Origin of the sequence: Turicimonas muris, from assembly GCF_002221595.1 — a bacterium.
In the GTDB taxonomy this organism is placed as follows: Bacteria; Pseudomonadota; Gammaproteobacteria; order Burkholderiales; family Burkholderiaceae_F; genus Turicimonas; species Turicimonas muris.
In genome coordinates this window covers 1-57,671 of the sequence record NZ_NHMP01000009.1, presented here as the reverse complement: position 1 = coordinate 57,671, position 57,671 = coordinate 1, and the positions used below count along the sequence as shown (strand labels likewise).

General features: G+C 43.7%; 48 protein-coding genes, 3 rRNA genes and 2 pseudogenes. 33 read left to right on the top strand and 20 right to left on the bottom strand.

Annotated elements, in window-relative coordinates; all coding sequences use genetic code 11:
- The first annotated feature begins 137 nt into the window (after positions 1–137).
- The 13 genes from ADH67_RS11275 (at position 138) to tnpB (ADH67_RS11215) (ending at position 15,696) form a co-directional block, all read left to right on the top strand.
- On the top strand, positions 138–1,913 hold the full coding sequence (locus ADH67_RS11275) for a ribonucleoside-diphosphate reductase subunit alpha (RefSeq protein WP_066592185.1): 1,776 nt from the start codon (positions 138–140) through the stop codon (positions 1,911–1,913).
- A 10-nt stretch (positions 1,914–1,923) separates the two neighbouring features.
- On the top strand, positions 1,924–2,913 hold the full coding sequence (locus ADH67_RS11270) for a ribonucleotide-diphosphate reductase subunit beta (RefSeq protein ID WP_066592188.1): 990 nt from the start codon (positions 1,924–1,926) through the stop codon (positions 2,911–2,913).
- 369 nt (positions 2,914–3,282) lie between these two features.
- Positions 3,283–4,824: ribosomal RNA gene (locus ADH67_RS11265) — 16S ribosomal RNA — on the top strand.
- Positions 4,825–5,078: 254 nt separating this feature from the next.
- Positions 5,079–7,963, top strand: a 23S ribosomal RNA gene (locus tag ADH67_RS11260).
- A 122-nt stretch (positions 7,964–8,085) separates the two neighbouring features.
- Positions 8,086–8,200: ribosomal RNA gene (gene rrf, locus ADH67_RS11255) — 5S ribosomal RNA — on the top strand.
- Together the 16S, 23S and 5S rRNA genes form the textbook arrangement of a ribosomal RNA operon.
- Positions 8,201–8,547: 347 nt before the next feature.
- Positions 8,548–8,727, top strand: a complete 180-nt coding sequence (locus ADH67_RS11250) for a hypothetical protein (RefSeq protein WP_143597745.1) — start codon at positions 8,548–8,550, stop codon at positions 8,725–8,727.
- 161 nt (positions 8,728–8,888) lie between these two features.
- The gene (locus ADH67_RS11245; protein WP_066592192.1) at positions 8,889–10,106 is read left to right on the top strand and encodes a nitronate monooxygenase; all 1,218 of its coding nucleotides are present in this window, start codon (positions 8,889–8,891) and stop codon (positions 10,104–10,106) included.
- Positions 10,107–10,749: 643 nt separating this feature from the next.
- Positions 10,750–11,661, top strand: a complete 912-nt coding sequence (gene ltrA, locus ADH67_RS11240) for a group II intron reverse transcriptase/maturase (RefSeq protein ID WP_066592194.1) — start codon at positions 10,750–10,752, stop codon at positions 11,659–11,661.
- A 15-nt stretch (positions 11,662–11,676) separates the two neighbouring features.
- Positions 11,677–12,126 carry a group II intron maturase-specific domain-containing protein gene (locus ADH67_RS13545; RefSeq protein ID WP_089275758.1) on the top strand — a complete coding sequence of 150 codons (450 nt, stop codon included), beginning with the start codon at positions 11,677–11,679 and terminating at the stop codon, positions 12,124–12,126.
- A 384-nt stretch (positions 12,127–12,510) separates the two neighbouring features.
- Positions 12,511–13,821 (top strand): porin, encoded by a 1,311-nt coding sequence (locus tag ADH67_RS11230; RefSeq protein WP_084081454.1) that lies wholly within the window; start codon positions 12,511–12,513, stop codon positions 13,819–13,821.
- 81 nt (positions 13,822–13,902) lie between these two features.
- Positions 13,903–14,892 (top strand): NapC/NirT family cytochrome c, encoded by a 990-nt coding sequence (locus ADH67_RS13690; RefSeq protein ID WP_066592196.1) that lies wholly within the window; start codon positions 13,903–13,905, stop codon positions 14,890–14,892.
- A gap of 163 nt (positions 14,893–15,055) precedes the next feature.
- Complete coding sequence (locus ADH67_RS11220; RefSeq protein ID WP_066591529.1) at positions 15,056–15,346, top strand: hypothetical protein; 291 nt, start codon at positions 15,056–15,058, stop codon at positions 15,344–15,346.
- Complete coding sequence (tnpB, locus tag ADH67_RS11215; protein WP_066592202.1) at positions 15,343–15,696, top strand: IS66 family insertion sequence element accessory protein TnpB; 354 nt, start codon at positions 15,343–15,345, stop codon at positions 15,694–15,696. Before ADH67_RS11220 ends, tnpB (ADH67_RS11215) begins: the two co-directional genes overlap by 4 nt.
- Before the next feature lie 39 nt (positions 15,697–15,735).
- Here the strand turns inward: tnpB (ADH67_RS11215) and ADH67_RS11210 are convergent, their stop codons facing one another.
- The 7 genes from ADH67_RS11210 to trhA all read right to left on the bottom strand — a co-directional run bounded on the left by ADH67_RS11210 (position 15,736) and on the right by trhA (position 21,033).
- Positions 15,736–17,757: an IS66 family transposase gene (locus tag ADH67_RS11210; protein ID WP_066592205.1), complete on the bottom strand. Its 2,022-nt coding sequence runs from the start codon at positions 17,755–17,757 to the stop codon at positions 15,736–15,738.
- A 176-nt stretch (positions 17,758–17,933) separates the two neighbouring features.
- Positions 17,934–18,290, bottom strand: a complete 357-nt coding sequence (tnpB, locus tag ADH67_RS11205) for an IS66 family insertion sequence element accessory protein TnpB (protein WP_066591535.1) — start codon at positions 18,288–18,290, stop codon at positions 17,934–17,936.
- Positions 18,287–18,577 (bottom strand): hypothetical protein, encoded by a 291-nt coding sequence (locus ADH67_RS11200; RefSeq protein ID WP_066591529.1) that lies wholly within the window; start codon positions 18,575–18,577, stop codon positions 18,287–18,289. Before ADH67_RS11200 ends, tnpB (ADH67_RS11205) begins: the two co-directional genes overlap by 4 nt.
- 177 nt (positions 18,578–18,754) lie before the next feature.
- Positions 18,755–19,390 carry an FAD:protein FMN transferase gene (locus tag ADH67_RS13685; protein ID WP_236578482.1) on the bottom strand — a complete coding sequence of 212 codons (636 nt, stop codon included), beginning with the start codon at positions 19,388–19,390 and terminating at the stop codon, positions 18,755–18,757.
- Positions 19,359–19,799: an FAD:protein FMN transferase gene (locus ADH67_RS13680; protein ID WP_236578484.1), complete on the bottom strand. Its 441-nt coding sequence runs from the start codon at positions 19,797–19,799 to the stop codon at positions 19,359–19,361. The genes ADH67_RS13685 and ADH67_RS13680 overlap by 32 nt, the downstream gene beginning before the upstream one ends.
- 9 nt (positions 19,800–19,808) lie before the next feature.
- Positions 19,809–20,195 carry a tetratricopeptide repeat protein gene (locus tag ADH67_RS11190; protein ID WP_066592207.1) on the bottom strand — a complete coding sequence of 129 codons (387 nt, stop codon included), beginning with the start codon at positions 20,193–20,195 and terminating at the stop codon, positions 19,809–19,811.
- Positions 20,196–20,367: 172 nt separating this feature from the next.
- Complete coding sequence (gene trhA, locus ADH67_RS11185) at positions 20,368–21,033, bottom strand: PAQR family membrane homeostasis protein TrhA (RefSeq protein ID WP_066592210.1); 666 nt, start codon at positions 21,031–21,033, stop codon at positions 20,368–20,370.
- Positions 21,034–21,358: 325 nt separating this feature from the next.
- Between trhA and ADH67_RS11180 the strand changes: the two genes are divergently transcribed.
- The 7 genes from ADH67_RS11180 to ADH67_RS11150 all read left to right on the top strand — a co-directional run bounded on the left by ADH67_RS11180 (position 21,359) and on the right by ADH67_RS11150 (position 28,850).
- Positions 21,359–21,910, top strand: coding sequence for a biotin transporter BioY (locus ADH67_RS11180; protein ID WP_066592218.1), 552 nt, complete (start codon positions 21,359–21,361; stop codon positions 21,908–21,910).
- Between the two features lie 352 nt (positions 21,911–22,262).
- Positions 22,263–22,574 carry a cytochrome c3 family protein gene (locus ADH67_RS11175; protein WP_066592226.1) on the top strand — a complete coding sequence of 104 codons (312 nt, stop codon included), beginning with the start codon at positions 22,263–22,265 and terminating at the stop codon, positions 22,572–22,574.
- Positions 22,575–22,577: 3 nt separating this feature from the next.
- Positions 22,578–24,113, top strand: coding sequence for an FAD-dependent oxidoreductase (locus ADH67_RS11170; protein WP_066592229.1), 1,536 nt, complete (start codon positions 22,578–22,580; stop codon positions 24,111–24,113).
- 556 nt (positions 24,114–24,669) lie between these two features.
- Positions 24,670–25,962 carry a group II intron reverse transcriptase/maturase gene (gene ltrA, locus ADH67_RS11165; protein WP_089275757.1) on the top strand — a complete coding sequence of 431 codons (1,293 nt, stop codon included), beginning with the start codon at positions 24,670–24,672 and terminating at the stop codon, positions 25,960–25,962.
- A 45-nt stretch (positions 25,963–26,007) separates the two neighbouring features.
- Positions 26,008–26,298, top strand: coding sequence for a hypothetical protein (locus ADH67_RS11160; protein ID WP_066591529.1), 291 nt, complete (start codon positions 26,008–26,010; stop codon positions 26,296–26,298).
- On the top strand, positions 26,295–26,651 hold the full coding sequence (tnpB, locus tag ADH67_RS11155; RefSeq protein ID WP_066591535.1) for an IS66 family insertion sequence element accessory protein TnpB: 357 nt from the start codon (positions 26,295–26,297) through the stop codon (positions 26,649–26,651). The genes ADH67_RS11160 and tnpB (ADH67_RS11155) overlap by 4 nt, the downstream gene beginning before the upstream one ends.
- Before the next feature lie 177 nt (positions 26,652–26,828).
- On the top strand, positions 26,829–28,850 hold the full coding sequence (locus ADH67_RS11150) for an IS66 family transposase (protein ID WP_066592232.1): 2,022 nt from the start codon (positions 26,829–26,831) through the stop codon (positions 28,848–28,850).
- 174 nt (positions 28,851–29,024) lie between these two features.
- On the opposite strand, the gene ADH67_RS11145 is transcribed toward ADH67_RS11150, so the two are convergent.
- From ADH67_RS11145 to ADH67_RS11125, 5 genes are all read right to left on the bottom strand, one after another.
- A complete protein-coding gene (locus ADH67_RS11145) occupies positions 29,025–29,810 on the bottom strand; it encodes a Rossmann-fold NAD(P)-binding domain-containing protein (RefSeq protein WP_066592235.1) in 786 nt (261 codons plus the stop codon).
- A complete protein-coding gene (locus ADH67_RS11140) occupies positions 29,807–30,781 on the bottom strand; it encodes a LysR family transcriptional regulator (protein ID WP_066592237.1) in 975 nt (324 codons plus the stop codon). Before ADH67_RS11140 ends, ADH67_RS11145 begins: the two co-directional genes overlap by 4 nt.
- A 1,685-nt stretch (positions 30,782–32,466) precedes the next feature.
- Positions 32,467–32,721: a hypothetical protein gene (locus ADH67_RS11135; protein ID WP_066592239.1), complete on the bottom strand. Its 255-nt coding sequence runs from the start codon at positions 32,719–32,721 to the stop codon at positions 32,467–32,469.
- 215 nt (positions 32,722–32,936) lie between these two features.
- Positions 32,937–34,202, bottom strand: coding sequence for an ammonium transporter (locus ADH67_RS11130; RefSeq protein WP_066592240.1), 1,266 nt, complete (start codon positions 34,200–34,202; stop codon positions 32,937–32,939).
- On the bottom strand, positions 34,199–34,537 hold the full coding sequence (locus tag ADH67_RS11125) for a P-II family nitrogen regulator (RefSeq protein ID WP_066592248.1): 339 nt from the start codon (positions 34,535–34,537) through the stop codon (positions 34,199–34,201). The genes ADH67_RS11130 and ADH67_RS11125 overlap by 4 nt, the downstream gene beginning before the upstream one ends.
- A 198-nt stretch (positions 34,538–34,735) precedes the next feature.
- Between ADH67_RS11125 and ADH67_RS11120 the strand changes: the two genes are divergently transcribed.
- Positions 34,736–35,536 carry a MetQ/NlpA family ABC transporter substrate-binding protein gene (locus ADH67_RS11120; protein WP_066592250.1) on the top strand — a complete coding sequence of 267 codons (801 nt, stop codon included), beginning with the start codon at positions 34,736–34,738 and terminating at the stop codon, positions 35,534–35,536.
- 5 nt (positions 35,537–35,541) lie between these two features.
- Positions 35,542–36,318 (top strand): MetQ/NlpA family ABC transporter substrate-binding protein, encoded by a 777-nt coding sequence (locus ADH67_RS11115; protein ID WP_066592251.1) that lies wholly within the window; start codon positions 35,542–35,544, stop codon positions 36,316–36,318.
- 180 nt (positions 36,319–36,498) lie between these two features.
- Here ADH67_RS11115 and ADH67_RS11110 read toward each other — a convergent pair whose 3' ends face one another.
- Positions 36,499–37,041 carry a hypothetical protein gene (locus tag ADH67_RS11110; RefSeq protein ID WP_066592253.1) on the bottom strand — a complete coding sequence of 181 codons (543 nt, stop codon included), beginning with the start codon at positions 37,039–37,041 and terminating at the stop codon, positions 36,499–36,501.
- Positions 37,042–37,637: 596 nt separating this feature from the next.
- Between ADH67_RS11110 and ADH67_RS11105 the strand changes: the two genes are divergently transcribed.
- From ADH67_RS11105 to ADH67_RS11075, 7 genes and pseudogenes are all read left to right on the top strand, one after another.
- Positions 37,638–39,623, top strand: coding sequence for a fumarate reductase flavoprotein subunit (locus ADH67_RS11105; protein ID WP_066592256.1), 1,986 nt, complete (start codon positions 37,638–37,640; stop codon positions 39,621–39,623).
- A gap of 21 nt (positions 39,624–39,644) precedes the next feature.
- Positions 39,645–40,496: a fumarate reductase iron-sulfur subunit gene (locus tag ADH67_RS11100; RefSeq protein WP_066592258.1), complete on the top strand. Its 852-nt coding sequence runs from the start codon at positions 39,645–39,647 to the stop codon at positions 40,494–40,496.
- A gap of 490 nt (positions 40,497–40,986) precedes the next feature.
- Positions 40,987–41,250: pseudogene (locus ADH67_RS13825) on the top strand (hypothetical protein); the annotation flags it as partial.
- A gap of 458 nt (positions 41,251–41,708) precedes the next feature.
- Positions 41,709–41,825 (top strand): annotated as a pseudogene (locus ADH67_RS13820) (IS4 family transposase); the annotation flags it as partial.
- An 804-nt stretch (positions 41,826–42,629) separates the two neighbouring features.
- The gene (locus tag ADH67_RS11085; protein WP_066592263.1) at positions 42,630–44,036 is read left to right on the top strand and encodes an aspartate ammonia-lyase; all 1,407 of its coding nucleotides are present in this window, start codon (positions 42,630–42,632) and stop codon (positions 44,034–44,036) included.
- 142 nt (positions 44,037–44,178) lie between these two features.
- Positions 44,179–45,513: an anaerobic C4-dicarboxylate transporter gene (locus ADH67_RS11080; RefSeq protein WP_066592265.1), complete on the top strand. Its 1,335-nt coding sequence runs from the start codon at positions 44,179–44,181 to the stop codon at positions 45,511–45,513.
- Between the two features lie 1,014 nt (positions 45,514–46,527).
- On the top strand, positions 46,528–47,934 hold the full coding sequence (locus ADH67_RS11075) for an aspartate ammonia-lyase (protein WP_066592267.1): 1,407 nt from the start codon (positions 46,528–46,530) through the stop codon (positions 47,932–47,934).
- 66 nt (positions 47,935–48,000) lie between these two features.
- On the opposite strand, the gene ADH67_RS11070 is transcribed toward ADH67_RS11075, so the two are convergent.
- The gene (locus tag ADH67_RS11070; RefSeq protein ID WP_066592269.1) at positions 48,001–48,585 is read right to left on the bottom strand and encodes a chalcone isomerase family protein; all 585 of its coding nucleotides are present in this window, start codon (positions 48,583–48,585) and stop codon (positions 48,001–48,003) included.
- Between the two features lie 60 nt (positions 48,586–48,645).
- Entirely contained in the window at positions 48,646–49,122 is a 477-nt protein-coding gene (locus ADH67_RS11065; RefSeq protein ID WP_066592272.1) for a helix-turn-helix domain-containing protein, read from the bottom strand.
- An 88-nt stretch (positions 49,123–49,210) separates the two neighbouring features.
- Here ADH67_RS11065 and ADH67_RS11060 point away from each other — a divergent pair, with 88 nt between their 5' ends.
- Together ADH67_RS11060 and ADH67_RS11055 are read left to right on the top strand one after the other, a co-directional pair.
- The gene (locus ADH67_RS11060; RefSeq protein ID WP_066592274.1) at positions 49,211–50,449 is read left to right on the top strand and encodes an NAD(P)/FAD-dependent oxidoreductase; all 1,239 of its coding nucleotides are present in this window, start codon (positions 49,211–49,213) and stop codon (positions 50,447–50,449) included.
- Positions 50,450–50,516: 67 nt separating this feature from the next.
- Entirely contained in the window at positions 50,517–52,046 is a 1,530-nt protein-coding gene (locus ADH67_RS11055; RefSeq protein WP_066592277.1) for an NAD(P)H-hydrate dehydratase, read from the top strand.
- On the opposite strand, the gene ADH67_RS11050 is transcribed toward ADH67_RS11055, so the two are convergent.
- On the bottom strand, positions 52,043–52,933 hold the full coding sequence (locus tag ADH67_RS11050) for a tetratricopeptide repeat protein (protein WP_066592280.1): 891 nt from the start codon (positions 52,931–52,933) through the stop codon (positions 52,043–52,045). The genes ADH67_RS11055 and ADH67_RS11050 overlap by 4 nt on opposite strands.
- Positions 52,933–53,394, bottom strand: a complete 462-nt coding sequence (locus ADH67_RS11045) for a hypothetical protein (RefSeq protein WP_066595704.1) — start codon at positions 53,392–53,394, stop codon at positions 52,933–52,935. The genes ADH67_RS11050 and ADH67_RS11045 overlap by 1 nt, the downstream gene beginning before the upstream one ends.
- Before the next feature lie 74 nt (positions 53,395–53,468).
- On the opposite strand from ADH67_RS11045, the gene ADH67_RS11040 reads away from it, so the two are divergent.
- The gene (locus ADH67_RS11040; protein WP_066592281.1) at positions 53,469–53,918 is read left to right on the top strand and encodes a hypothetical protein; all 450 of its coding nucleotides are present in this window, start codon (positions 53,469–53,471) and stop codon (positions 53,916–53,918) included.
- A 4-nt stretch (positions 53,919–53,922) separates the two neighbouring features.
- Here the strand turns inward: ADH67_RS11040 and ADH67_RS11035 are convergent, their stop codons facing one another.
- The 3 genes from ADH67_RS11035 to ADH67_RS11025 all read right to left on the bottom strand — a co-directional run bounded on the left by ADH67_RS11035 (position 53,923) and on the right by ADH67_RS11025 (position 56,131).
- Positions 53,923–54,300, bottom strand: a complete 378-nt coding sequence (locus ADH67_RS11035; protein WP_066592284.1) for a Rid family detoxifying hydrolase — start codon at positions 54,298–54,300, stop codon at positions 53,923–53,925.
- Positions 54,301–54,375: 75 nt separating this feature from the next.
- Positions 54,376–54,870 carry a CreA family protein gene (locus tag ADH67_RS11030; protein WP_066595705.1) on the bottom strand — a complete coding sequence of 165 codons (495 nt, stop codon included), beginning with the start codon at positions 54,868–54,870 and terminating at the stop codon, positions 54,376–54,378.
- Positions 54,871–54,907: 37 nt separating this feature from the next.
- Complete coding sequence (locus tag ADH67_RS11025) at positions 54,908–56,131, bottom strand: alpha/beta hydrolase (RefSeq protein ID WP_066592286.1); 1,224 nt, start codon at positions 56,129–56,131, stop codon at positions 54,908–54,910.
- Between the two features lie 165 nt (positions 56,132–56,296).
- Here ADH67_RS11025 and gltS point away from each other — a divergent pair, with 165 nt between their 5' ends.
- A complete protein-coding gene (gene gltS / locus ADH67_RS11020) occupies positions 56,297–57,526 on the top strand; it encodes a sodium/glutamate symporter (protein ID WP_066592289.1) in 1,230 nt (409 codons plus the stop codon).
- Positions 57,527–57,671 lie beyond the last annotated feature (145 nt).

The following is a 57,671-nucleotide window of genomic DNA, read 5'->3' as shown; positions in this document are numbered from 1 at the left end:
TCAAAATCGTGTTGTTTTCTGACTCTCAAAATCGCCTTGGCTTAACATCGCCTCCTTTTTTTTGTTCCGCCTAACTTAACTTAGGTAGAATCCCGAAATTCAAGAATTAATTTATAAGCTAAAAGGAACTGACATAAATGCCGCTGAATCTGGATCTCTCAAGAGATGAGCTGATAAAGGGAATATCCTATAAGAGACTTAAGGAAAGCTATATGCGTGACGAAGAGGTCAGCCCTCAGGAAAGATTCGCTTATGTTTCCGAGGCCTTCGCATCTAATCCTGCTCATGCCCAGAGAATCTACGATTACGCTTCTAAACATTGGCTTTCTTTTTCCACACCAATCCTGTCATTCGGCAGAAGTAAAAAAGGGCTTCCAATCAGCTGTTTTGAGGTTTACATGCCGGATACTGCAGAGGGTCTTGTAAACACGCTTTCTGAAGTTAACTGGCTCTCAATGCTCGGTGGCGGAGTGGGTATCCATATTGATATTAGAAGTGCCGACGATAAGTCGGTCGGTGTAATGCCTCATTTGAAAATTTATGACGCAGCATGTTTGGCTTACCGTCAGGGCAGAACACGCAGAGGTTCTTATGCAGCTTTCCTTTCTATGGATCATCCCGACATCGTTCAATTCTTAGAAATGAGAAAGCCGACGGGCGACCAAAATATCAGAACATTAAATCTGCACCATGGAGTCTGTATTTCCGACAAATTCATGCGCTTGATTGAAAAGAGTATGGAGGATCCGGATGCCGATGATTCTTGGGAATTAAAAGATCCTAACAGTCAAAGAGTAGTTGAAGTCGTGTCCGCAAGAGATTTATGGCAGCGACTTCTTGAATTGAGGATGCAAACCGGGGAACCGTACATCGTGTTTATCGATGCCGCAAACCGTGCGCTTCCGACTTGGCTTGCAGATAAAAACTTGAAGATTCATGGCTCTAATCTCTGTACGGAAATCTTTTTGCCGACTAATGAGAAGAGAACGGCTGTTTGCTGTTTGAGCTCTTTGAATATCGAGTATTACGACGAGTGGGCAAAAAATGAACAATTTATCCCTGATGTAATGGAATTTTTGGATAATGTTCTTCAATATTTCATTGATCATGCTCCCGATCACATTGAACGAGCCAGGTATTCGGCTCTTAGAGAAAGATCAATTGGCATCGGAGCTCTAGGTTTTCATGCTTACCTTCAGTCCAAAAAGATTCCTCTTGAATCTGTTTTGGCTAAAGTTATCAATAACAAAGTATTTAGCCATATTCATAATGAATGCGAGAAAGGAGACAAGATTCTCTGCGAACTCAGAGGGGCTTGTCCGGATGCAAAAGATGCAGGAATTGAAAGAAGATTTTCTCACTGGATGGCTGTTGCCCCGAATGCTAGCTCAAGTTTGATTATGCAGGCTACATCTCCTTCTATTGAACCGATGAGAGCCAACATTTATCGTCAGGACACTCTTTCAGGTGCTCACATTATTAAGAATAGAATGCTGGAAAGAGTCCTGGATGAATACGGTTTGAATACTGAAGAAGTATGGAGCAACATCATCAACCATGACGGCTCGGTTCAGCATCTTGAAGCACTTCCTCAGGAAATCCGGGACGTATTTAAAACTGCTCAAGAGATCGACCAAAGATGGTTGATTGACCTTGCGGCTGATCGTCAGAATTACATCGATCAAGGACAATCTTTAAATTTATTCTTTCCTGCTGACGTTTCCATTGCATATTTGCATGCCTGCCATTATTTGGCATGGAAAAACGGCTTGAAGAGTTTGTACTACTGCAGAAGCGACAAACTCCGTAAAGCAGATAAAGTCGGAGAAAAGATCGAACGCCGCCGTTTAGAAGAAGAAATTGACATGAAGACTCTTATGAATGATTCTTTCTGTTTAGCTTGTGAAGGATAAGAGATAAGAAATGACAACAAAAACAAGTACTCTCACAAATTCAAGAAATTTTTATAAGCCGTTTTCTTATCCTTGGGCTTATGACGCTTTCGTTGCCAGTGAACAAATGCACTGGCTCTGGACAGAAGTGCCAATGATTGAAGATGTAAAAGATTGGAAAAACGTTTTGACAGAGGATGAAAAGGACTTTCTGACAAAAGTTTTTCGCTTTTTTACCCAAGGTGATATCGACGTCAGCTCTGCCTACGTTAAAACTTACCTTCCATTCTTCCCATGCCCGGAAATCCGTATGATGCTTTCAAGCTTCGCTGCTAGAGAGGCCGTGCATATTGCCGCATATTCTCATTTGATCGAAACCATCGGCATGCCGGAGACGGTTTACAACGAATTCTTGGAATACGAAGCCATGGCAGACAAACATGACTTTTTCCACGGGCTCGCCGACAACGAAGATGAGAATATTGCGGTAAAAATGGCAGCTTTTTCGGCCTTTACTGAAGGTATGCAGCTCTTTTCCAGCTTTGTGATGCTGTTGAATTTCACACGAAACGGAACCATGAGGGGAATGGGGCAGATTATCGCTTGGTCAATTAATGACGAAACCCTTCATACTGAAAGCATGATCCGTCTCTTTAGAGAGTATCTCATTGAGGAACCCCATCTCTGGAATGATCGTTTAAAGCGCAGAATTTATGAAATCGCTGAAAAAATGGTCGAACTGGAAGACAGATTTATTGACTTGGCTTTTGACGTCAATGATATGTCTAAGCAGAACTTAACTCCTCAAGAAGTTAAGGGATACATCCGTTATATTGCTGATAGAAGGCTAACAGCCATGGGGATGAAAGCGATTTTTGCTCACCCGCATAATCCGCTTCCTTGGGTAGATGCCATGTTAGGTGTGACCCACACGAATTTCTTTGAAAACCGAGTTGTCGACTATGCTAAGGGTGCTTTGACAGGTTCCTGGGGAGATGTTTGGGGAGCTTCTAGAAAATAACCGAAAAGACCAATAAGAGAAGAGACTGCTAAAACGGCAGTCTTTTTTTTCACTTTTTTACATTCGTTGTAAAGGATTGAAAAAACGCACAATTTATCTATTTTAGTCCTTTTATCATAAAAAATTTTCATCAAGAGGTTTGACAAGCTCAAAAAAGGTATTTATAGTTCGCACCTCGTTGTTGATGACGAACACGAAATCAGCGACGCAAGTTCTTTAAAAATTTATCGACGAACCGATAAGAGCGGGCACTTAAGTTTAAGAGCGAAAGCAAAGAGATTAAATTTAAGAAGCTCGCTTTGTGAGGCAAACGGAGTAGGAAATGCTCCGTCAAAACCGAAACGAAGAGTAAGAGCGACAACAGAGATTAAACAAAAGAGTTTGATCCTGGCTCAGATTGAACGCTGGCGGAACGCTTTACACATGCAAGTCGAACGGTAACGAGGAGGAAAGCTTGCTTTCCTCTGTCGACGAGTGGCGAACGGGTGAGTAAGACATCGGAACGTATCCGCTCGTGGGGGACAACTTCCCGAAAGGGGAGCTAATACCGCATGAGATCCGAGGATGAAAGAGGGGGACCCGCGAGGGCCTCTCGCGAGCGGAGCGGCCGATGACTGATTAGCTAGTTGGTAAGGTAAAGGCTTACCAAGGCGACGATCAGTAGCTGGTCTGAGAGGACGACCAGCCACACTGGGACTGAGACACGGCCCAGACTCCTACGGGAGGCAGCAGTGGGGAATTTTGGACAATGGGCGCAAGCCTGATCCAGCTATTCCGCGTGTGGGAAGACGGCCTTCGGGTTGTAAACCACTTTTGTAGAGAACGAAAAGTCTATTGATAATACCGATAGACGATGACGGTACTCTAAGAATAAGCACCGGCTAACTACGTGCCAGCAGCCGCGGTAATACGTAGGGTGCGAGCGTTAATCGGAATTACTGGGCGTAAAGGGTGTGCAGGCGGTTTTGCAAGATGGATGTGAAAGCCCCGGGCTTAACCTGGGAAAGCCATACATGACTGCAAGACTAGAGTGCGTCAGAGGGGGGTGGAATTCCAAGTGTAGCAGTGAAATGCGTAGATATTTGGAAGAACACCGATGGCGAAGGCAGCCCCCTGGGACGCAACTGACGCTCATACACGAAAGCGTGGGGAGCAAACAGGATTAGATACCCTGGTAGTCCACGCCCTAAACGATGTCAACTAGTTGTTGGGAGGTAAAACTTTCAGTAACGCAGCTAACGCGAGAAGTTGACCGCCTGGGAAGTACGGTCGCAAGACTAAAACTCAAAGGAATTGACGGGGACCCGCACAAGCGGTGGATGATGTGGATTAATTCGATGCAACGCGAAAAACCTTACCTACCCTTGACATGGCAGACAACTCCTTGTAATGAGGAGAGCTCGCAAGAGGATCTGCACACAGGTGCTGCATGGCTGTCGTCAGCTCGTGTCGTGAGATGTTGGGTTAAGTCCCGCAACGAGCGCAACCCTTGTCACTAGTTGCTACGAAAGGGCACTCTAGTGAGACTGCCGGTGACAAACCGGAGGAAGGTGGGGATGACGTCAAGTCCTCATGGCCCTTATGGGTAGGGCTTCACACGTCATACAATGGTCGGAACAGAGGGCAGCGAAGCCGAGAGGCGGAGCAAATCCCAGAAAACCGATCGTAGTCCGGATTGCAGTCTGCAACTCGACTGCATGAAGTCGGAATCGCTAGTAATCGCGGATCAGCATGCCGCGGTGAATACGTTCCCGGGTCTTGTACACACCGCCCGTCAAACAATGGGAGTGGTGTTTACCAGAAGTCGTTAGCCTAACCGCAAGGAGGGCGGCGACCACGGTGAGCACCGTGACTAATGTTAAGTCGTAACAAGGTAGCCGTACCGGAAGGTGCGGCTGGATCACCTCCTTTCAAGAGTTTTTGCTTGAAGATTTGAGTGTCCGCTCTTATCGGCAGTCGATAGATTGAAGAAGATAGTTCTTTAAAAAATCGGAAATTTGAATCAATTGAAAACGTTTATGGAAACGTAAACGGGAAAAGATTGACGAGTCATAACAAAGCAAAACTTTGTGAGAAACTTGAAAGCGAAGACATAAACAGCGTAATGGGAACAGCGTTTAGCGGTTGCTTGTAACGCTGCCGGGCAATAGGCGGCAGGGTTATAGGATCAAGCGACTAAGTGCATGTGGTGGATGCCTTGGCGATCACAGGCGAAGAAAGACGTGGCAGCCTGCGAAAAGCTGCGGGGAGCTGGCAAACGAGCATAGATCCGCAGATATCTGAATGGGGGAACCCAGCCCGATAAGGGTTATCGCATGATGAATCCATAGTCATGCGAGGCGAACGAGGAGAACTGAAACATCTAAGTATCCTCAGGAAAAGAAATCAACCGAGATTCCGGCAGTAGCGGCGAGCGAACCCGGAGGAGCCTAGTTTTTGATAGTTTGGATAATAGAAGAATGAGATGGAAAGCTCAGCCAGAGAAGGTGATAGCCCTGTATTTAAAATTGTCCGAATGGTACTAAGGAAACGAGAAGTAAGGCGGGACACGAGGAATCCTGTCTGAAGAAGGGGGGACCATCCTCCAAGGCTAAATACTAGTGATCGACCGATAGTGAACCAGTACCGTGAGGGAAAGGCGAAAAGAACCCCGGGAGGGGAGTGAAATAGAACCTGAAACCGCATGCATACAAACAGTAGGAGCCTTTTTTTGAGGTGACTGCGTACCTTTTGCATAATGGGTCAGCGACTTACATTCTGTGGCGAGGTTAACCGAATAGGGAAGCCGAAGCGAAAGCGAGTTCGAATAGAGCGAAAAGTCGCAGGGTGTAGACCCGAAACCAGATGAGCTATCCATGGCCAGGTTGAAGGTGTGGTAACACACACTGGAGGACCGAACCGACTAGTGTTGCAAAATTAGCGGATGAGCTGTGGATAGGGGTGAAAGGCCAAACAAATCTGGAGATAGCTGGTTCTCCCCGAAAACTATTGAGGTAGTGCCTCGTGTGAAGGCTCCAGGGGGTAGAGCACTGTTTTGGCTAGGGGGACATGTAGTCTTACCAAACCAAGGCAAACTCCGAATACCTGGAAGCTATACACGGGAGACAGAGCACCGGGTGCTAACGTCCGGACTCAAAAGGGAAACAACCCAGACCGCCGGCTAAGGTCCCCAATAGCAGCTAAGTGGAAAACGAAGTGGAAAGGCCGTGACAACCAGGAAGTTGGCTTAGAAGCAGCCATCCTTCAAAGAAAGCGTAATAGCTCACTGGTCGAGTCTTTCTGCGCGGAAGATGTAACGGGGCTAAGCTGCTAACCGAAGCCGCGGATGCATGGAAAAATCCATGCGTGGTAGGGGAGCGTTCTGTAAGTCTGAGAAGGCGGATTGAGAAGTCTGCTGGAGATATCAGAAGTGCGAATGCTGACATGAGTAACGTTAAAGAGGGTGAAAAGCCCTCTCGCCGCAAGCCCAAGGTTTCCTGCTCTACGTTCATCGGAGCAGGGTGAGTCGGCCCCTAAGGTCAGGCCGAAAGGCGTAGCCGATGGGAACCGGGTTAATATTCCCGGACCGCTGTCAGATGCGAAGGGGTGACGGAGAGGCTAAGGTCATCCGAGTGTTGGACTACTCGGTACTTAGACGAGGACGGTTGGCAGGCAAATCCGCCAACGGATCGTCCGGATCGGAAGTGGTGCTCCCACGGGAGCGAAGTGATTGGAAACTCTTCCAGGAAAAACCTCTAAGCTACAGTCTGAGAGGACCGTACCGCAAACCGACACTGGTGGGCGAGCTGAATATGCTCAGGCGCTTGAGAGAACTCGGGAGAAGGAACTCGGCAAATTGACACCGTAACTTCGGAAGAAGGTGTGCCGCAGTAGCGTGAGAGGAGAGACACCTTGAGCGTGAGACGGTCTCAGAGAATAGGTGGCTGCGACTGTTTATTAAAAACACAGCACTCTGCAAAGTCGAAAGACGACGTATAGGGTGTGATGCCTGCCCGGTGCTGGAAGATTAATTGATGGGCTGAGAGGCCTTGATCGAAGTCCCAGTAAACGGCGGCCGTAACTATAACGGTCCTAAGGTAGCGAAATTCCTTGTCGGGTAAGTTCCGACCTGCACGAATGGCATAACGATGGCCACACTGTCTCCTCCCGAGACTCAGTGAAGTTGAAGTGTTTGTGATGATGCAATCTACCCGCGGCTAGACGGAAAGACCCCATGAACCTTTACTGCAGCTTTGCATTGAACTGTGAACCGATTTGTGTAGGATAGGTGGGAGACAGAGAAAGAGGAGCGCCAGCTCCTCTGGAGTCAACCTTGAAATACCACCCTGATTTGTTTGCGGTTCTAACCAAGACAGGACCACACTGTTTGGGACCGTGCATGGTAGGCAGTTTGACTGGGGCGGTCTCCTCCTAAAGGGTAACGGAGGAGTACGAAGGTACGCTAGGTACGGTCGGAAATCGTGCTGATAGTGCAATGGCAAAAGCGTGCTTGACTGCGAGAGCTACAACTCGAGCAGATGCGAAAGCAGGTCATAGTGATCCGGTGGCACTGAATGGAAGGGCCATCGCTCAACGGATAAAAGGTACTCTGGGGATAACAGGCTGATACCGCCCAAGAGTTCATATCGACGGCGGTGTTTGGCACCTCGATGTCGGCTCATCTCATCCTGGGGCTGAAGTCGGTCCCAAGGGTATGGCTGTTCGCCATTTAAAGAGGTACGTGAGCTGGGTTTAAAACGTCGTGAGACAGTTTGGTCCCTATCTGCCGTGGGCGTTGGAAGATTGACGGGGGCTGCTCCTAGTACGAGAGGACCGGAGTGGACGCACCTCTGGTGTACCGGTTGTCACGCCAGTGGCATAGCCGGGTAGCTAAGTGCGGAAGAGATAACCGCTGAAAGCATCTAAGCGGGAAACTTGCCTGAAGATGAGTCTTCCCGGAGGTAAAACCTCCCAAAAGAGTCGTTCGAGACCAGGACGTCGATAGGTCAGGTGTGTAAGTGCTGTAAGGCATTGAGCTAACTGATACTAATTGCTCGTGAGGCTTGATCCTATAACCGTGAAGCTTAAAGCCCGCGTTGGTTGTAGCAAGTAAAGTTAAACAAAGCAGAGCTTAAATGCTCGTCAAGATTGATAAGAATTTCCGAGCATCGAAAGATGCAGAACAAGTTAAAGCCCGGAGGCCATAGCAGGGTGGAACCACTCCTTCCCATCCCGAACAGGACAGTGAAACGCCTCCACGCCGATGATAGTGAGTTGTATTTCTTGCGAAAGTAGGTAGCCTCCGGGCTCAATTATTTAAAACAGACCCTCGAAGTCATTACGGCTCCGAGGGTTTTGTTTTTGCTGGAAATAAATTTTCGATAACAGCTTCAGAATTCAACAAGGCCCCTCAAGCTCACCGGCCCCTAAATATGCCTGCTTCTGAAAAAAAATTAATTTTTATATACAAAATATGCCAGAATAGGTATAAACACTACTATTTTTTATATCCTTTGAGGCTTAAGGCTTCTATTAGAGTTAAATCCAAAAAACATAAAAAATTCAGGTAGTTATATATTTTTTAATTAGCTAATAAATCTTTTTAAAGGTATAATCTCCGGGTCGAAACTACCGAGATTAAAAGTGTTTTCAAAATTGCAGAAAAAGACGATCAAGCACATGATGTTTTCCATCGGACTTATCGCACTTGGCTACATCACTGCTGTATGCGGCATTCATTATGATCCTGTTATGTGGTTAGGTTTAATTGTTATGTTGTCTGGTTGGTTTGTTTTAATTAGAACCGGACACGGTGCCTTGACAGGAAAAAGATAGATTTTCAGCACAACAATAAAAATAAGTAAAAAGGGTTTTCCCTAGCACAAAAATCTACAGAAAAACGAGTAAAATTTCCGGGATATCTCCTGATATTTTGCTCGTTTTTCTTTGCCTGCAACCTTTCAAAATAGCAAGTGTGTTAACTAAAGGTAATAACAATGACTTGCTTAAATGACTTTTCCTTATCTTTTAAAGGCAGAGACTTTCTTCCGCTAATGGTTGGCGGAATGGGAACGAATATTTCAACGGCTGAACTTGTTCTTGCTATTGAAAAACTGGGAGGAATTGCTCATCTTTCAGATGCCATGCTGCCCGATGTTGCCGACAAAGCTTTGGGAACACACTTTACAAAGGAAAGAACTGAAAGGCTGAAGTCTTTCATTCCCCAATGGGATAAATCTAACAATTATTTTGACTTGGACAGACTTGCTGATGCCACAAAATCTTATATCTGTGATGTGATGGACAGGGCAAAGGGTAAGGGCCTTGTTCTTGTCAACTGTATGGAAAAGCTGACGATGAACGACAGCCTTTCAACTTTAAAAGTTCGTTTAAATTCCGCCTTAGATGCCGGTATTGATGGAATTACTCTCTCAGCCGGTTTGCATTTGTCCAGCTTTAAATTAATGCAGGAGAATAAAAGATTCAATGATGCCTTGCTAGGAATCGTTGTTTCTTCCACTCGCGCCTTAAATTTATTCCTTAAGAAGACAGCGTCACTGGGAAGACTTCCCGATTACGTCATCGTGGAAGGACCATTGGCTGGAGGTCATTTAGGCTTTGGCGATGATTGGAAAAACTTCAGCTTGGAAAAGATTGTTCGGGAAGTAAAAGAGTTTGTTTCTAAAGACGGACTGCAGATTCCCGTTATCGCCGCGGGCGGTATCTACTCCGGAAAAGAAGCAACTAGGTTTGTTAAGGAAGTAGGCGCAGACGGTATTCAGGCTGCCACCCGGTTTACTATCGTTAAAGAGTCCGGTCTGCCTGATGAAGTTAAACAGGTCTATATCAATGCCGAAGATAAAGACGTTGAAGTCAATCATTTTTCTCCCACGGGATACCCTATGAGAATGCTGAAGTCTTCGCCGGCTCTTTCGAGTGACATCCGTCCCAATTGTGAATCCTACGGCTATCTGCTCAATCACGGGACCTGTTCTTATTTAAAAGAATGGCAGGAAAGACATCAGGAATCCACAGAGGCTCTCCAAACTAAATGTTGTCTTTGCACCCAGATGAGAAATTATAAAGTTTGGACCTGCGGCACAACTGTCTCAAAACTCAAAGAGACTACAAAGAAAGGGGTGGACGGAAAATGGATCCTTCCAACTGCCGAGGAAGTGTGGAACGACTACAAATATGAGTCATTTCCAGGTTAACGAATAACAAAACAATCAGAGAGAGCATTTTTACTTCAGCTGGCGAAAGAACGGAAAATAAAATCCTTCTTTCGCCTTTTTTCTCAATTTGAAATTTTCTTTTGAGTATCAAAAACAACAAAGAATGTTGTTTTTTTCATGGTGCGCCCAGCAGGGCGCCTTTCTATAGGGTGCAAATCCCGAACCTGCCCGATGAGGGGAAAGGTTAGCGACTCGGCAAGGGTTCAACGGCGACGTTAAGCTTGAAGGAAGCTGATAGCAAAATGCATGTTCAACGAACAGGAAGCGGATAGGAGGCGGTCTAGGCGGGTTTGGGGGCCATACTACCCAACGCCCAATACTCATACAGGACCCTAGGACGTATATCCGATGGACAGGCAGGAAAGAACGGCGTCATACCTGGGGAGATCTGATTTAATGCCACTGGCTACAGGGCTCGAGAGGGAACTGGATGTTAAATCAGAAGTCAGCCGAGGTCATAGTAGAGGCAACTCGAAGGACCGAACATTAACGATGTAAGTAGAGGTGATTACTCTCATGACTATTGCAGGAGCTCAGACTAACGCTCTCAGAGCGTCTGTTACAACACAAGGCGGCCAGAACTGCGCGGTGCGGTAGACAGCCGAAGCAAGAGGAGCTAGTCATGGCGAAATCACAATGGACGAAAGCAGAACCTAAAGGACTTCCGCTAATCGAGATTGTATGTTTAGTTCTCGAGGAAGCGGCCCAGAAGGTGATAAGAAATAAAGGTGCGGCCGGCGTAGACGGCATCACTTTTGAGGACTTATCACAATTTCTGGAGAAACATGGGGAGAAAATCAAGCAGAAACTGAGAAACGGCACCTACATACCGGCGCCCGTCAAACGGGTGGACATTCCCAAACCTAACGGCGGAACAAGAATGTTGGGAATACCAACATTGCTTGACCGCACAATCCAACAGGCCATAGTGATGACCATAGGAGGCGACTTTGAGGAACAATTCTCAAATAAAAGCTACGGGTTTAGGGAAGGAAGAAACTGCCAGCAGGAAGTGCTGGAAGCTCAAGAATATGTGGAATCAGGCAAATGTTGGGTTGTAGAAATGGATCTGTCCAAATTCTTTGACAGAGTCAACCACGACATTCTGATGGATAGAGTCAATCGAGTGATAACAGATAAGCCACTTCTGAAGCTAATAAGAAGATACCTCAACGCAGGCATCATGGAGGACGGGCTTGTAAGCCCTCGGACACAAGGGGTGCCGCAAGGTTCACCCCTCAGTCTATTGCTTTCAAATGTTATGCTCACGGAACTCGATTGGGAAATCGAATCCAGAGGACTGAGTCACGTCAGGTATGCTGATGACTGCAACATATACGTTAAGTCTGAGAAAGCAGCGCAACGAGTGTTAAACAGCATCACACAATACGTGGAAGGAGAGCTCAAGTTACGAGTCAATCGTGACAAGAGCGGAACCTTTCGTCCCAAGGACTCAACATTTCTCGGCTACACGTTCTCCAAAGCAGACAGTAAACGTATTGTCGTGGCGGAAAAGTCGGTGAAGAGACTATGAACGAAACTTCACAAGATGTTTAACTCAGCACGAGGAACTTCCTTAAAGACGACGATAGAAAGAATAACTCCCGTCCTCAGGGGTTGGAGGAACTACTATCGCCTTGACACCAGGAAAAAGTACTGGAGCGAAATGGACGAAAGAATTCGCCATCATCTCCGTAAACTTATCTGGATTGCATGGAAGAGACCCAAAACGAGGGAACGGAACCTGATCAAATTGGGGCTGGATCCCGAGACTGCCTGGAAAAGTTCGGTAAATGGCAGAGGTGCATGGTGGAACTCGGGGCAGGCTCATATGAACCTGGCCATCAAGAACCGCCGTTTCGCCAGATTAGGGTTGTTTTATGACGATTTGTTAATGAAGCGCCCACTACGGAACCGTACGGTGGGTGCTGTGAGAGGGGGAAGGGGTAACCCAACCCTCTACTCGATAATATGTAGTTTTTTTGAATCACATTTTTAAAACTTGTTGCTTTTTTGCAAATAAAGCTAATTCTTTTCTCTTTCCAAGAACCCATCTTGGGTTTTGTAAGGTTATTTAATTTGAACTTATTCTTTTATAACCATTGTATATAAGAATGCATAATAATTTTTAAATATTATTTAAAATTAAATAGTTATATAGAAATCTTAAAGATTTTATATCCCTTAAAAAAGCTGTATATTTTAAACAATTTATTCAAAATTCAGGTAAAAACCCTCAATTAATCTAGTTAAGACTTGTCTCTGTTTGGGATCTACTTTGTGGGTAAAGGTTTTCCCGAATATAAACTGACCTCAGTTGTTTAGAAATATTTCTAAATATTTCGAACGTTTAGTTAAATCTAATTTCCATTGGAGAGAGATCATGACGGGATATAAACTTTTGGTGACTGCGATCGCACTTTCATTAACTCCGGCCTTCGCAGCCAATAGTGCCGACAGCACCAGCAGTGCTTCGCAACCTTCCGCTTCTGCGTCCTCTGCTTCTGCCACACCAAGCGTACAGTATCGTTCTGGTCCGACAAAGAGAGGTCGCGGTGTTGCATTTGCTTCAACAAGTTCTACAGAAACAAGCAATACCAGCCACGCTAGTTCTGCTATCGCACAGATTCCTATGGACGCTACAAGCAGCTCTATCACCTTGTTCGGTGAATTAGACGGCGGCGTCACAATTGAAAAATTAAGAGGCAAAGACACAACAGTCAAGATGTCCAGCGGCAACTGGTACTGGACAAGCTGGGGTATTAAGGGTGTTGAAGATCTGGGCGGCGGAAATGCGGCCATCTTCACATTGCAGCAAGCCTTCAAGCTTGACAATGGTGAAGGAGTTGGAGGCGGTGCCTTCAATAACCAAGCATTCTTAGGGTTGCAAGGCGGCTGGGGCAGATTGACATTCGGTCACCAAGCCGGCTTGTCTTCCGGCGACGGTGATTACAGTATGCTCGGAGGCAGCGCCCTTGGTACAGGTTTTACCGCCATCGGTAACTTAGCCGGCGTGTTCCTGACAACCGGGTGGTTAGACAATTCCATCGCCTACCGTACACAAAAATACAATGGGTTGCAGTTCACAGCCATGTACTCCAATGGTATAGACGGTGACGATAAAGAATGGTCTAAGAACAGCCACTACTACGGCTTAGGTTTGACATATGACGTCGGAGCATTCAATTCCAACTTCATGTTTGAATTAGAAGACCATAAGGGAACCAAATTGGCAGACGGCTCTCCGGCTAAGCTGGACAAAACTCAGTATTACACCGCCGGTGCTTCTTATGACTTCGGTGCATTTACTCTGTACGGTGCCTATCAGTTTGTAAATCATGGCACAAGAATGCCTAACTACAATATGATTCACCTCGTTGATGCGTCCAGTACGGCAACAAAGCCCGCAACAGAAATTCCGACAAAAGGTGTTCGTCAAAACGCTGCTTCCGTTTCTGTCGCTACTCCGGTTGCCGGCGGTACTTTAATGCTTCAGCTTAATGGAGTGAAAGGTAAGATTCTCAACGACAGCGATAAGTACCAAGCTTGGTCCATTGGTTCAGGTTACACCTACCCGCTCTCCAAGAGAACTCTTCTCTACGGTAGTGTTAACTACGGTCAAGGCGGTAAAGCTCTCAAGCACAGCAACTTGGACGGCTTTACAACAGTGTTTGGAATGGCAACAACATTCTAAGTCGCTTGCCTGATTTAATTTAAGCTCTATTAATAATCTTCTAAGAGGCTCCAGCCAGTGGGCCTCTAGAGGAGGAATAAAATGGCAGAAAGATCAAAATGGTTTATGTTCTGGGTAGTTTGCGGCAGCTTCCTAGCAGGTATTCTTGCCGTTTGTGGCCTGGTAAGCGGTGTTAATTGGGCCGGCTCTGACAAATTCTGTGGAACATTCTGCCACACTATGAATGGCGTGGCGTATGCATGGAAACAGGGCGCACACGGCCGAAATCCCTCCGGTGTTACTGCTGGGTGTTCCGATTGTCACTTGTACAATGCTTCAGAACCTGTTCTTGGTCCATTAGGCTATATAAGTCTTTTAGGCCATAAGGTGGTTGCAGCTTCTCATAGCGGATTCGGTCAGGTAATTGGCCGTTTCGATACTCCGATGACATGGCTTCAACAGCGACCGGAAGTTGAACAACAAGAAATCGGCTGGTTTAAAGGCAACAATTTCCATACTTGCCGCGGTTGTCATGATTTATCTTTGATGTATGACAAGATGAATCCGTCTATCGGGGCATGGCATGCTCTTTATAAAGATCAGACATTAGATTGTCTGTCTTGCCATAAAGACGTTGGCCATGATTACAAGCAGGTTGATGAATACATTAAGACAAATAATGCATATCCTCCGCTTGACGAAGCTTGGGTATTCCCGATTTCTGCTTCCACAAGCGCAAGTCCGATGCCTCCGCAGAATTTAACTCCTGAACAGCTCAAAAAAGACGCCCAGCCTTGGACTCCTAACAGTACAAGTGCTGCCAGCAACAATCAGCAGCCGAATGTAAATCAGTCTCAAGACGTTCAGAAGATTGCTAAGGAACTTTACGAAAAGACTAAAGAAGGCTTTAACGCTCAAGCACCAGCTCCTGTACCGGCAGCAACCAGCTCGGCATCTACGGCACCTAAGACACAAACAGCTACTCCGGCTCCTGCTCCAGCCTCTAAACCGTCTGCAGCTCTGGTTCCTGCTTCTAAACCAGCTCCAGCTGCAACATCTGCAGCAAGTCAGCAGCCCACAGCTAAAAAGTAGTTAAATCAATTACAGCAACTAAATACCTCCTGATGTTTTCCTCTCAGGAGGTTTCCTTTTGCTTCGGAGAAAGGAGGTCAACAGTAAGGTTCCCATGACTGTGATGAATATTTTCTAGCGAAGGTGAAAAATTGGCTTATTGAACAACCGAGAGGAGTTTTACATGAGCCAAGCCGACTACGTTCTTTCCTTTCCATCCGTTACAGTGGAAGCCAATCCGAGCCCAACAGTTGTCCCCGACGAACTTGAGGCAGCCGAGCAAGATATGCAAGAAGACGAGGTTGAGATATTTGAAATCGAGCCGGCCGCAGTAGAAAAGCCGGCAGAATTAGGACCAGCCTCGAAGCAAATTACCGTTTCTGTAAGATCGGAGGTTACTGTGAGCTATGAAACGGCGGATCCTAGCCTTGAAGCCAGAGGTTTGATAAAGATGCTTCTCGGAGTGCAGTCATGAGTTTTCTGAACTTTAAAGGCTGCAAGATTACGGTCGTCACCACTGCCACTGATCTACGAGCCGGTTACTTTAGACTGGAAGCCTTTGCTAGAAGCACTCTTAATATAGACATCTGCTCGGGCAATCATTGTGTTGTGTTTTTATCTCGTACACGGGCGCTGGCCAAGATTATCGCAGCTGACCAGTCGGGAATGACTTTGATAACCAGACGGCTGCATCATGGGAGCTTCCAACAGCTAATGAGTCTTCTTGACAGCCCGGCTAAAAGAAGCCTAACAGCTGAACAGCTCGTATCCTTTTTAAATGGAAAACGCATTGAAGGAGCCCGCAAAAACTACTTTAAGGAGTAAGGTTCCCATGGCTCGATAAGAGCCGTGGATTTTCCGGCATTAGCTCTCTGCTTGCAATTGTTTGTAGGTAGACGGAAGCCATGGCTTGAGGTCGTAATCTTCCAGTCCGTGCTTGAAGTCCAAGGAACCTATCTTCTTGGTTTTATCGTGTCCGTCTTTTAACGCTTCTGTCCAAGCCTTATCGAGGACGTGACCATAGACGCTCCGACAGTACTTTTTCAAATATTCCACTGGGGCTATGCCGTTGAGTTCGAGCGTCTTAAAGATAGAGTAGATGTCGCACATATCCACCGAATACTCAACCGATTGTTTATACCAAATGTTTTTCCTCAGAACTGTCACCGGCCTCAAGCGGCTTTCTACCAGATTAGAGTCAGCCGGTACTTTGAAGTCATCGATAAATACCTTAAATTCATTGCGCAAATTCATATAGTAAGCGCATGCCGCTGAGTACAACCCGCCTCCGACTCCTTTCTTATATAAACCAGATTGAGTTTTTATACAGATTTTGTCGGCTTGGCAGGACATTATTTTATCTACCGCCGTTAATAAAGAGTCCTGGCGCCTGCGGTATTCCTCCTGCTTCCTCTGCGAGACTTCCTTCGATATTGCCTCTTGCAGGTTATACAGCTTTGATAGTGCCTCAACACAGATAAGCACGCAGCTGCCCGGCTCAGCCTGTTGGACTCTTATCTTCATCTGCTTGAGCTTTTCTTTTTCACCGAGCGCTGATTGATGAAGTTCTTTTAAAAGACTGCTGCTTAACAGAGCACTGAGAAGTTTGCGCCGGTAGTGAATTAAACAGCTTTGATGCTTTCTTTCCCCGCCTAGTGCCTGAAGAACTGTTTCATAGGCGCTATAGCCATCGGTTACTAAAGTATTGAACTGGAAGTCTGATGTGATTTGTGAGCTAATTGCTTGAGCGCTTCGGCTTGGTAAATATTTAAGGATAAATATTTGTTCAGGCGCTGAAGCTGCTGTTGTCAGAGCCAGAAGATAATTCTGTTTGCGCAGCTTAGTCTCATCCATGCACTCCTTGGCACACTTTCCTCTTCCCTGAGCTTCAAGCACCGGAAATACAGTTTCATCTGCGATTAGTACATCGGCTTTCTTTAAAGAGGATTCATAAAGCAGAGCAAGAGGATGCAGGTAAAAGCGGGCTAAATCATGCAAGTTGTACGAGACGGTGTCATGGCCCAAGCAAAGCTTTTGCTGCAGCTCCTTAATCTGTCTGTGCAGCGGTATTCCGCTGTAAAGGCCCATAGCTAGCTCAACCAGCATCGATGTACCGACTGTGCGTGCGCAGTTAACCGGATGCTCTGCATCGACCGGGAGCCTGACATGTGCTTGTCCGCATTTGGGACATACATAAACATCTTGCCGCTGAGAGAGCGCCTCAAGATTATCCAGTTTCGGCAGTGTCTTTCTTCTTATTGTTTCTACAAAGCTAGAGAGCTTTATCATCTCTTCCGTGCAGCCTTTACAGTGAGGAACTTTGTCGGAAGCAGGAACAACGGTGCGCTCTCTTACCTTTGGATTTACCTTTTGGCGCCCAAGGCTCGGTTTCTTTTCTAAAGCGGCAATCGAAGCAGCAGGCTCATTGACGATGCTTTTAAATTCTCCGGCTAACGGAGTGTTCTCCGGCAACGATTTAACGACTTGATCAACGATGCGTGTGGCCTCTATCAGTTCTTTGCTGCCGTTAACCCACGAACCTTTGTTTTCTTTGAGTTCTTTATCAACCTCAGCCCTGCCAATTTTTTCCGATCCTTTTCCCAGTAAAGCTTGAAATTGACTCGAACTATTTTCAGCCAAGACTCTGAGCGATTCAAGCATATGGCTGATCTGCTGTTCAATGGCTAGCCCCATCCATTTATCTTCGGCAATCAGATATTTGTCGGCTAATAAGGCCACTTCTTTACAGTTGTGAAATGCGTTGATGACAATTGTGGAAAGCCCGCGAAATCGTGCCTGTATTTCTTCTTTTTCTTTTTCCGTTTTAAGCACAAGCTCAATGAGTTCTTCTTGTGACAAATTTTTGAGCTGCTTCTTGTTGAACACTTTGCTCTCCGGTTGGGAATGCCGAACACTGTTCATTATGAAGCAACTGAAAGCAGATTAAAACCGGCCTTAGCAGTCCCCTCCAAAGCTCTCAAATACCATGGCTAAAAGCCTTGGTGATCAAGGTTTATAGGATGGATTTTTTTAACGTTCGTTATCAAACAAAGTGTTACAACTTATTGTTCCTTAAAGTAGTTTTTGCGGGCTCCTTCAATGCGTTTTCCATTTAAAAAGGATACGAGCTGTTCAGCTGTTAGGCTTCTTTTAGCCGGGCTGTCAAGAAGACTCATTAGCTGTTGGAAGCTCCCATGATGCAGCCGTCTGGTTATCAAAGTCATTCCCGACTGGTCAGCTGCGATAATCTTGGCCAGCGCCCGTGTACGAGATAAAAACACAACACAATGATTGCCCGAGCAGATGTCTATATTAAGAGTGCTTCTAGCAAAGGCTTCCAGTCTAAAGTAACCGGCTCGTAGATCAGTGGCAGTGGTGACGACCGTAATCTTGCAGCCTTTAAAGTTCAGAAAACTCATGACTGCACTCCGAGAAGCATCTTTATCAAACCTCTGGCTTCAAGGCTAGGATCCGCCGTTTCATAGCTCACAGTAACCTCCGATCTTACAGAAACGGTAATTTGCTTCGAGGCTGGTCCTAATTCTGCCGGCTTTTCTACTGCGGCCGGCTCGATTTCAAATATCTCAACCTCGTCTTCTTGCATATCTTGCTCGGCTGCCTCAAGTTCGTCGGGGACAACTGTTGGGCTCGGATTGGCTTCCACTGTAACGGATGGAAAGGAAAGAACGTAGTCGGCTTGGCTCATGTAAAACTCCTCTCGGTTGTTCAATAAGCCAATTTTTCACCTTCGCTAGAAAATATTCATCACAGTCATGGGAACCTTACGGTCAACAATCCGTGATTGGCTCTTTTTATAAAACAAAAGGAACACCGATTGAAAGTGTTCCTGAAATCTAAAAAAACTTTTTTGGAATCCGGCAGATTATTCTTTACGTATAAAACCAACTTGATACAAAGGCTCAATCACATACAAATCTCCTTTGAGGTTATCTGTTGCAGCAGCATGTTCAAGTTTCTCATCGATAAGGACTGCCTTTAATTCGGGATGTTCGACTAGAAATTTCAATGCACCGTCCCAGCCCATCACAAATAACGCAGTGCAAAGTCCGTCTGCATAGCCGGAATTTCTATTAATGATAGTAACGGAGGAAAGGGTAGCCGGAACCGGTTCACCTGTTTTCGGATTCAAAATATGGTGATATTTTTTCCCATCTTTAATAAAGAATTTTTCATAATCCCCGCTGGTCACAACAGATTCATCCTTGGAGGGAACCGCTGCAAAGTTTCTTCCTCTCTTAAGATCCGGTTCTTGTATTCCGATGAACCATGGGTCTCCTCTGCCGTTTGTGCCTAGGGTGATAATGTTGCCGCCAAGACTTACCAAAACATTATTGCATTCATTTGCACGAAGTTTCTGAGCAATTTTGTCAGCGATAAAACCTTTCCCGGTAGCCCCTAAAGTAATTTCCTGACCTTTTCCGATTTTGGCATAATATTTATCGCCTTCTTTCTTTGTTTGGATTTGCTTATAGTCTACTTTTTTTAAGAGCCTCCTCAATTTCTTGAGGAGAAGGGACGCGGTGATTTGGATGGTCAACACTCCACAATTTAACCAAGGTTCCTACCGTAGGATCCAGAGCACCATCAGTTATTTCACAGATATCCTTCGTTAAATCCAGAATCTCTACAGTATCCGGGCTCACTTCTACCCAGTTGCCATTTGAAGTGCCTAATTTTGAAATGTCACTGCTGGGAATATAGGCCGACAAAAGCTGTTCGAGACGGAGGGTTTCGTCTTTAATAACCTTTTGACAAAATTGTGCTTTTTCCTCGGTATCTGCTTTAACTTGACTAGTGATATTAGTTCCTAAAGCCTGAAATTCATCAAGATAAACCTGAGAGGCCGAAGCAGTAAGGGAGAAGGCGCATAAAAGGAGTGACGTATAGAGGATTTTTTTCTTTAACATATTTATTTCCTACTTTCTAAGATGACTGCAGGCTAATGTTTCGCCAAGGTCGCAGGCTCTTTGATAAAACCGGATGCTTACCTCAGGATCACGGTTAACGCCTAAACCTTGACGGTAATTATTGGCTAAAGACAAACAGCCTACGGCAAAATTCAATCCGCAGGCCTTTTCATAATATTTATTAGATTCTTCCGGCTTTGATTCCTGCTGGAGCTTGAAGCCGAGGTAAAAACATCCTTTGGCGTCATTATTTTCACAGGCTTGCTTGGCAATTTGTTCTGCCTCTTCAAATTTTCCCTCCCGATGCTTAGCGACAGCTTCGTCACCCGTGGAGGCATGCGAAACTGAGAATGCAAAACAAGATAAAAATAAAAGTGAGAGCAAAGGATTCTGCATAGTTAGCCTTTTTAGAATTTTTTATGCTAGCTATAAGTTTAGAAACTGTGGACTTTTATGGCTGTCCTTTGCCTCGCTTGTTACCCAAGTTAAGACAAAGGACCGAAGTTTGAACGGTCCTTTTGAAAATATGTTTTCTTTGAGAGGCAGTTTGAAGCTGGCTACTGTCTATTTAAAACGTATACATCACGGCAAAATAATGAGTCAGACTCCCTCCTAAAACAAACATGTGCCAAATAGCATGGTGATAGGGAAGACGCTGCCAGTTAAAAAAGATTGTGCCTAGAGAATAAAGCAGGCCTCCTGCAACAAGCAATACTAGGCCGGTAAACGGCATTGCATCAAACATTGGCTTGGCCGCAAAAAGGATGCACCAGCCTTGGAGCAAATAAAGACAAGTATTCCATTTATCGCTCATCTTTATGAGCCAGGGTTGAAAGACAATGCCGAAAATAGCGATGGTCCAAACAGCCGCACAAACGGTATAGCCAATCCAATTGTTCAGAACATTTAAGGTAAAAGGGGTATAGCTTCCGGCAATCAGAAGAAAGATCGCAGAATGGTCAAACAATTGAAATATCCTTTTTGCTCTTGGAAATGGTATTGCGTGATACAAAGTACTAGCTAAATAAAGCAGTATTAAAGAAGATCCGAAAATAGTAACGGTCGTAACGACTAGCGGAGAATTAGAGTCCGTGGCATATATTGTCAAGAAGACTAGCCCCACGATAGCTGCCACAGTTGCCAAGGCGTGGGTAATGGCGTTAGCCCATTCTTCGCCTGTCGAATAGAACTTTTCATCCGACCGAAGAAATCCTGAATAGGTTAAATTTTTCATTTATTTCTTCCTCTTTTTTCGTCCTATTATCGTTATTTCTTTGCACGGTAACGACCTCAAAAACGGTCATTTTGTAACAAAGAAGAAAACTGTGTCTGGAATAGGTTTTATTCAAAGTCACATCTAGTTACATATTGATTAATAAGCTCACGTAGCTTGCCCCTCAGCTAACTTTCATTATCTCGGGCCATTTCAAAATATCTTTCTTGATCTTTTCTTAAGTCCCTCTGTTTCAGGACGTATCTAGGAAAAGAAGAGGATTCAAAGAAGAAAAACGACTGTGAAAAGCCGTTATTATTTTCTGCGTCTATATAAGGAGAAATGAATGGCTAACACTCAAACATGGGGAGTCACTGTCCCTTCACTCAAAACCATTTTGACATGTTCCGCAGCCTTTATTGCATTAGTAGCTGCAAGCAAAATGTCTGTTCAGATTGGACCGGTTCCGTTAACAATGCAAACTTGCGCGATTGGTTTAATCGGCGCGGTTCTCGGCGCACGCAAGGGCTTTTTAACCGTTTTGGCTTTTGTATTGGCTGGTTTAGGCGGTTTGCCGATTTTTGCTACACCTTTGTCCGGTCCTGCTGCTTTGGTAGGTCCAACTGGAGGCTATTTAATCGCATTTCCTTTCGGCGCTTTAATTGCAGGACTTTTGGCGGAAAGAGGATGGACAGGAGAGAAGATCGTTAAGAGCACAATCGCTCAGTTCTTATCCAATATCTCCATTGTCGTGTTCGGCGGTCTGTGGCTCATGCTTTTAACTGGTTCCGAGAAAGCCTTTGCAGTCGGTTTGCTTCCTTTCTTCGCACCGGCCATGCTAAAAGCAGTTTTGGCTGCCTTGCTTCTTGCCGGTGTCAAACTAACTTTAAGAAAATAGTAGGAATTAATCCTTGAAGGCTCGGTTAATCGCCGAGCTTTTTTATTGGATGGAAAAAGCCTCTTCTTAAATCTATTGAATTCCGAAATTTCTCATTTTGTCAGGAGAAAGAACATCGCGGATTTCTTCTTCAAGGTTTATCAAAGATGCATTTAGGCAAAAATTCAATATGTATTGGATGTCTATATTTAATATAACTAATTGAATATATTAGATTCTATAAAAATTTGCAATAATAAGTAGAACTACTGATGTCCTTTGGTAGGTATGCCGATCTTCGGACTTGCCTTAAATTTCACTTAACGGATTTAAAACAACTTAAATCCTCAATCCCTACCAAGGAGAAAAATAAATGCAATTTTCCCGCTTACTTAAAATAGCTGCCCTTACTCTTTGCGCAGCCACCATCAGTTTTTCAGCACAGGCTCAGCTGAAAAACTCCCCGATGCATGCAAATCTTCCTGAAAATGCTCAGACAAAAGACTGCTTGATGTGCCATCAGTCTTACGATGCAGTTGCACAAAAAACAGCTAAATTGAATCCTAATCCTCATTCTTCTCACCGTGGCGAACAAAACTGCACTAACTGCCACAGCGTTAAAGGCAAACCACGCCTCGAATGCAATGATTGCCACACTTTCGATATCAAGATGAAAGGAGAATAAGTCATGTCAAAGAATATTTCTCGTCGTTCTTTCTTAGGTGCCGCTGCAGCAGCAGGTGCCTCAGCAGTTGCAGCACCGGCATTTGCCGCTTCTTCAAATTCTTCCGCCCCTGCAAAATGGGATGACGAAGTTGACGTAGTCGTATTAGGCTGCGGCGGTGCAGGCATGATGGCAGCCTGCCAGGCTCATGACGCCGGCGGTAAAGTCGCCGTCTATGACGCAGGCAAGTCTCCATTCCACACTGCTATAAATCTTTGCGGCGGCTTGTTCACAGCTTGGGGTTCAAAGCTCCAGAATGCTGACCCGGAAGGCAAAAAAGACTCTTGGCAGCAATTTGCCGAAGACATTATGGCTTATGGTAACTACATGAGCTTAAAAGAACCTGTTTACTGCTTCGCCAAGAATTCCGGTAAAGCATTTGACTTCTTGGCTGACAACGGTCTGGCAAAACACCATCTGGAACCTTATGCAGGTCATTCTCGCCTGAGAGCCCATAGACAGGATTCTTTCAAAGGCCGTGACTACATCGAAGTTTTGGTTAAGCTTTTAGACCAACGCGGTATCAAGATTAATCACGGAATGGGAGTCACTCGCTTCTACTTTGATCCGGAAACTAATACAGTTCTCGGTGTACAGGTTGGAGAAGGAGACAAGGCTAAGAACGTTAAGGCAAACAAGGGCGTCATTATGGCAACAGGCGGTATCACCGGTACTCCTGAATCCTTAGACTCTTGGGTTCCGAGCGTAGCAGGTAAGGGTGTAGCCATCGGCGGTCCGAAGAACGATGGTACAGCAATGAGAATCGCCGTCCGTGACGTTGGTGTACCTCTTTCTCATATGCAATATATCGCTTCCTACCCATGCGGTATCGTCATTAATGGACGTAACGGCCCGTACTGCCGCTGGTGGTTTATCACCAACAACGGCGGAATCTTGGTTAACAAGAACGGACAGCGCTTCATTACAGAAAAAGAAGGTATCTGCCACGTTACACCGCATTTGGCTTTCCAACCTGAAGGATGCCACTATGTCTTGACAGACCAGGCTGGATGGGATCGCACATTAAGCAAGATTAAACTGGGCGCTCTTATCGGTCTTCCAAGCTGGCCAGCTGAAAGAGTTAACTCCGAATTTGCTAAGGGCGAAAACCTTTGGAAGTGCGATACATTGGAAGAACTCAGCAAGAAATCCGGTGTCAATCTTGAAGGCTTGAAGAAACAGCTTGACCAATGGAATAAGGCCGTTGAAACCAAGAACGATACACAGTTCGGACGCACAGATCAGCAGTGGAAACTGAGCCAAGGTCCTTGGTACATGATCAAGATGGAACCTTGGAACAACCTCTCTTGCGGTGGTGTTCGAGTTAACGAAGATCTCCAGGTTCTCGGATGGGATCTGAAGCCGGTTAACCACTTCTATGCAGCAGGTGAAACAGTTGCCGGTGTCCATGGAGCCTTCTACTGCGGCGGTAATGCTTGCGGTTTCGCACATACTTCCGGCTACGTTGCAGGTCGAAACGTAATGGGCAAAAAAGCTTAATTCCTGAGTAAGTAGGAAGAGGCGGAGAGTGAAGAGTTCTCCGCCTTTTTTCTATGTGCGCCCAGCAGGGCGTCCCTCTATAGGGCGCAAATCCCGAACCTGCCCGATGAGGAGAAAGGTTAGCGACTCGGCAAGGGTTTAACGGTGACGTTAAGCTTGAAGGAAGCTGATAGCAAAATGCATGTTCAACGAACAGGAAGCGGATATGAGGCGGTCTAGACGGGTCTGGGGCATAGCTACCCAACACCCAATACTCATACAGGACCCTAGGACGTAGATCCGATGGACAGGCAGGAAAGAGCGACGTCATACTTGGGGAGTTCTGATTTAATGCCACCGGTTACAGAACTCGAGAGGGAACTGGATGTTAAATCAGAAGTCAGCCGAGGTCATAGTAGTGGCAACTCGAAGGACCGAACATTAACGATGTAAGTAGAGGTGATTACTCTCATGACTATTGCAGGAGCTCAGACTAACGCTCTCAGAGCGTCTGTTACAACACAAGGCGGCCAGAACTGCGCGGTGCGGTAGACAGCCGAAGCAAGAGGAGCTAGTCATGGCGAAATCACAATGGACGAAAGCAGAACCTAAAGGACTTCCGCTAATCGAGATTGTATGTTTAGTTCTCGAGGAAGCGGCCCAGAAGGTGATAAGAAATAAAGGTGCGGCCGGCGTAGACGGCATCACTTTTGAGGACTTACCGCGATTTCTGGAGAAACACGGGGAGAAAATCAAGCAGAAACTGAGAAACGGTACCTATATACCGGCGCCCGTCAAACGGGTGGACATTTCCAAACCTAACGGCGGGACAAGAATGTTGGGAATACCAACATTACTTGATCGCACAATCCAACAGGCCATAGTGATGACCATAGGAGGCGACTTTGGGGAACAATTCTCAAATAAAAGCTACGGGTTCAGGGAAGGAAGAAACTGCCAACAGGCCGTGCTGAAAGCTCAAGAATATGTGGAATCAGGCAAATGTTGGGTTGTAGAAATGGATCTGTCCAAATTCTTTGACAGAGTCAACCACGACATTCTGATGGATAGAGTCAGCCGAGTGATAACAGATAAGCCACTCCTGAAGCTAATAAGAAGATATCTCAACGCAGGTATCATGGAGGACGGGCTTGCAAGCCCTCGGACACAAGGGGCACCTCAAGGCTCACCTCTCAGTCCATTGCTTTCAAATGTTATGCTCACCGAACTCGATTGGGAAATCGACTCTAGAGGACTGAGTCACGTCAGATATGCCGATGACTGCAACATATACGTTAAATCTGAGAAAGCAGCTCAACGAGTATTAAACAGCATCACACAATACGTGGAAGGAGAGCTCAAGTTACGAGTTAATCGTGATAAGAGCGGAACCTTTCGTCCTAAGGACTCAACATTTCTCGGCTACACGTTCTCCAAAGCAGACAGTAAACGTATTGTCGTGGCGAAGAAGTCAGTGAGGAGACTCTGGACGAAGCTTCATAAGATCTTTAACTCAGCACGGGGAACTTCTTTGAAAAAGACGATAGAAAGATTGACGCCAGTCCTAAGAGGATGGAGGAACTACTATCGACTGGACACCAGGAAGAAATTTTGGAATGAGATGGATGAACGAATCCGACATCATCTTCGGGAACTTATCTGGGTTGCATGGAAGAAACCAAAGATCAGGGAAAAGAACCTTGTTAGACTAGGCCTTGACCCTGAGACAGCCTGGAAAAGTTCGGTTAATGGCAGAGGTGCGTGGTGGAATTCGGGTCAGGCTCATATGAACCTGACCATCAAGAACGCCCGTTTCGCCAGATTAGGGTTATATTGTAAGGTTCCCATGACTGTGATGAATATTTTCTAGCGAAGGTGAAAAATTGGCTTATTGAACAACCGAGAGGAGTTTTACATGAGCCAAGCCGACTACGTTCTTTCCTTTCCATCCGTTACAGTGGAAGCCAATCCGAGCCCAACAGTTGTCCCCGACGAACTTGAGGCAGCCGAGCAAGATATGCAAGAAGACGAGGTTGAGATATTTGAAATCGAGCCGGCCGCAGTAGAAAAGCCGGCAGAATTAGGACCAGCCTCGAAGCAAATTACCGTTTCTGTAAGATCGGAGGTTACTGTGAGCTATGAAACGGCGGATCCTAGCCTTGAAGCCAGAGGTTTGATAAAGATGCTTCTCGGAGTGCAGTCATGAGTTTTCTGAACTTTAAAGGCTGCAAGATTACGGTCGTCACCACTGCCACTGATCTACGAGCCGGTTACTTTAGACTGGAAGCCTTTGCTAGAAGCACTCTTAATATAGACATCTGCTCGGGCAATCATTGTGTTGTGTTTTTATCTCGTACACGGGCGCTGGCCAAGATTATCGCAGCTGACCAGTCGGGAATGACTTTGATAACCAGACGGCTGCATCATGGGAGCTTCCAACAGCTAATGAGTCTTCTTGACAGCCCGGCTAAAAGAAGCCTAACAGCTGAACAGCTCGTATCCTTTTTAAATGGAAAACGCATTGAAGGAGCCCGCAAAAACTACTTTAAGGAACAATAAGTTGTAACACTTTGTTTGATAACCAGCGTTAAAAAAATCCATCCTATAAACCTTGATCACCAAGGCTTTTAGCCATGGTATTTGAGAGCTTTGGAGGGGACTGCGAAGGCCGGTTTTAATCTGCTTTCAGTTGCTTCATAATTGAACAGTGTTCGGCATTCCCAACCGGAGAGCAAAGTGTTCAACAAGAAGCAGCTCAAAAATTTGTCACAAGAAGAACTCATTGAGCTTGTGCTTAAAACGGAAAAAGAAAAAGAAGAAATACAGGCGCGATTTCGCGGGCTCTCCACAATTGTCATCAACGCATTTCACAACTGTAAAGAAGTGGCCTTATTAGCCGACAAATATCTGATTGCCGAAGATAAATGGATGGGGCTAGCCATTGAACAGCAGATCAGCCATATGCTTGAATCGCTCAGAGTCTTGGCTGAAAATAGTTCGAGTCAATTTCAAGCGTTACTGGGAAAAGGATCGGAAAAAATTGGCAGGGCTGAGGTTGATAAAGAACTCAAAGAAAACAAAGGCTCGTGGGTTAACGGCAGCAAAGAACTGATAGAGGCCACACGCATCGTCGATCAAGTCGTTAAATCGTTGCCGGAAAACACTCCGTTAGCCGGAGAATTTAAAAGCATCGTCAATGAGCCTGCTGCTTCGATTGCCGCTTTAGAAAAGAAACCGAGCCTTGGGCGCCAAAAGGTAAATCCAAAGGTAAGGGAGCGCACCGTTGTTCCTGCTTCCGACAAAGTTCCTCACTGTAAAGGCTGCACGGAAGAGATGATAAAGCTCTCTAGCTTTGTAGAAACAATAAGAAGAAAGACACTGCCGAAACTGGATAATCTTGAGGCGCTCTCTCAGCGGCAAGATGTTTATGTATGTCCCAAATGCGGACAAGCACATGTCAGGCTCCCGGTCGATGCAGAGCATCCGGTTAACTGCGCACGCACAGTCGGTACATCGATGCTAGTTGAGCTAGCTATGGGACTTTACAGCGGAATACCGCTGCACAGACAGATTAAGGAGCTGCAGCAAAAGCTTTGCTTGGGCCATGACACCGTCTCGTACAACTTGCATGATTTAGCCCGCTTTTACCTGCATCCTCTTGCTCTGCTTTATGAATCCTCTTTAAAGAAAGCCGATGTACTAATCGCAGATGAAACTGTATTTCCGGTGCTTGAAGCTCAGGGAAGAGGAAAGTGTGCCAAGGAGTGCATGGATGAGACTAAGCTGCGCAAACAGAATTATCTTCTGGCTCTGACAACAGCAGCTTCAGCGCCTGAACAAATATTTATCCTTAAATATTTACCAAGCCGAAGCGCTCAAGCAATTAGCTCACAAATCACATCAGACTTCCAGTTCAATACTTTAGTAACCGATGGCTATAGCGCCTATGAAACAGTTCTTCAGGCACTAGGCGGGGAAAGAAAGCATCAAAGCTGTTTAATCCACTACCGGCGCAAACTTCTCAGTGCTCTGTTAAGCAGCAGTTTTTTAAAAGAACTTCATCAATCAGCGCTCGGTGAAAAAGAAAAGCTCAGGCAGATGAAGATAAGAGTCCAACAGGCTGAGCCAGGCAGCTGCGTGCTTATCTGTGTTGAGGCACTATCAAAGCTGTATAACCTGCAAGAGGCAATATCGAAGGAAGTCTCGCAGAGGAAGCAGGAGGAATACCGCAGGCGCCAGGACTCTTTATTAACGGCGGTAGATAAAATAATGTCCTGCCAAGCCGACAAAATCTGTATAAAAACTCAATCTGGTTTATATAAGAAAGGAGTCGGAGGCGGGTTGTACTCAGCGGCATGCGCTTACTATATGAATTTGCGCAATGAATTTAAGGTATTTATCGATGACTTCAAAGTACCGGCTGACTCTAATCTGGTAGAAAGCCGCTTGAGGCCGGTGACAGTTCTGAGGAAAAACATTTGGTATAAACAATCGGTTGAGTATGCGGTGGATATGTGCGACATCTACTCTATCTTTAAGACGCTCGAACTCAACGGCATAGCCCCAGTGGAATATTTGAAAAAGTACTGTCGGAGCGTCTATGGTCACGTCCTCGATAAGGCTTGGACAGAAGCGTTAAAAGACGGACACGATAAAACCAAGAAGATAGGTTCCTTGGACTTCAAGCACGGACTGGAAGATTACGACCTCAAGCCATGGCTTCCGTCTACCTACAAACAATTGCAAGCAGAGAGCTAATGCCGGAAAATCCACGGCTCTTATCGAGCCATGGGAACCTTACGTTATATTTTCTCCGCTTTATGGCGATTTGTTAATGAAGCGCCCACTACGGAACCGTACGGTGGGTGCTGTGAGAGGGGGACGGGGCAACCCAACCCTCTACTCGATTGTGATAAAGGAGGCAGCTAATATTTAATTGATATGTTCTGAAACCCAACCCGATGCGGTTTCAATTACACCATCTCGCCAATCGCCGAGAATCAATTCGGAATCCATTTGAAATTGCGTATTATCAAAAGAATAGGGCGCCTTAGAAGGTTCTTCCGGACTAAAAACTAACTTAGCCTTGTAGTTATCCGGAGCGATGACCGAAGCTGTTTTCAAAGCTTCTTCGAATACTTCCGATAAGTGCGGGAAACCATTCTCACATAACTGGTAGGTCCCGTTTAAATCTTGTTTTAGAAAAGCCTTATTGAGAAAAAGACTTAAATATTTAGCAGCCATTCTTTCAGAAATTAGAGGCAAGTTTGATTCTTCTTTAAGAGTGATTTTTCTTCTGTCTTTAACTTTTTCTAAAAAATCGGTGATTAGGTTCTTTGTTCTAAATGAATGCACTAATCCCAACTCAATAAAAAGCGTTCTAACTAAGGCGGAATAAGGCTTTTGAGAGGATTTAGCGGTTAAACCTCCGTAATTTAAAGGTCTAACTTCCAAATAGGTAGCTTCCGTTCCAATTAAGGCTCTTTGAACATATGATCCAAAATTGTTTTCATTTAGTCCTTCATAAGATGAAAGGAGGTAGATGATGCAGCAAGGGCGAAGTAAAGCCAAAACGCTTATGAAATTACTGAATCCAACCACAGAAATATCTGATTTTCCAAAGTGATGGACTTTAAATTTCTTACTGAGTTCTGCCTCTAGATAAGACTGAAAGCTTGTTTTTTCTGAGAGGAGGACAAGGCTGTCTATTTCTTTCACAAATGCACCAAATTAGCAGAAAAATCAGACATCCAAAAGCCGTTGGACATCGGAGAAATAATTCCCTCAAAATTTATAAATCTTTGGAAGAACCAGTTAATAAAGTCATTCACATAGGCTCTTTGAGTATGTTTCTTATTTAAATATACTTGTTGAAGCGGCATGGTCCAATCGGGCAAAACCTGTTGGACTTGCCCGTTCTTTATCTCTGACGCATAGAAGTAATAAGGGCAATAAACACCGATGCCATAATTATCTAATACTGCCGTTTTAATGGCACCCGGATGGTTGAAGCGGCAGCAGGCATCCAGATTAAGGTGATAAGTTTCAGAGCCTTTTTTTAGATGTGTGTTTCTTTCTCTGTTTCTAGAGTAAAAGGAGAATAGGGGATAGTTGTTCAAATCCTCAGGTCTTCTTATTGAGACATTTTCTCCACGAAGAAATTCTGTGGAAGCAGTCATAATATGCTTGATGCCGCCAAGCAGCATGGTTGTATTAGTGGCTGTCGTAATAGGGCTCGTACTTAGAATGATGTCATAGCCTTGGAAAGTTTCAGTACTGAAAAGCTCCACATAACTCATTGAACGGCAGGAAAATCTTGTAGAAGGCTCAATCTTCATGTACTCCAGTAAGCAGATGGGCAGAAGCTTTTCACTGATCCCAATTGGTGCAGCAATAGTAATAAGTTGTTCAAGGTTATCTCGGCCTTGGGACAGATCGTTGATTAGGCACCCCACATCCAGGACAATTCGTCTCATTCTGGAAAAAGCGACAAAACCTGCAGAAGTGAGTTTAAGTTTACGACCGTCCTTTGTGAACAATTCTGTACCTAAATCTTTCTCCAATTTATTTAATTTTCTTGAAATAGCTGAAGTTTCTTGATGAAGAGATTGAGCTGCCTTAGAGACAGAGCCTAAGTTGACCACCTGAAAAAATAACCGCCAAGTGTCTAAGTCATGAGCGCTATTCATAAAATACGCCTTAAGTGTAAAAAAATATTCAAAAAGAAAAACAATATGAAACGGATGATAGTCGTCTGAATAAGCTTAACTCTTTATTTTTTAATGAAAGTACTCTGAATACCAAGCAACAAAAATATCATAATTAACAATTTTGTTAACTATTATAAGCTTAAGTTGTTCTTGATAGAAAAAGAGGAAAGTTCAAAAATAACGTTCGAAAGGATATTTATCCTTTCAATTCTCCTGATTGGTTGTAAAAGTATCTGGACAAAGGATACTAATTCTTAAAAGGGTCTTGTTAGAAAGAGAGAGCTAATAAGACCCTATTTTTTTACCATCCTGCCCAATCTAAATATATTTTCAAAACCTGCTTAGCAAATTTTCATTTTTATTTTCTTACAAAAGCAAAAGCAGAATATCGACGGAAAATTCCTACGACAGAACAAAGTAATTTCCAGAAGTTTCTTTTTGGAAAATTTAATGTTTTTTTAAACTAGCATTTTTTCATCTAATAAATTAACTCTTCATTCTATTCAGTATTGTTAATACCATTTATTTTAAATAATAAAGAGTATTATTTTAATGATGTTTTCTTTATATCAATAAGTTGTATTTTTATTAATTTTAATTTTGTTTAACTTAATAAATACCACAACCACATATAAATATTTAAAATATATGAAATATTTTGATGTATTAATATTAATTAATACTATTTATTTTAAAATTTATTTTTTTTGATATTTAATCTAAATTTAAATTATATAGCAATATTTTAATATTAATTCTTCCTATTTTAAATAAACAATAAATAAACACTATATTTAGTTAGTTTACTAAATAGCAATTCATCTCTATTCGGACAGTAAAAAGAAAAATAGGGCGACTGATGAATAAATTCATTATATGCAGCTTCAAAAAATATCCACATCCGGTTGTGAATATCAAAAATTATATATCTAATTGATTTGGTAGATTATTTTAAATTGAAGAACAGATAGAAACATAAATTACAGATTATTTATAACTGATTTATTTCCTGTATATTCAGTGAGTTAAAACAAATCCATTGATTAAAGATTTAATTTTTGTATATAAGTTGATCTTTCTATGTTGATAAATTTATTCTTTATTTTTCAAATAGTTATCATATAAGTTAAACACTCTGTTTTATACACAAGATATTTGACTGTCTGAATCATAAATTTAATTTTCAGACAGTAAGATCTAAAGAAAAATTCCATTAAAGATAATAATTTATTGTTTCGTAATTTGGGAAGAAACTATATTTAGTTATAATAAATTATGTATTTTTAAATCTGAATAAATAATAATTTATATTATTAATTAATAATAGTATTTATATATTTCTCTTTATCCTATTAGTCTATAAATATTAAATAAGTTCCTCATCTTGCCTACCCTTCTAATGGTATATTTATATTTAATACATCTTTGAAGTTCAAAATATTCTTTACATCTTTAAATAAATATTTAATATATTATTTATTACCAAAGTATTTTTATTTAATTAATTATTATTAAAAATTTAAATAATTAAGTAAAAATTGACAAGGTAAAAATTAAAAACATAAATCAAACTCACCAATAAAGTATTATTAGTTTGGTTGTTTAAAAACGTCTTTTTTTGTATTAAAACGCAAAATAAAATCTTTACTTTCAAGCAAATAGACTTATTTTTGAACTTTATTTTTAAGGCGCTTTCGATTTATTTTTCTTCTTTCTAAATCTGTTTCGATACCAAAATTTGGCTCAAAATCGCTTCGTTGTAAGCCCACCTGTGCTCTTACGCAGAAACCGAAAAAAATTTCTAAGATTTTTCTAAGAATTGATAAGAGTTGAAAAACAGAAGATGTTTTTGATTTTCCACATAAGTAGAAAAAGACCTTTCCCACAGACAGACGAATGTACTTTGCGTTAAATAGCACGTTTATCTTCCAGTAAGACCGGTATGTGGATTCTGTTCGTTAGTCGAGAAGTTTGCAGCCTGCACCATCACCCGACAGGTCGCCCAATCAGGCTTGCCTTAATCTAGGTCTTAGCCTCCCAACTCGATCACGTGAATGGCAGCCGCTAGATGTATCACATGCCGTGCGGACGTTAAAAAAGGCTCCGAAGAGCCTTTGGTTTATTGTAAGTTTTACTATTCGAGTCTTTCTCCGTGGAGAGAAAGGTCTAATCCGACACGTTCTTCTTCAGCTGATACACGCAAGCCGATCAAAAGATCCACAATCTTCAAGAAAATATACGTTACGACAGCCGCATAGATAAAAGTGGCAATGACACTTTCAAACTGAATCCATAGCTGTTCTGCAACTGGCTTCATGGTTTCACCTGTTATCATGTCTGAGGCAAACACTCCGGTGAGAAGCGCTCCGACAATGCCGCCGACACCATGGACACAGAAAGCATCTAAAGAATCGTCATAACCTAATTTGTACTTAAGCCTTGTTGCACCAAAATAGCACACCAATCCGCCGCAGCAACCAATAAATAGAGAGGCAGCCGGAGTGACAAAACCGGAGGCAGGAGTGATAGCAACTAAGCCGGCAACAGCCCCCGATATTGCCCCTAGAACTGTGAACCTCTTATTTACGATGTATTCGCAAATCATCCAGGTAAGGGCCGCTGCTGCAGCTGCAATTTGACTTACTACGATCGCCATAACGGATCTGGAGTCTGCAGCCAATCCGCTTCCTCCGTTAAAGCCGAACCAACCGATCCACAAGAAACAAGCACCGGTAAGAGCCAGCACGAGGTTATGCGGAGCCATCACTTCTTTACCATAGCCTATACGCTTGCCTAAATATATACAGGCAATAAGACCGGCTACCCCGGCATTGATATGAACAACGGTTCCGCCGGCATAGTCCAAAGCACCAGCTTTAAACAACCAGCCTTCATCTGCCCATACCCAGTGACAAACTGGTGCGTAGCAGAAAAGAGACCACAAAATCATGAAAAGAAAAAGGGCGGAGAATTTGATTCGTTCTGCAAAGGCACCACACATAAGAGCAGGTGTCAAGATGGCAAACGTCATCTGAAACATCATGAACAGCATCTCAGGGATGGATCCGTGCATGGTGTCAATCTGGATGTTTTTGAGAAAAACATTGTCAAAATTTCCAACGAACCAATTTCCGCCTGAAAAAGCAAGAGAATATCCAACCGCATACCAGACGATAGTGACCGCACAGCAAATTGCAAAACTTTGCATAACAACGGAGAGAACATTCTTTTTTCTCACCATCCCGGCATAAAAGAGAGCAATACCCGGAATAGTCATAAAAAGGACTAGTGTCGTAGCGACCATCATCCATGAAACATCAGCGGCATTTATTTCACCTGCAGCCCTTGCAGACGAAGAGAGGGCAAGTAGGGCAAATAAATAAAGTTTGAGCCAACTCATAATGCTGCCTCCCCAGTTTCTCCGGTTCTAATGCGAATGCTTTCTTCTAGCGGTGTGACAAAAATTTTTCCGTCGCCAATTTTTTCTGTCCTTGCAGCTTCGCAAATTTTTTCAATAGCTAAATCAACTAAAGCATCCGGACATGCAATGGAGAGACTTACCTTAGGAAGAAAGTCAACCACATATTCGGCTCCTCTATAGATCTCTGTATGACCTTTTTGCCTTCCGAAGCCTTTAACTTCAGCGACTGTAATGCCGCTTATTCCCAGTTCTACAAGTCCTTCTCGAACTTCATCGAGTTTGAACGGTTTAATGATTGCGGTTATAAGTTTCATCTTTTTCCTCTGATTAGTTGGTATTAACAACAATTAGAGCTATGCATAATCCGTGCCAATTTAGGGTTTCCATTGAGAAAATAGGTTCTAAGAAAAGGACGGATGAAAAATCGAAGGAACCAAGACGAAAGAGAGGAATTTTCTACTGTATATTTTTTAGCACTCAGCCTCGAAAAATATAAAAGTTAAGGAGTAGAAATGAAGAAAAGGTTTTTACTAAAGTTACTTGCAGTCTCGGCTTTTGCTGCTTCTCTTGGAACCGCTTCCATGGCAGCCGAACCCGTTACAATCAAAATCGGGGCTAGTCCGGTCCCGGCCGGAGATATCCTGAATTTTGTTAAACCAAAGCTGGCAGAGAAGGGAATTAATCTGAAAATCATCGAATTTTCTGATTATATTCAGCCTAACCTTGCTCTCTCGGATAAAGAAATCGATGCCAACTTCTTCCAGCACAAGCCATTTATGGATAAATTCGCTGCAGACAGAGGTTTAAAGCTCCATGCAATGCCGGGAATTTTTATTGCTCCTATTGCGTTGTATTCCAATAAAATCAAAGATGTAAAAGAGATCAAGAAGGGCGACAGAATCACTATTCCAAATGATCCTACCAATGGCGGAAGGGCGCTTCAATTGTTGGCTTCTGCCGGCTTACTTAAGCTCAAAGACAACGTAGGTCATTCTGCTTCCATCGAAGACATTGTCGAAAATCCGCTCAAATTGAAGATCATTGAGGTCGAAGCTGCAACTCTTCCTAGAACTCTGGACGATGTGAAGGCCAGTGTCATTAATCAAACCTATGCATTAAGCTCCGGATTAAATCCAGTGAAAGACGCCATTATCATTGAATCAAAGGACTCTCCTTATGCCAACATTGTGGCAGTAAGAGAAGGGGACCAAAATAGACCTGAGATCCTGGAGCTGAATAATACGTTAAGAACCCCGGAAGTTAAGGCTTTCATCCTCGAGCACTTCAAAGGTTCATTAATTCCTTCTTTCTAAGTATCATGAAAAAGTTATTACTCTCTTTAGCACTTGTTTCTCTTGCTTCCGGAGCATTCGCTGCTGACACAATCAAAGTTGGTGCATCGCCGGTACCTCATGCAGACATCCTTAAAGTCGTCCAGCCGGCTCTTAAAGAGAAGGGCATTGATTTGAAGATTATCGAGTTCTCTGATTATGTTCAGCCGAATTTAGCCTTATCTGACAAAGACTTAGATGCCAATTTCTTCCAACACCTTCCTTACTTAGAAGCTTTTTCCAAAGATCATAGATTAAATCTTGTTTCCGCCGGTTCCGTTCATATTGAACCGATGGGTGTTTATTCCAACAAAGTCAAAAATCTTAAAGAACTAAAGAAAGGAGCCAAGATCGGTATCCCAAATGATCCGACTAACGGTGGAAGAGCTTTGCAGGTATTAAATGCCAACGGAGTCTTGAGAATGAAAGACGGAGTTGGTGTTAACGGAACTCCTTTGGATATCGTTGACAATCCTCTTAAAGTTAAGATTGTAGAAGTTGAGGCTGCAACACTTCCAAGAGCCTTGGAAGATCTTGATGCTGCAGTAATCAACTCTAACTTTGCTCTCGGTGCAAATTTGAACCCTTCAAAAGATGCTATTGCAATTGAGCCTAAGGATTCTCCTTACGCTAACGTAATAGCTGTCCGCAAAGGAGACGAAAACAAACAGGAAATCAAAGCGTTGTTGTCTGCTCTGAGATCTCCGGAAGTAAAAAACTTCATAGAGCAGAAATACAACGGTGCCGTAGTTCCGGCTTTCTAAAAAAATTTTCCGTAGCACCCTAAAATGTTTGCTACTAAGACTGAAAAGAATTTAAACTATTCAGAACTTAGTAGCTCACAACTAGAATAAAAAATCCCGGGTTTGTTCAATCCGGGATCCATTAATAAAAACTCTGAAAGTAAAACGAACTGTTCTAGGTAAGAAAGTAAGAAAAAGCATTTATTGGCAATGCAATGATATAAAAGCCATACTTCCTTCATCCTTACGGCGTTCTAATTCCTCTATCTGATCTTCAGAGTCAAGTTCAAATCTTTTTTCAATATCAATATCCGCAATCTGGACTTTGTTTCCTTTGAGAGTAAGGCGAGCCCAGTAGGAAAATCGCTGACTGTCTAAAATCAGACAGTCAACGGTTCTATACATAAACAATTTCTTGATATTGACATCTGCTGTCGCCTGGCAAGCAAATAACTGAGAAATATCGTCACCGGCTTTAACCTTCACTGACTCCTCTAGTCCGGCGGATAATCCTACTATTGTTTTATTTTTTAGAATTATGCTCCCGCCCAAATGTTTACTATCCAAGCTGCATTCATCTGAGGAAAAGAAAAAACTTCCAACGGAATAATCAGAGATACTTTTTTCAAAAACGCAAGTTGCTACATCTAAATTAAGAATCTTAGACACTTTGATAACCTTCAATTCGTTTACAAGTTCACCTTCTGTTGTTGAAATATTCGTATTTTTTTTCTTTGCGATCAACCTCGTAAACCCCGATTCTGACTCACTTTGAGTTAAATTAAGAACTTTCCTGTAAGGGTTTTATCTTAGCTTCTTTCTTATTTATACAATTCTTAAATAAAAGATTTTTTTGACGGCTAATAAAGAACCAAAGCTAGCCTCAAAATAAAAAAGAAAATAATTAGCGAGAAAAATAATTATTTGCGAAAGTCAGACAAAATATGAAAGAAAACATTTTTAGTGCTCAAAATAAGTTGTCTAAATATTTAAATGGTAAATGAATATAAATTTAATAATTTTCAAATTCTTGCTAAACCCTAAATCCCAGAGGCTCTAAACCCACGGTTCCTCGAGGTTAAGCTATGTTATTTATTCCCAAAAATCACCTTAGTATTTCTACTAATCTCAAACCTTTTTTCAATCTTAAGTATTGAGAATTTTCTGGGTTTGTTCTAAATTCCGCATATCAGTTGAGAATTAACAATATATGTTAGGGTCAACCCTTGAGCTCAGGTTGTCCCTCTTTGTTGTTGTTTCGACCAATTAAACACTGCTTACCCCAAATTGCGAAAGGTTCCATCCCTTCCTTTCAAATTTGGTTCAAGGAGATTTGCTAAATGAAAGTTATATACACGGATGTTCTCGTCATCGGCGCAGGACTCGCTGGCTTGCGTATGGCTGTTGGTGCAAAAGCACGCGGCCATGACTCCATCATCCTGTCTCTGGTTCCTCCAAAACGTTCTCACTCTAAGGCTGCGCAGGGCGGTATGCAAGCTTCTCTTGCAAACGTTATTAAAGGCGTAGGTGATAACGAAGACGTTCACTTTGGTGACACAGTTAGAGGTTCTGACTGGGGTTGCGACCAGGAAGTTGCCCGTATGTTCGTCAACACCGCACCTAAAGCTGTCCGTGAATTGGCTGCTTGGGGCGTTCCATGGAGCCGTATCACTCCGGGAGACCGTCAGGTTATTATTAACGGTGAAAAAGTTACCATTACTGAACGCGAAGCTGCTGCTGGTTTGATCGGTCAGCGCGACTTCGGCGGCACAAAGAAATGGAGAACCTGCTTCGTTTCCGACGGTACAGGCCACGCCATGTTGAACTCTGCTGCTGAACGCGCTATTGCTCATGGCATTCCAGTTCACGAAAGAGTTGAAGCTATCGCTTTGATTCATGACGGTCAGCGTTGCTATGGTGCAGTTGTCCGTGATTTGATTACCGGCGAATTAATTGGCTATGTTGCCAGAGCCACAGCTATCGCTACTGGCGGTGCAGGTAAACTGTTCCGTGTATCTACAAACGCCCAGATCTGTGAAGGTACCGGTCACGCTATCGCTCTTGAAACCGGTGTTGCTAAGTTAGGCAATATGGAAGCCGTTCAGTTCCACCCGACAGGTATTTTCCCAGCCGGTATCCTCGTAACTGAAGGTTGCCGTGGAGACGGCGGTTTGCTCCGTGATGTTGACGGCCATCGCTTCATGCCGGACGTTGAGCCTGAAAAGAAAGAGCTTGCCTCCCGTGACGTCGTTTCACGCCGTATGGAAGAAAGAATTGCTCAGGGTAAAGGTGTTAAGAGCCGCTTCGGTGAACACCTTTGGCTTGATATCACATTGCTTGGTGAAAACCACATTAAGCACAACCTCCGTGAAGTATATGAAATCTGCCATTACTTCTTAGGGGTAGACCCAACTAAAGATTGGATTCCAGTTCGTCCTGCACAGCACTACACAATGGGCGGCGTAAGGACAAATCCAAGCGGTGAAAGCCAAACACTCAAAGGCTTGTTCTCCGCTGGTGAAGCAGCTTGCTGGGATATGCACGGCTTCAACCGTTTGGGCGGTAACTCTGTAGCTGAAACCGTTGTTGCAGGTATGATTGTCGGCGAAAAGATTGCTGATTTCTGCGATAAGCCTGAAAACGCCATTGACATCCCGACTAAGGTTGTCTATGACTTCATCAAACGCGAACAGTCTAAGCTCGACGCATTTGCCAAGAACTCTGGCACTGAAAACATGGCTGAAATCCGCACTCGCATGCAGGAAATCATGACCACCAAAGTTGGTATTTTCCGTAACGGAGATACACTTGAACAAGCCGTTAACGAACTTGAGGCCCTCTATAAGAAGAGTTTCAATGTTGCTGTTAAGAACCAACCTGGTGCAAATCCGGAATTGGTTTACGCTTACCGCACTCAAAAGATGCTTCGCGTAGCTTTGACAATTGCTCTTGGTGCTTTCCAACGTACAGAATCCCGCGGTGCTCACTTCCGTATTGACTACCCTGTCCGTAATGACGCTGAATGGTGCAGCCGTACTCTTGCCTCTTGGAAGAACGAAAACGACACAATGCCTACTCTTGAATATCAGAAACTTGATATTTCCAAGATGGAACTTCCTCCGGGATGGCGTGGTTACGGTGCCAAGAACTACATTGACAACCCCGAAACACCGATTCGCCAGAAAGAAGTTGACGAAATCAGGGCCAAGATGGAAGCCGAAGGTAAAGACCGCTTCGCTATCCAAAACGCTTTGATGCCTTACCTCCAACTGTTGCCGGAAAACCTGCGCGGCAGAAACGAACGTATTGACGAACCTCTTTCATAAGTCATCAGGAGTTGAATTTAAATGGCTGAAAATACAAAAACTGCTCCGGAAGCAAAACCGGCTGAAAAGGTTACACCTCCGGCTTCTAGCAACCACCGCACACTTCAGGTTAGCATCCTGCGTTACAACCCTGCTGATTCTGAAAGCGTTCCTCATTTGCAAACCTATCAGGTTTCTGAGACTGATTCCATGACGCTCTACATTCTTTTGAATGAATTGCGCGACACACAGGATCCCTCTCTCCAGTTTGACTTCGTTTGCCGTGCCGGGATTTGCGGTTCCTGCGCTATGTTAGTTAACGGAAAGCCTGCTTTGGCTTGCCGTACATTGACTCGTGATCTTCCTGATCACTTCACATTGGCTCCTTTGCCAGGCTTTGAACTGATTGGAGACCTTTCAGTCAATACCGGTAAATGGATGCGAGGCATGAGCGAAAGAATCCAAGCATGGTGCCACGTTAATGAAGAACAAATTAACTTCAACAAGATCGAAAAACCAATGGATCCGAAGCTTGCTGAAGATATTTATCTTCTTGACCGCTGCGTCGAATGCGGTTGCTGCGTAGCTTCTTGCGGCAACTTCCGTATGCGTCCTGACTTTGTCGGCGCCGTTGCTATTAACAAGATTTCTCGTTTCCGCCTGGATCCTCGTGATCATCGTAATGACGCAGATTATTACGAAGTTATGGGAACAGAAAGCGGTGTTTTCGGTTGCATGACATTGTTGGCTTGCCACGATTTCTGCCCGAAAGATTTACCGCTTAAGACCCAGATCGCCTTTATCCGCCGCAAGATGGCAGAGCAGGGCATTACTGGAAAAGAAAAGCGAACACTCAAGAGAGTCGTTCCTCTTCGTGAATTGAAATTAGACTAATCTAATTTCTCTAGAACCTGGCTAAAATCTGCAAAGCCCTGCGAAAGCAGGGCTTTTCTACGTTTGGGATTTTTTTGTAGAAACTCTTTTAAGTACTGGAACCAGATTGAAGCAAACCACTTTGCTCCGAATTTAAAACATAAAAATCTTTTTTGCTCCTTAACCGTACATTTGCTGAGAAGAAAAAAGAGCTGCCAACGAAGCATTTCAGCTTTTGCCGAACTGAAATTAGGATCGCTAGTGTCCATAATAAATTTTTACAGGTTTCTTTGAAGCAAAAATTCCATAAGCAAATATGTCGAACTCCTGATAAAGTAAACTTTGAACCAAATACTTCAGAAAGGAGCCGGCAAGCAGAGAGCAACAATCTATGTTTGCGCAACTTGTCCAGTCATTGAACTGCAGGTTGGAATTTAATAATCTAGTTCAAAAACACGATTCATGCCGTGGAACTAAAGGCTTGTCAGTTTGTAGCTAGGCTTTTTGCCAGCTTACTAGTGCTGATTCATTAAGAGAAATCGAGGACGGACTGCATTCCTGTATAGGAAAATTACAACACCTTGGTGCCAGACCAGTGGGTCGTTTCGCGTTAAGTTATGCAAATGCAAGAGGCCTTGCCAGCTATATGAAGACCTTTATCACGCCTTGCCGAATAAATTTCGGAATGAATCCCAAGGCCGTCTCGGCCCCTGGTTTACAAAATCCGTCTTTACCGTCTTTCGTTTGGATTCCACAACCATCTCTTTATGTCTGAAAATATCTGATTGGGCTCAGCACCCCAGAAGAAAAGGAAGAATCAAGCTGCATGCCTTGTTAAACAACGACCCAGGACTACCGGAGGGGCATCGTTGAGACAGTGGACAAAACTAGCGATAGAAAGGAGCAGCATTAATTCTTGACGGTCTGAGCTGCGGATCTATCGTTGTTATGGTCAGGGGCTACAACGATTACCGATTTTTAAAGAACTCACTGACCGACAGCTCACCTTTGTCATACGACTGAAAGACAATGCTAAACAGACACTGTTAAAAGATACTCCTATCTCTGAAGCTCTCTCAGGCAAGTGGAGGAGTTTACGAGATGACTTTTATTGGTCCTCAAGCCGTAACGCTCTGCGGACAAACTAAATTTAGAGTTCTTCAATAGTATGACGAAACAACGAAGAGCTGGTTTGAGTTTCTGACAAATAATCGCCAACGGCATCCTCAAGAGACAGCCGATTTATACAAGGATCGGTAGCAAATAGAACTCTTCTTCAAGAAGGTTAAGCAAAATCTTAAAGTTAAAAGTTTTGTGGGAACCTCGAAAAATGCTGTTATGACACAGATTTAGACAGCTGCTATAGCCGCAATAATCTTGGAGCTATTAAAGCGCAGAGCCTTCTACAAATGATAATTCTGCCGTTTAGCGCGATATTTCAGGCTCAATTTAATGACCAGTGCAGTGGCTATCGACGGAAGGCAGAGGGAAAGTGTGTACCACCACCTCTACAAATGAGACCTTTCGGCTAGGGAGGCTTATTTTTGGAAAAAGCGAAATAATTTAGTAAAGGCCGATGAAATCGAGCCCTTAAATGTGACTTGAAATTATTTTGGACAGCAGTGAATTAGGATAGATAATCTAATTTCAAAACTTGGCTATAAACCTGCAATACACTGAGAAAATAGACTACTCAATATTTGTTTGTGATAAAAAACATACAAATTAGGAACTTTATATATTCTTTATTTTCAAATAGTTACATTAATTACAATTCTATTTTATTTTTGTTGTATTTCAATCAGTTATAAATCCTTCTATTTACATTTAGTAAGGGTTAAGACTAAAATACTATGTAGTTCCTACGTGCAAACCCTATTTGTATTAAAGAACTTTCATGATATTGTTCGGTTCGCTTAAACCACTGGAGGCAAGCGTAATTTACTCTTTTCAAAGAATAGTTCTTGGCAAAACGGCAATTGTTCTTTCATTAGTTCGTTTATGAGCGGGCTAATTAAAGATTAATTGATTCTTTGATGAATGCCTTGTGGCACCCATCAAAGTTCTTAACCTGAAGTCCAAAGCATAACCACGGGATTTATCCTGGCTGATGACTTTATTTAATGCGTATATTCGTTTAGGAGCATACATATCATGGCACGTATTGAGCATGATTTTATCGGTGATCTTGAAGTTCCAGAAAACGCACTCTATGGCGTTCAATCTTTACGCGGTAAAGAAAACTTCTTCATCACCGAAGAAAGAAACTCTCAAGAAATTTACTTCATCATCGCTTTCGCTTATGTTAAGAAAGCCTGCGCAATGGCCAATAAGGAATTGGGCGTTGTAGAACCTAAAGTTGCTGATGCAATGATTTGGGCCTGCGACCAGCTCATCAACGATACTGAAAAATATCGTGACCAGTTCATCACTGACTGGCTCCAGGGCGGTGCAGGTACTTCCACTAACATGAATGCTAACGAAGTTATCTCCAACCTCGCTATTCAGCATCTTGGCGGCAAGCTCGGCGACTACACCATTGTCAACCCGAATAACGATGCAAACTTCGGTCAGTCTACTAACGACACATACCCGACAGCAATCCATCTTTCCTGCATGTTCCGCTCCAACATCCTTATCAAGGCAGCTGAACAGCTTCGCGATGCATTGTATGCAAAAGCCAAAGAATTCGACCAGACATTGAAGATGGGTCGTACCCACTTGCAAGACGCCGTTCCTATGACTTTAGGTCAAGAATTCCACGGCTGGGGCTTCACACTCAACGATGAAATCGAAAACCTTCGTGATGCTCAGAAACACCTCTTGGTTATCAACCTCGGTGCAACAGCTATCGGTACAACAGTAACAGCTGCTCCTGGATATCCTGAGTTGGCTTCCAAGTACTTGGCTGAATTGACTGGGCTCCCATTCAAGAACTCTGCAGACTTGATCGCTGCTACCAGCGACTGCGGCGCTTACATGACATTGTCCAGCGCTATCAAGGGTTTGGCAGTTAAGATGACTAAGATCTGCAACGATATTCGTCTTCTTGCTTCCGGTCCTCGCTGCGGCTTGAAGGAAATCAACCTTCCACAGCTTCAACCTGGTTCTTCCATCATGCCGGGTAAAGTTAATCCGGTTGCTGCTGAAGTTGCTAACCAAGCTTCCTTCTTGGCTATCGGTCTTGACACAACAGTTATGCTTGCCGCTTCTGCCGGCCAGCTCGAACTGAACGTTATGGAACCGGTTATCACATACGCTTTGTTCACACAGATGAAGGTTATGGCCAACGCTTGCGATACATTGCGTACTAAGTTGGTTGACGGCGTTACAGCTAACACAGAACGCTGCAGAGACTATGTAATGAACTCCATCGGTATCGTTACATTGCTCAAGCCTCACTTCGGTTATCAAGTTTGTGCAGACATCGCTAAGGAAGGCTACATCTCCGGCAAGTCCTTGCACCAGATCGTTGTTGACGAAAGAAAACTTCTCACTCAGAAAGAATGGGATGAAATCTTCAACACACAGAACTTGATTAATCCTAAGTTCGTTAAGTAACTCTATTTTGAGTCCCTTCTGAAAAGAAGGGACAACTCTCATCAAAAACAAAAGGCTTGTGGCGCTTTTTGTCTTGATTAATTCTAATTAATGCCACTCGGAGCCTTAACAAATCTAAGTTAGGTTCCACTTTGGAGGATTTATGGATTTCATCGTTGCTCTCCAGATCGTCGTTCTGTTAGGCGCAATCTTTGTCGGTGTCCGCTTGGGCGGTATCGGTATTGGTTATGCTGGCGGTGCCGGCGTTCTGATTCTCGGTCTTTGTTTAGGTATGAAGCCTGGTAACATTCCTTGGGATGTTATCTTGATCATCGCTTCCGTAATTTCAGCTATTTCTGTTATGCAGTTAGCCGGTGGCTTGGAATACCTTGTTTACATTGCAGAAAAGATTCTTTATAAGAATCCAAAATACATCAACTACCTTGCTCCATTGGTAACTTATGTTCTTACCATCTTCGCAGGTACAGGCCACACAGCATTCTCAATGATCCCTGTTATCGTTGAAGTTGCTAAGGGCGAACACATTAAACCTAGCGTTCCTCTGGCAATTGCTGTTGTCGCTTCCCAGATCGCTATTACAGCTTCTCCGGTTTCTGCTGCCGTCATTTACATGTCCGGCGTTTTGGAACCGTTCGGCTGGAGCTATCCGGCACTGCTCGGAATTTGGTTGCTTACTACATTCCTTGGCTGCATGGTTACAGCTTTCATCATGACAAAGATCAGAAACATGGATCTCGACAGCGACCCGATCTATCAGAAGCGTTTGGCTGAAGGCCTTGTTAAGCCTCCTGTCGGAATGCACGAAATCAAGATTACACCGGCTGCCAAGCGTTCTGTTTACATCTTCTTAATCGGCGTTGTCTGTGTTGTTCTTTATGCTTCTGCCATTTCCCCGGCTGTAGGACTTATTAAGAACGTCATTGTTCCTCGTGACTCAGCGATCATCAGCTTGATGCTTCTTGTTGGTGCATTGATTACTACACTCTGCAACGTCAAACTTGGCGATATCGCTGGTACCAGCGTATTTAAGTCCGGTATGGTTGCATGTATCTGCGTTCTTGGTGTTGCATGGCTTGGTGATACATTCGTTGCCGGTCACACAAAAGAAATCAAGGAATTCGCTTCTCACACAATCAGCCAATATCCAGCACTTCTTGCCGTTGTATTCTTCTTAGCCGCTATGCTCCTGTACTCTCAGGCCGCTACTGCTAAGGCTATTACTCCGACCGTTGTTGCTGCTTTAGGTATTACAGCTGCAACTCCGGATAACTCCTACATGCTGGTTGCTTCCTTCGCTGCTGTTTCCGCCTTGTTCGTTCTCCCAACTTACCCAACATTGCTTGGTGCAGTTCAGATGGACGATACCGGTACAACAAGAATCGGTAAATGGGTGTTCAACCACTCTTTCTTCTGGCCTGGCGTTCTTGCTATCTTCTTCAGCGTTGCATTCGGCTTCGTATTCTGTGGCCTCTTCTAACGTTCTAAGAACTTAGCTAAGATGAGAACCTCTCTGAAAAAAACAGAGAGGTTTTTTTCACGCTTTTAACTTTTAAAAACTGACTATTAGTGTTTTATCGCATTTTTTGATTTTTTCAAAGACTGTCGGGATCGCTAACAAGGATATGAGGCGTCTAGTTTGAGAACTTATGTCCTAGTCAAAAATTGGTCGAAAATAACTTCTTGCAGACCGAATGAATTGAATAAAACTCAAGGCAGCACACTTACCATAGACAACCTTAACTGTCTCTAGCACACGTTTGAAATTTTGCGCCGATTTCCACAAAGATTCAAAATAAACGAAAATAACCAAAGGCTCTATTTGGAGAAAATCGGCACGGTCGGATACAGAAAAAGAAGAAGCATCATAGGCAAACCAAAGAACCTTACGGTATCCAGGCGAGGTAACAAGTGGTTTGTCCACACCCAGACTGAATATAAAATAGAACGTCAGTCAACAGTAAACTCTGAAGTCGGAATTAACATGGGAGTCATGAGGTTCGTAACTTTTTCGGATGGGCCTTTTGTAGAGTCGATCAGTAGCTTGAAAATAATTTAAAACAAGAATTGCAACCAACTGTTATAAAAATTCCTTTCATCTTTTACTTGACTTAGAACTTACCCTTAAAAGAATTGTTAGTTTCTTTTCACCTAATCCCATTGAAAACATTAGAAAACCTTCTTAAGTCTATCTTAATTGACCCGTTATGAGTTTTGTTCCTTTTCAGCCTACAAGTATTGGCTGTTAGTAATTTTCGAGGATATTGATTACAAATAACTACTATTAAAAAACTTTGGTCGGGATGGCCCGAATGTTAACTATTCTCTTTTTAATTTAGTTGGTATAGAATGCACGCAACTAAGGGGAAACCAATAATTTTTCCTTAGCACAAAAAATTATCTATAAGTAAGTTGACCATTGGAATTTTTCCAAATACTTACGTTATACGGTTGACAAGCAGACGGCTTGTTCGCTTTTATTTGAGGAGTCAATATGACACGTATTGAGCATGATTTTATCGGTGATCTTGAAGTTCCAGAAAACGCACTCTATGGCGTTCAATCTTTACGCGGTAAAGAAAACTTCTTCATCACCGAAGAAAGAAACTCTCAAGAAATTTACTTCATCATCGCTTTCGCTTATGTTAAGAAAGCCTGCGCAATGGCCAATAAGGAATTGGGCGTTGTAGAACCTAAAGTTGCTGATGCAATGATTTGGGCCTGCGACCAGCTCATCAACGATACTGAAAAATATCGTGACCAGTTCATCACTGACTGGCTCCAGGGCGGTGCAGGTACTTCCACTAACATGAATGCTAACGAAGTTATCTCCAACCTCGCTATTCAGCATCTTGGCGGCAAGCTCGGCGACTACACCATTGTCAACCCGAATAACGATGCAAACTTCGGTCAGTCTACTAACGACACATACCCGACAGCAATCCATCTTTCCTGCATGTTCCGCTCCAACATCCTTATCAAGGCAGCTGAACAGCTTCGCGATGCATTGTATGCAAAAGCCAAAGAATTCGACCAGACATTGAAGATGGGTCGTACCCACTTGCAAGACGCCGTTCCTATGACTTTAGGTCAAGAATTCCACGGCTGGGGCTTCACACTCAACGATGAAATCGAAAACCTTCGTGATGCTCAGAAACACCTCTTGGTTATCAACCTCGGTGCAACAGCTATCGGTACAACAGTAACAGCTGCTCCTGGATATCCTGAGTTGGCTTCCAAGTACTTGGCTGAATTGACTGGGCTCCCATTCAAGAACTCTGCAGACTTGATCGCTGCTACCAGCGACTGCGGCGCTTACATGACATTGTCCAGCGCTATCAAGGGTTTGGCAGTTAAGATGACTAAGATCTGCAACGATATTCGTCTTCTTGCTTCCGGTCCTCGCTGCGGCTTGAAGGAAATCAACCTTCCACAGCTTCAACCTGGTTCTTCCATCATGCCGGGTAAAGTTAATCCGGTTGCTGCTGAAGTTGCTAACCAAGCTTCCTTCTTGGCTATCGGTCTTGACACAACAGTTATGCTTGCCGCTTCTGCCGGCCAGCTCGAACTGAACGTTATGGAACCGGTTATCACATACGCTTTGTTCACACAGATGAAGGTTATGGCCAACGCTTGCGATACATTGCGTACTAAGTTGGTTGACGGCGTTACAGCTAACACAGAACGCTGCAGAGACTATGTAATGAACTCCATCGGTATCGTTACATTGCTCAAGCCTCACTTCGGTTATCAAGTTTGTGCAGACATCGCTAAGGAAGGCTACATCTCCGGCAAGTCCTTGCACCAGATCGTTGTTGACGAAAGAAAACTTCTCACTCAGAAAGAATGGGATGAAATCTTCAACACACAGAACTTGATTAATCCTAAGTTCGTTAAGTAATCAGTACTGAAAACTGATTAGAACAAAGGCCTCCCTAGGGAGGCCTTGTTAATTGAATTAAAGTTTTCAAACATGGAGAAGAGAATCTTTGAGGGAAGCCTCAAGGGCATGATTTCCTAACCAAATAAACATGATAGCGTCGTAAATTGCTTTACCTCTAATTCTATCCTTGACAACTTTTCCGTTAACTTTTACGGATGTCCCTTTTCTAGGAAGCCAATCAATATCTACTTTATCTCCGGCGGCAAAGGAACCGATTCTTTCCATGAGCTCTTCGATTTGAGCTTGTTCTTCTTTAATAAACTCCTGACTGGTCTCATTTGTATTCATCTGGATACCGTTTCTTAAAGAAGGAATGAAGTCGGCCGGAACCAAGTCCTTAAGAATGTATAAAGTAACTCTTCTTGCTCCTAACAGAGCTTTGGCAGTATCCGCACGTGTCGTTTTTGTAGGCAGGTATAGACCAACGGAATAAATCTCCTCTCCCTCAATTGATCTTAATCCGGCACCGTTCAAAACAAGTGTCTCTCCGGCAACTTCCGCCTGAGATTTAAAATAGCAATTCTTGATAACTAAGTCTCGGCCCGGTTCTTCTTCGGCTTTAAACCAATTTTTTAATTTATTCCATCCAGAAGTATTTTCTTCAGCCACTTTTATCCCACAAGTAGAATACGTTTTATAGAAAGAAATTTTAGCAAATCCGCTATTTAATCAGAAGCTAGAATTACTCTGTTTTTTCGGATGTTCTTTATACAAAAATTCACTCATCTTCAGAGCAAGCTCTTTCATGGTCTGGCTTTCAAACTGTTCGTCTTTATTATCAAATTTGATATAGACGCCTTGTCCTAAATAAAACTCGTAAAAGAGGTGAGGGGCCGCAATTTTTCTTTTCTTTGGGACTGTATCTTCCGCTCTGGGCTTCATTTCTTGAATCTGTTTTAAGGTATAGCCCTTGTTTTGAAGATTCCGTATAAACTCGATTTCATTTAGATGAGATACAGAATAACGGGCACTCCGAGTTTCTCCAATTGCTGGAGAAATCAATCCCAGCTGGGCATAGTATTTAATAGTCCTTTTAGACAGACCGGAAGCGTCTTCAAGCTCATCAATCGTCCAAAGTTCTTTTTTTAATTCAGTTGCATCATTATCTAATCGCATTGCAATACCATTAATTGAAAATTTTTTCACGATTTTCATTGCGTAATAGAGCCTAAATTGGTATAAGACCTATTCGAATAAAGCTACAATAACACCATAAGTTTAGGATATCCAACAAATGCAGATAATCGTTGTAGGAGCCGGAGTAACCGGCATTTCTTGTGCTCACTCTTTGTTGAAAAGAGGGCATAAAGTTACCCTAATTGAATCAGCTTCTTCTCCCAACCAGGGCTGTAGCTTTGGGATGGCTGGATTTATGGGAGCCTTATCTATCGCAATGTTGTGTTCTCCTTTTAAGGGGAAAGCAGGACTTGCCAGCGTCTTTGCTAAGACAAGACGTCTTGGTTGGGATATGTCTTTAAGCCATATGAAGTTTTTGCGTTCCCTTGCTAATTCTCGCAGCGCCGATAAATGGAAAAAAGACAGTCAATCCCTCATTGAGCTAGCTCGTTACAGTGTTGGTCTGACTGAATTTGAAGCTAGACTTCAAGATATTTCCTTTGAACAAACTTATGGTTTACTCCGCCTCTACACCAATGAAACCGTATGGGAAGAAGCTCACAAAGAAGAAGAGGCGAGAAAGGGGGGAGAGTGGCTCGATGCAGAAGAAACCAAACGCCTGGAAAATTCCATTGAAGTCCCTGATCTTCTAGGCAGCTTCTATATGCCGCAGGAACTTTCCGGCAACGGTTCCTACTTCTCCAAGCAAATTCAGATGCTGAATATTGCGGATCCGGATCTGACCATGATGTACCACACCACCGTCACTAAGTTGATAAAAGGCGAGAACGGCAAAATAACCGGTGTCGAGACTGATAAGGGAGAAATCTCTGCTGATGTTGTTGTTTTGTCAAACAATCTGGGGGCAAAAGCATTGCTGGCAAATGTCCTAGATCTTCCTATAGCAGTAGTTACCGGCTGGACGATTACTGCCGCCATACAGCCTGTCAATGCAGTTCCCACACATTCTTTGCAGTTTGAAAACAAAGATATTCTGATTACCAGACTCGGTAACAGACTCAGAGTTTGCGGACGTTTCTGGCTTGGTGATGTCTCTAAGGATGTAGCCGATAAAACAATTGAAGAGCTTTATCAAGCTGCTTGCAAACTTGTTCCACAGAGCGCTGTTTGGACTGACACCACAAATTGGTCCGGACAAACTCTCATTCACCCCGATAGCTTGCCAAGCTGCGGCAAAACCTCTTTAGAAGGCTTGTATTTGAACATCTGTCACGGTTTGAACGGATGGGCTCTTTCTACAGGATGCGGAGAACTTTTGGCTGATGTAATTGAAGGCAAAACACCCGCAGTGAATCCTGAACTGTATTCGCCGGAAAGATTTGCCAAAAAGAATTAATTAATGAATTTTGATGCGTGTTCTCAAAAGGCGCAAAATGCGCCTTTTATAGGATAAGGAGATAATTTTGTCTGAACAACTGCTTGAGCTCTCCACACTTCGTGAGCTTGAAGAAAAAAACGCTAGAATCCTCGGTCCTTATACTTTAATGGAAAGGGCTGGCACAGCAGCTGCCGATTTAGTTTGTCACCTCCACGAGTCTCCTTGCACGGTTACCGTTTTATGCGGGCCCGGTAATAACGGGGGAGACGGTTACGTTTGCGCACGAGCCCTTGTTGAAAGAGGCTACGATGTCTATTGCGTGCAGGTAGCCGGTAAGTCTCCTAAAGAAGGAACGAATGCTTATAAAGCCAAGCAGATGTGGGAAGAAATCGGAGGCAGGACTTTCGAAGATCCTTATAACGCACCAAAATCTCAAGTTGTTGTTGATGCCATTTTTGGTATCGGTTTGAACAAACCGTTGAAAGGCGAATATATCGATGCTGTACAGTGGTACAACGAAAGAGAAGCAGTGCACGTATCATTGGATATCCCAACAGGACTCGATAGCCAAACAGGTCAGTGGATTGGTTCCATGCCCGGATGTCGCAGCGATGTCACCATCACATTCTTAGCCGGCAAACCTGGTTTATTTACCGGTATCGGCCAAGAAGTCTGCGGACATGTTCACACTGATAATTTGGGTGTTTCTATTCCTCTTTCCAATATCAATTTAGTTGAGCCTATTGATTTCAAATCAGTTTTAGCTCCTAGAAAACTCATCTCCTCTAAAAAAGACTTCGGTCGTTTAGGCATTATCGGAGGAGGTAAGGGGAAGGTAGGAGCAGCTCTTATCGCCGGTGCAGCTGCTCTTCGCATGGGTGCGGGCTCTGTTCTTGTCGAGTTGGTTGAAGAAAATCTTGTCTACGATCCCGGTTGTCCGGAACTCATGTTCCGAGAAAAAATCGACTTCTCAGAAATTGATGCCTTAGTCATCGGCCCTGGTCTTGGCTTTAGTCAGACAGCCCGTCAGCGTCTCAACGAAGCATTGGATCTTCAGATTCCTTTGATAATTGACGCCGATGCCCTCACCATGATCGCACAAGATTCTGAATTGACGAGTAAAACCGCTCAAAGAAGTGCCCATACCGTCCTTACTCCACATCCAGGTGAGGCGGCTCGTCTTTTAAAAACTACCGTCAAAGATGTTCAATCTGATCGTGTAATGCGGGCCCAAGAGATTTCCGTTTTAACGGGTACTGTGACTGTTCTTAAAGGAAGTGGAACGGTGATTGCTCAAAAGAGCGGCATTACTTGGATCAATCCGACCGGGACAGCCGGCCTGGCCACGGCAGGTTCAGGAGATGTGTTGTGCGGAATGATCGGTGCTATGTTCGCTCAAAAATTTGACTTTGTCAGTGCCATTCTATCTTCCATCTATCTGCACGGTGCCGCTTCAGAAAATATCGACTGCGGTTTATTAGCTGGAGATATCGCTCCGTCAGCACTCCATATCCTTCAGAATCTAAGAATGGATGTTAAAAAGAATGGTTTGAAACAGTTAGGCGAGCTCTCTTGCCACCAGCGTATTGCATCTCACAATTTCTACTCGGCCTAAACAGTTAATCCTTTCCGGCGCAAATTCTCGATAATTTGACGAGATGATGCGCCGGATGCTATTTCTGCGGCATCACTCAGTTCTTTATCATTAGCCTGGTTTCTCCAATTCTCCAGCCATTGAAAAGCCAAATAATGTCCTCTCGATGCAGCCATGTGAGCAAAAACAAGAGCTAGAGCCATATTTGAAGAACAATATAATCCTTCATACCAGAAAGCGGCCAAAGCTGCTTGACTCTCTGTATCTCCTAGGGCCGCACCTTCTTCTAATAGATATAAAGCTTGATGAGTTTGAGGATCGGGCCGGCTTAAAAGCTCCTTGGCACATGCATACATCGAAGAGGGAACAGAATTTTTTCCGGCGTTGATCCAATACAAAACTTCTTTTAAATCAATCTTCTCTTTCTCAAGCGAGAAACGAAGCATTCTTGAGACAGCCTTAGGATATTTAAGATTGGCCGCCTTAGAAAATAATTGGGAGGCAGAAGTTGGATCTTTTTGGCAGCCGATTCCTTCCTGAAGTGCAAATGCCATTTCATAAAGCGCCGGAGCAAAATTCTTTGCAGCGGAGATTCGCAGCCAAGCAAAAGATTCTTGAAGATTCTGCGGTACTCCAAAACCTTCTCTTAGGGCCATCGCTAAATAAAAAGGCGACTCCGTATCTCCTAAATTCGCAGATTTTTTAAAAAGAGAAACTGCACGTTCCGGATTCTTTCCTAAAGAGCCTCCGAAGGCAAAGAGAAGAGCCAACTTACGATATCGAACGGATAGATTTTCATTGGCCGTTTCTTCCAAGGAATTATCGGCTAGGAGAAGGTCTCCCGACAGAAGTTCATTGGTCTCGCTGAACACATCGTGCGCAGCTGAGAAAAAAGATTCTGGCTGCATTAATCGATTTTAATGAAGCCCATCATGACTAAACCCATGATGTAAGTCAACGAAATTGCTGTCCACAGAAGAAGGCCACCTGCGCCGAGCATCAGAGGTTTGCCCCAAAGCTTGTGATGGAAATCGCTACCGTAGCGATCAGCAACGGCTTTAACTTGAAAGCGTCCGTCAAAAATAAGCCATAAAAAATAAAAGATAAACCAGCAAATCAAAAAGTAATATTGAGAAAAATCATTGGCATCCGGCAAAAAGGGCTCCGCGAAAAGATAGCCGCCTAAAAAAATCAACCCGAGTGCAACCCAAATACCGCTTTGATTTGCTTTATCCGGTTCGCCCATTTCTGTCCAATTTGTCCTTTGAAGGAATGCTCCGAATACCGGAGAAAAAAGAAGAGACCAAACGATGGTCCAAATAGGATTCCACAAAGCTATTACGGGATATTTAGTATTTCTACCTGCCATATTTGTAAAATAAATGTGTTGAAAAAGTGCTAGATTGTTAGAATAATCCTTCGTACTGTTTTTATCCAAAGTTTATGTCTAAATACTTACCAGTTATATTCTCTGCTTCTGCACTGTTCCTATTAGGGGGATGTGCAAGTGAGTTTAACGGCTACTATCTTAGAAATTCTTTTGGATTTGACACAGTTTGTCTGGTTGACAATAACAGTGCGCCTCCTTCTTTCTTTCTCTTCTTGAAAAAAGCTCTGGAAGATAAAGGTCTAACTGTCAAAATTGTCAAAAAACCCTCTAAGGATGAACTTGTTTGTCCCGCGACTATTATGTACGAAGCCCGAGTCGCTCAAAAACCTTTTCCCTATCTAAAAGATGCTCGTCTTTTCTTTTTGAAGAAAAATGAAAAGACTCAGATCGTTGCCATGAAAAAGCCTGTAAATCAGGTGACTCTTCAGGATAGAATGGCCGATTCTGAGCCTGCTGTCCGTGACATGGTGAATCGCCTTCTTCCGCGGTCCACTCCATGGTAATGGATTAGCCAATTACTGCAGTAGCTTCAACTTCTACTAATCCGCCTTTAGGCAAAGCAGAAATTTGTACGCAGCTTCTTGCCGGATAAGGAGCCTTGAAAACTTCGGCCATGACTTTGTTAACAACGGCAAAGTTAGCGAGATCTGTCAAATATACGGTCTGTCTTACAATGTCTGCAGGCTTGCCGCCGGCAGCCTCAACGATTGCGAAAACATTTCTGAAAGCCTGACGAACTTGAGCCTCAACAGAATTCGGCAATTCACCGGTAGAAGGATCAATTCCGAGTTGTCCGGAGCAGTAAAGAGTGTTGCCGGCCTTAAAGGCTACTGAATATGTACCGACTGCAGCCGGTGCATTTTCGCAAGTAATAACTTGGTTCATTTTTGTTCTCCAATAAAAAAGGTGATTTTAACAAAGAGAGTAAGCGGCAACCATGATTTACTCGTCGCTCAAAAACTAATTCTGATTTTCAGCGGCGATTGCCGGATTGTAAGCTTTTGTCCTCCAGAGAGAAATCGTAGACAGACTATTCTTAAAGCTGCCGTTAAATTCTTTCGTGGTGTAGGCGATATACATCAATGTTTGGTTCTTTTCATCAAAGATTCTTTTAATCTTTAAGGTCTTAAGAAATACGCTTTTGGACTGTTTAAAGACCACTTCACCTGTCTTGTTTCTTTTGACGTTTTCAATCATCTCCGGCGTGATCTCGCCTGTTTGGACGCATGAGACGGAGGCATCGGACGGATCACTGAGAGTCAGAGGCGAGTCAATACTAGCTACATGACAAGTTACTCCAGGAACATCTCTATCTTGGAACGCACTGATCTTGATATCCTTTAAAGTCAAAATACCTAAGGATACGCTGCCGACATTTTCATCGGAACAGCCGGAAAGTCCTGCTGCCAGGACGGCAGCTCCTGCTAAGAGTAAAACAGATTTTAATTTCAACATGGTTTTCATAATCCTTTGGTCTTCTTCGACATCCACTTCAGTGGGAAGCCTTAATTGGAGTCACTTTCTCAAGAATGAGATTTGGCTGAAGTTCTGTTGTTCCAGCCGCAATAACTTTTTCAATGTCATCTAACTGCCTGAAAAAATATGGGTTATAAGTTAACCGAGCAAACAGTCGATCTCCGTCTACGGTTCCGTATGCACCGTACCAGACTTCGGGAGCAGCCATGCATTTCTCATAGTAGCCTTTGGTAGAACGGTTCACACAATAGCGGTACTTGCCGTTTCTGCCGTACCACTCATTTTCCGGAGAGTAAGTCAGAGCCATATGAGAGAATGTTTCGATTCTTTCGCTGGGAAGAAAGGTTTTCTTGGCAACAATTCTCGAACTCAGAGAAATTTTGCTTTTCGGCAACTCTCCATACCAAATAATTTTTGAATTGGGATTGGTCAATTGTTTGTCAAAAATCTTCAAGAGAGATTGAGTGTCAACGATAGAGTCATTAGCACTCATCATTACCAACACAGGTTTATCGTACGGCTTCTTCTTTAAGGCCTTATCAGCATCATCCATTGTATCTTTGAATGCGTTCAAGCCGTCAAGAGGAATTGTTCCGTATTTGAAAGGCAAGACGCCTTCCGTGTTTTTATCCGGTTTTCTTAACCAGTCTATAAAGAGATCAGCGAAAGGAACAAGTTCGACTAACTTAGTCCGGATTTCGATAGCTGGAGAAAACAAAATCAGGCCTCGAATGTCCGGATCTTCGGCTGCCTGAGAGAAGGCAAGGTTACCTCCGGTTGAAAATCCTCCGAGCCAAACGTTCGGAACTTCTTTCTTTAACAGGTCTATTTGTTCTTGAACGGCTTTATTCCAGTCCTCGCTGGTAACACCAATCATATCCGCCGGTTTTGTTCCATGTCCGGGTAGCAGTACCGTTCTGACAAGCATTCCTTGCTCAGCTAGCTTTGTAGCCAAATCTCGGTATGTCCATGGAGAATCTCCCAGACCATGAATAAGCAGAATTCCCTTGTCCGTCTTTCCGGCAGGCCGGATTTCAAAAGGGGTATGGTAGGTTAGCTCTTTCTCATGATCGTCCATAACGAAATGACGGTTCTCGGCTATCCAGGCTCGAGTTTCAGCTAAATACTCCTGAAAAGAGCTTTGTCCGAGAGGAGTTTCTAAAGGATGTTTGCTCGCACAGCCAGTAAGGACCAGCAGTCCGGCGGCTAGTGCTGTATATAAGATTTTCTTGCAATGCATTTATTCATTATAAAAAAGGAAAAATGCGGGAGGGAATGTTATTCTTTTTGACCGTTCTCTCTGTGCCTATTTGGGGAACTTTCTTGTAGATATTTGTTTCTAGAAGTTTTTTTATAACAAAATTAGTTTTTATTCTCAATCATTTCTTAGGAAGGAAGATTTTTAATGGCAGGTGAAACTCTTTTTACTATTGACGTCTCTTCTGTGCAGGCCGTCGCACTGGCTATCTGTACTTATTATTTTGGTGTGTGGGTTAGAAAAAGAGTTTACTTATTCGAAAGGTTTGCAGTCCCAAGTCCAGTGATTGGAGGTATGACTTTCGCCTTCTTATTATCCGGGTTAAAAGCCAACGGAATTTTAACGGTTAACTTTGATTCTTCCCTCCAAACTCTTTTAATGCTTGCTTTCTTTACCACCATTGGTCTTTCAGCAGGGTTGAAAGTGGTCAAGCAGGGAGGAGGACTGTTGATTGGATTTCTTATAGCCGTTACAGTTCTCACCGTTCTGCAAAACCTCTTGGGAATGGGAGTCGCCGAATGGCTGGGGCTTGATATGCATTACGGCATCCTGGCCGGCTCTGTCTCTATGATGGGCGGTTTAGGAACGGCCGCCGCTTTCGGACCTTACTTCGAACAAACCTATGGGATTGTAGGAGGAACAGCTGTCGCCATTACGGCAGCCACCTTCGGTATGGTTGCCTCTTTGATCATCGGCGCACCTTTAGGAAGTTTTCTTATTAGGAAATACAAAGTCAAAACTCCTATCGAAAATGTCTCCAATGAAGATGTAAAGATTCCGGAGGAGTTCGACACCGACGTAATCGACTCTGACCATCAGCCGACAATGACCGCTCAGTTAATGAAAGCTACAAGCATCGTTACTCTGAGTATGGCTGCGGGAGTCGCCGTTTCATCATTCCTTGATCACTTCATCACGCTTCCTGCCTATATCGGATCCATGATGGTTGCCGCGATTGTCAGAAACGTCGGCGATTTCTCCGGCAAATACAGGGTAGACGGAAAAGGCCTGAACGCTATCGCCGATATTAGCTTGGTCTTGTTCGTTACGATGGCCATCAACAGCCTAAAGCTTAACGAACTTATCAATTTGGCCGGACCTTTAGTTGTTATTTTGGCCTGCCAAACAATCCTGACTGTTCTCTTCCTGTGGATCTGCGTATTCTTGGTTTTCGGAAGGAATTACGATGCGACTATGCTCTGCGTCGGTGGTATCGGCTTCTCTATGGGTGCTACAGCTAACGGTTTGGCAAATATGCAGGCTATTGCTGAAAAATATGGAACCAGTCCGAGAGCTTGGTTAATAGTCAGTATTGTTGGAGCTTTCCTAATTGACTTGATTAATGCGTTACTGATTACCTGGATGGGTGCTTGGTAGTCTGTTCACTCCAAAATGAATCGAGTAGGGCCGGTTATTACCCGTCCCTCTCACACCACCTGGCATGCCGTTCGGCACCAAGGCGGTTCCAGTAAACATCCCTACGTTCCAGATGCGGTTCGCAGGGCCTTTTCTAAACTGTACC

Bases quoted from the DNA above. Each gene is read 5' to 3' on its own strand.
- ADH67_RS11160 (WP_066591529.1), top strand. From the start codon at position 26,008: ATGAGCCAAGCCGACTACGTTCTTTCCTTTCCATCCGTTACAGTGGAA.
- ADH67_RS11080 (WP_066592265.1), top strand. From the start codon at position 44,179: ATGGATTTCATCGTTGCTCTCCAGATCGTCGTTCTGTTAGGCGCAATC.
- ADH67_RS11245 (WP_066592192.1), top strand. From the start codon at position 8,889: ATGACTTGCTTAAATGACTTTTCCTTATCTTTTAAAGGCAGAGACTTT.
- gltS (WP_066592289.1), top strand. From the start codon at position 56,297: ATGGCAGGTGAAACTCTTTTTACTATTGACGTCTCTTCTGTGCAGGCC.
- ADH67_RS11040 (WP_066592281.1), top strand. From the start codon at position 53,469: ATGTCTAAATACTTACCAGTTATATTCTCTGCTTCTGCACTGTTCCTA.
- ADH67_RS13680 (WP_236578484.1), bottom strand. From the start codon at position 19,799: ATGTTAAAGAAAAAAATCCTCTATACGTCACTCCTTTTATGCGCCTTC.
- ADH67_RS11190 (WP_066592207.1), bottom strand. From the start codon at position 20,195: ATGCAGAATCCTTTGCTCTCACTTTTATTTTTATCTTGTTTTGCATTC.
- tnpB (WP_066592202.1), top strand. From the start codon at position 15,343: ATGAGTTTTCTGAACTTTAAAGGCTGCAAGATTACGGTCGTCACCACT.
- ADH67_RS11030 (WP_066595705.1), bottom strand. From the start codon at position 54,870: ATGTTGAAATTAAAATCTGTTTTACTCTTAGCAGGAGCTGCCGTCCTG.
- ADH67_RS11035 (WP_066592284.1), bottom strand. From the start codon at position 54,300: ATGAACCAAGTTATTACTTGCGAAAATGCACCGGCTGCAGTCGGTACA.
- ADH67_RS11200 (WP_066591529.1), bottom strand. From the start codon at position 18,577: ATGAGCCAAGCCGACTACGTTCTTTCCTTTCCATCCGTTACAGTGGAA.
- tnpB (WP_066591535.1), bottom strand. From the start codon at position 18,290: ATGAGTTTTCTGAACTTTAAAGGCTGCAAGATTACGGTCGTCACCACT.
- ADH67_RS11025 (WP_066592286.1), bottom strand. From the start codon at position 56,131: ATGCATTGCAAGAAAATCTTATATACAGCACTAGCCGCCGGACTGCTG.
- tnpB (WP_066591535.1), top strand. From the start codon at position 26,295: ATGAGTTTTCTGAACTTTAAAGGCTGCAAGATTACGGTCGTCACCACT.
- ADH67_RS11175 (WP_066592226.1), top strand. From the start codon at position 22,263: ATGCAATTTTCCCGCTTACTTAAAATAGCTGCCCTTACTCTTTGCGCA.
- ADH67_RS11075 (WP_066592267.1), top strand. From the start codon at position 46,528: ATGACACGTATTGAGCATGATTTTATCGGTGATCTTGAAGTTCCAGAA.
- ADH67_RS11045 (WP_066595704.1), bottom strand. From the start codon at position 53,394: ATGGCAGGTAGAAATACTAAATATCCCGTAATAGCTTTGTGGAATCCT.
- ADH67_RS11230 (WP_084081454.1), top strand. From the start codon at position 12,511: ATGACGGGATATAAACTTTTGGTGACTGCGATCGCACTTTCATTAACT.
- ADH67_RS11100 (WP_066592258.1), top strand. From the start codon at position 39,645: ATGGCTGAAAATACAAAAACTGCTCCGGAAGCAAAACCGGCTGAAAAG.
- ADH67_RS11130 (WP_066592240.1), bottom strand. From the start codon at position 34,202: ATGAGTTGGCTCAAACTTTATTTATTTGCCCTACTTGCCCTCTCTTCG.
- ADH67_RS11125 (WP_066592248.1), bottom strand. From the start codon at position 34,537: ATGAAACTTATAACCGCAATCATTAAACCGTTCAAACTCGATGAAGTT.
- ltrA (WP_089275757.1), top strand. From the start codon at position 24,670: ATGGCGAAATCACAATGGACGAAAGCAGAACCTAAAGGACTTCCGCTA.
- ADH67_RS11170 (WP_066592229.1), top strand. From the start codon at position 22,578: ATGTCAAAGAATATTTCTCGTCGTTCTTTCTTAGGTGCCGCTGCAGCA.
- trhA (WP_066592210.1), bottom strand. From the start codon at position 21,033: ATGAAAAATTTAACCTATTCAGGATTTCTTCGGTCGGATGAAAAGTTC.
- ADH67_RS11050 (WP_066592280.1), bottom strand. From the start codon at position 52,933: ATGCAGCCAGAATCTTTTTTCTCAGCTGCGCACGATGTGTTCAGCGAG.
- ADH67_RS11060 (WP_066592274.1), top strand. From the start codon at position 49,211: ATGCAGATAATCGTTGTAGGAGCCGGAGTAACCGGCATTTCTTGTGCT.
- ltrA (WP_066592194.1), top strand. From the start codon at position 10,750: ATGGCGAAATCACAATGGACGAAAGCAGAACCTAAAGGACTTCCGCTA.
- ADH67_RS11140 (WP_066592237.1), bottom strand. From the start codon at position 30,781: ATGAATAGCGCTCATGACTTAGACACTTGGCGGTTATTTTTTCAGGTG.
- ADH67_RS13690 (WP_066592196.1), top strand. From the start codon at position 13,903: ATGGCAGAAAGATCAAAATGGTTTATGTTCTGGGTAGTTTGCGGCAGC.
- ADH67_RS11270 (WP_066592188.1), top strand. From the start codon at position 1,924: ATGACAACAAAAACAAGTACTCTCACAAATTCAAGAAATTTTTATAAG.
- ADH67_RS11180 (WP_066592218.1), top strand. From the start codon at position 21,359: ATGGCTAACACTCAAACATGGGGAGTCACTGTCCCTTCACTCAAAACC.
- ADH67_RS11105 (WP_066592256.1), top strand. From the start codon at position 37,638: ATGAAAGTTATATACACGGATGTTCTCGTCATCGGCGCAGGACTCGCT.
- ADH67_RS11275 (WP_066592185.1), top strand. From the start codon at position 138: ATGCCGCTGAATCTGGATCTCTCAAGAGATGAGCTGATAAAGGGAATA.
- ADH67_RS11085 (WP_066592263.1), top strand. From the start codon at position 42,630: ATGGCACGTATTGAGCATGATTTTATCGGTGATCTTGAAGTTCCAGAA.
- ADH67_RS11120 (WP_066592250.1), top strand. From the start codon at position 34,736: ATGAAGAAAAGGTTTTTACTAAAGTTACTTGCAGTCTCGGCTTTTGCT.
- ADH67_RS11220 (WP_066591529.1), top strand. From the start codon at position 15,056: ATGAGCCAAGCCGACTACGTTCTTTCCTTTCCATCCGTTACAGTGGAA.
- ADH67_RS13545 (WP_089275758.1), top strand. From the start codon at position 11,677: ATGTTTAACTCAGCACGAGGAACTTCCTTAAAGACGACGATAGAAAGA.
- ADH67_RS11115 (WP_066592251.1), top strand. From the start codon at position 35,542: ATGAAAAAGTTATTACTCTCTTTAGCACTTGTTTCTCTTGCTTCCGGA.